The following is a 55071-nucleotide window of genomic DNA, read 5'->3' as shown; positions in this document are numbered from 1 at the left end:
CCTTCGTCGCAGCGCGCTGGTATCTGTCAGCGACGAGCATTCGGCGCAATTCCAACGCCTGCACGACGATCAGGTCGCGTGTGGCGGGCCGTTCCTGCGTCCGGACCCAGTCGATGAAGTCGCGTTGAGCCTTGTCGCTGAGCGATCGCATGACACCACTGGAGAAGGCGATTTCCCTTGTCAGCCGATGGCGCCGGTATTCAGCGAACCAATCGCGGGGGAGCTGTGAGAGCGCTCGTCGAAGTGATTCGCGGTCCGTCAGCAGGTACCTGTAGAAGTTCTCATTGAGCAGATCGTCGACCTGGTCCCAGGATTTCCTTTCGACGGCATCGGCGACCGCGCCCACATCCACCACCACATCGTCCGCGTGTCGCGGATGACGGCGCTCCTCGCACGCGGACGTCATTGGGGTGCCTGCATGTGCATTCCGCTTCCTGTTTCTCCCATCTGAAAACAGCTCCCCAGAGACAATTGGTAACGGTACACACCGATTCGCTAAATGTCTCTCGGTCAGATGGCCGATGCGGGTGTAGGACCGAGTAGCGTCGTGAGTTGAAACGTACCGATAAGAAGACAACCGCCTTCGGAGCGCCGGTTCGCCCGCCATTCCAAATGGCGCAGGAAATGACCGCGCTGGCTGCAGAAAATGGAGTTCATTCACGATGCCGATGGGTGCGGTTGCCGCCGAGAACTGTAATGATTTCGGATGGCAGCCTCGAGGCGCTATCGACCCAGGGCTCGTCGCCGACACCATGCAACATCCAAGATTCGGCATCGGCCGGGCATGGTCCAACTCTGCGGGATACGACCTCTCCGCCGCGCCGAACCTCACCTACCTGGTGTACACGGTCGAAGGCGGGTTCGAGTTCGACGTCGACGGCTCTCCCATCGAAACCGAGGCCGGCTCCCTCATCCTGCTCGACGGCGAAGCACCAACGAACGCTCGAACGCTCGCCGAGACCGCGCGCTTTGTCTGGTACTTCGAGCCGACGTTCTTGCGAGCTGGTCATTCACGCTTTCGATTTCACGAACCGATCCGACTGCACAATGCGTCACAGCGAGCACTCCTGTCGATGACCAACTCCGTCCTCAACGAATCCTTACCGGCCACAGAGTCAGCTCGGCGACACCTCGGCATCTCACTGGAACATCTCGTTGCCGGGGCTCTCGATGAAGCGGGTAGCGCCGAGATCCTGACGGCTTCAGAGACGGCCGACCGCGCCGGATTCTCCTCTGCAAAGCAGATGTACTGCGCTCTCACCCGCGCGGGCAGCAACCGCGCCTCTAGCGTTTCGCCCAAGTCCCCGTGAACGACAGCCACAACTTTGCGCCCAAAAGGCCTCGTGAATTGATGCTCGAGGCCGTAATCGAGCTGCGAGGACAGGTGCCTTTCGCCGCGCTTCTCGTCACCGCGCGGCCGAACCCCTCGGAATCCGATGTTCCGATTTACAACGTCGGGATGGAAGCATCCCATGTGGCGCACGGTTTGGAATACTTCATCCCGCGCAGCCCGGAATTCCAAGTGGCCTCAGAGACCCCCGATGAGATCATCGATTGGTCGAAAATGCCGAGCTTTCGGGAGACGGCAACGGCGCGCGACCATCTCATCCTCGCCGGATACACACAAGGGGTCTCGTTCCTGCTCCGAAGCGGCGAGCGCCCGGTCGGCACGCTGCACATGAACGCGACGCATACAGAAGTCTTCTCGGATGCAGATCTCCAGGCACTCGATCACGCCCGCAAAGAGATCGAAGCCGCGGTGACCGCGATGATCACTGGCACGAGAATGTCGTTGACTCCTCGAGAGCAAGAGGTGCTCGCTCTGATCTCCCTTGGATGGACCAATCCGAAGATCGCGGACGCATTGCAGATCACGCGTCGCACGGTGGCCACGCACATCGAGCACCTTCTCTCAAAGCTGGGCGCAAGCAATCGCACCCAGGCCGTTGTCCTCTCCGTCGAGCTCGGACTGCTCCGCTGATCCTGGTGCAGCCAAGCGTGTGGCAGATTGGATTCGATGAACTCCCCCGCTCCTCGGAACTCCGCGCCGCCCGGCCGCACGCTCCTCGTCGGCTTCGGCAAACTCGGACGGAGTCTCGCGCCGAAGCTCCTCGCTGACGGCGGCGCCGTCATCGGACTGCGCCGTAGCGCCGCGGACCTGCAGAACGGGGTCGTCGGCATCCGCGGCGATCTGACAACTCCGCTGAAGGAACGCCTGCCGTCCGTCGACGCAATGATTGTGACTCTGCCACCACCCGGAGGTGTCTCCGGCTACCGCACGGCGCTGACACACCTCGCGGATGCTCTCCCGAACGTTCCCCCTCGCACGCTCTTCGTCTCATCGACTGGCGTCTTCGAGGGCTCGGCATCCGCGCATCCGATCACGGAGCAGGACGACCCTGCACCGACCAGCGAGCGCGCACGCGCACTGTATGATGGCGAGCGGGCGGCGATCGAGCTGTTCTCCGCGGTGGTCGTGCGCCCCGCCGGGATCTACGGTCGGGGTCGAGGATTCCTCCTGCGGCAGGTGCGGGAAGGCGCCGTTGTGAACCATCGTCGACGCACGAACCGCATCCACGAGGACGACCTCGTACGGACGCTGGATCTGCTGCTGCGGATGCCGAAGCCGCCGACGCTCCTGCACGTGGTGGATGTCGCGCCCGTCCCACTGGGAGAGGTCGTCGAGTACATCGCCCGCACGCTCGGCGTCGACCCGCCGCCCGACGACGCCTCAGCCGACCCGATCGGGCTGGTACACGACGGATCGTTGCTCCGATCCCTGTTGGGCCCTCTCGAGTACCCGACGTACGTCGAGGGGTATGCCGACATGATCGCAGAGTCGACGCGCCAAGATGGTGGGCAGGTCAGTCGGGGTAGCTGAGCCCGACATCCACACCCAGATGCCGACGAAGCGCGGCAGAAATGTCATCGAGGTGGGCGAGCTGCTCCGGGGTGAGAGCCTCGACGAACAGCTCGCGCACCGCGCGCAGGTGCGGAACAGACCCGGCCCGGAAGGCCGTCCGAGCGAATTCCGTCGCGGTGACATCCACCCCATGCACAACGTCGGCGCAGCGGACGCGTTGGATCAGATGACGCTTCTCCATTCGTCCCAGATGATGTGAGAGCCGACTGCGCTCCCATCCGATCAGCGTTGCCAGCTCCGAGGACCGCAAAGTATGCCGCGGGGCCTCCGTCAGAGCGAGCAGCACCTGGTAGTCCCTCGCCGACAGCGACGACTCGCTCTGCAGGCGACTGTCTAGGCGCGTGCGCAGCGTCTGCGACGTCTCGATGTAGTCCCGCCAGATGCGCAACTGCTCTCGCGTGGGCATCGTCCGGTGATTCTCGGCCATTTCGTCTCCTTGGAATGGATGTGTCAATACCAATGTTGCAGCATTGACACGTCAATTCGGATAGTCCGGAGACGAGAAGGGCGCTGGTCATGGTGATTCAGATCGGTGACATCGAGTTCGGGCTGAACTCCTTCGGCGACATCGCCACAGACGACGGGCGTGTGATGTCGGATGCTGAAACGCTGCGGCTGCTCGTCGATGAGGCGCAGTTGGCGGAGTCCGTCGGGCTCGATGTGTTCAGCGTGGGCGAGCACTACCGGGAGGGCATGGTCGACTCGGCCACTCCTGTGATCCTCGCCGCCGCCGCACAGGCCACATCGACGATCGGGCTCGGAACGTCGGTGACTGTCCTGTCGACGCAGGATCCGGTGCGGTTGTACCAGCAGTTCTCCACCGTCGACGGGCTCTCAAATGGGCGGGCGCAACTGGTGCTCGGACGCGCTTCCGCGATCGAGTCGTTTGCGCTGTTCGGATACGACATCGCCGACTACGAGCAGATCTTCGACGAGAAGCTCGACCTGTTTCTGCGTCTGATGCATGAGGATCGCGTGACCTGGACCGGCCAGCACCGCGCGCCGCTGGAGAATGCGCGCCTGCATCCGCGGATGCCGCAGGGAGGGATCCCCACCTGGATTGGGATCGGCGGAAGCCCCGATTCGGTCGTACGTGCAGCACAAAACGGCCTCCCGTTGATGATGGCCATCATCGGCGGACGTCCCGACCGGTTCGCCGGGCACGCCGAGCTGTATCTGCGCGCGCTCTCCCAGTTCGGTCGGCCAGAACTTCCGATCGGTCAACACTCCCTCGGCTTCATCGCCGACACCGATGAGGAGGCGAAGAACATCCACTGGAAGTACTGGGAACCCGTCGTGACCGCGATGAGCGAGGAGCGCGGCTTCTACCCGCCCACTGCCCAGCGGTACGAGGTGGAAGTCAACACGGGCGCGCTATACGTCGGATCACCCGAGACGGTGTCGCAGAAGATCGCGAGCATCATCCGCACCAACCATCTGTCCCGCTTCGACCTGAAGTACGACCTGCTGCATCTTCCGCGGGACGCCCGCGAGCACAGCATCCGCCTGTTCGGCGAACGCGTCGTCCCTCGAGTGCGCGAACTGCTCGAGCAGGATCGCGGCGACTGGCGACTCACCGGGCGAACTGCCGCCGAGATCGTCAAGGGCGGCAAAGCCGCCCATGCCTGAACCCCACCAATGTCTGAAACCCGCGAAGGAAAGAGATCATGAACGACTTCACCAAGCTCGAGTTCGGCATCGATACATTCGGAGACTTGCCCCGTGATGACCAGGGCGCTGTCGTCTCGTACGGCGCGGCGATCCGCGCAACCCTGGACGAAGCGGTGCTCGCCGATGACCTGGGCATCGACGCGGTCGCCATCGGAGAGCACCACCGCCCCGAATTCGCGATCTCCTCACCGGAGACCGTTCTGGCCGGAATCGCAACGGCGACCGAACGCATCCGTCTCGGCTCCGGTGTCACCGTGCTGTCGTCTGACGACCCGGTGCGGGTTTTCCAGCGCTTCGCGACGGTTGACGCCCTCTCGAACGGGCGCGCCGAAATCATCCTCGGCCGAGGATCCTTCACCGAGTCATTCCCGCTGTTCGGCTATGACCTCTCCGACTACGAGCTGCTCTTCGATGAGAAGATCGACCTCTTCCATGCCCTGCTCGACGAGAAGCCGGTCACCTGGGAAGGGACGACGCGCGCCGCTCTGCACGCGGCGGACGTCTTCCCGAAGACCGATTCGGGACGGCTGCGTACCTGGGTGGGCGTCGGTGGCTCACCGCAGTCCGTGATCCGCACGGCGCAATACGGGTTCCGACTCATGCTCGCCATCATCGGGGGTGCTCCTGACCGGTTCGCACCGTATGTCGACCTGTATCGGCGGGCGACCGAGCAATTGGGCACCACCGCCCACCCGGTGGGTATGCACTCCCCCGGTTTCATCGCCGAGACAGACGAAGAGGCCAAGGAGACCTTCTACCCCGGGTACAAAGTGGTCCGAGACCGGATCGGTGCGTTGCGCGGCTGGCCGCCCCTGAGTCGATCCGACTTCGAGGCCGACGTTGCGCAGGGATCGTTGTACATCGGCTCGCCAGAGACCGTCGCCCGGAAGATGGCCGCCGCCATCCGCACGCTGGATGCCGGTCGGTTCGACCTCATCTACTCAGCCGGCGGCGCCATGTCTGCGAGCGCACGTCTTCGTGCCGTCGAGCTGTACGGCACGAAGGTGATCCCGATGGTGCGTGAACTGCTCGCCGAGACGCCCGCACAGTCGCCCATGACCGGCGCAGCTTTCCAGCGATGAACGCGATGAACGGGAGGAATGACATGGACAGCAGCATCGGCGACCGCGAGACCCTCGGCATCCTCGGGGCCGGCAAGGTTGGCACGGTGCTAGCCCGCCTGGCGGTCGCTGCGGGCTACCGGGTGCTGATCGCTGGCTCCGGAGACCCAGAGCGGATCGCGCTCACGATAGATGTGCTCTCGCCAGGCGCGACTGCCGTCCGCTCAGAAGAGGCTGCCCGCGAGGCCGACATCGTCTTGCTCGCGCTTCCTCTCGGCAAGTACCGCAGCGTTCCGATGGCAGAGCTCGACGGCAAACTCGTGGTCGACACGATGAATTACTGGTGGGAGACCGACGGAATCCGAGACGACCTCAACGACCCTCGCACGTCGACGAGTGAGGTTGTCCAGGAGTTTCTTCCCGGTTCACGCGTCGTGAAAGCGCTGAACCACATGGGCTACCACGACCTCGAAGAAGAAGCTCAGCCTGCAGGCTCCACGAGCCGCAAGGCGATCGCGATCGCCGGCGACCGGGAGGGTGACCTCGCACGCATCGCAGAGTTCATCGACGCGCTGGGATTCGATCCCGTCATTGCCGGCCCTCTCGCCGCGGGGGTCGTCCTGCAGCCGGGCAATCCCACATTCGGTGCCAACCTCCCGATCGATGACCTGCGCGAACTCATCGACGCTACGGCCTCCGCCGGCTCATCGACCGCCACTGCGTTCTGACCTCGACCTACCAGCCACACCCAGAAGGAGAACCGTCACAATGACCAAGATCGCCATCATCCTCGGTAGCACTCGCCCCGGTCGCAACGGAAAACAGGTCGCGGACTGGGTGCTCGAGCAGGCCGCCCGGCGCAGCGACGCGGAGTTCGAGCTCGTCGATCTCATCGACTACCCGCTCCCACACCTCGACGAGCCGCTGCCGCCGACAACAGGCCAGTACAAAAATGACCACACCCGAAAGTGGTCCGAAAAGATCGCCGAGTTCGACGGATACATCTTCGTCACCCCCGAGTACAACCACTCCACCTCCGGCGTCCTCAAGAACGCAATCGACTACCTGCATCGGGAGTGGAACAACAAGGCCGCCGCATTGGTCGGATACGGCGGCGTCGGTGGGGCTCGCGCGATCGAGCACCTGCGGCTCGTGCTGGCCGAACTCCACGTCGCCACAGTGCGCCAGACTCTGACGCTGTCGCTCACGACCGAGTTCGAGAACTACACCACCTTCGCCCCCGGCGACTCTCAGGGCGTTCTCCTGAACACCCTGTTCGACCAGCTCATCGCGTGGTCGCAGGCTCTCGAAGACGTGCGCAACCCCGAGCTCGTCGAGCGTGCAGCCTGAGTCGACCTCAGAACCCGGGGCCTGAGGTCGACCTCAGAGCCCTTCCTCGTCACAACGGATCGTCCGGCACGTACCTGCCGGTGAAAGGAAAGAAGAAATGGCAACCGTGAGGTTCGACCAGGCAACACGAACGTTCGCCGGAGTGCAACGCCCCGCCGTCGACAAGCTGGATCTGGAGGTTGCCGACGGCGAGTTCCTGGTTCTCGTTGGCCCCTCCGGCTCCGGTAAGTCCACGTCGCTGCGGATGCTCGCAGGCCTTGAAGAGGTCAATGGCGGGCGCATTCTCATCGGCGACCGCGACGTGACCGACGTGCCCCCGAAGGATCGCGATATCGCGATGGTGTTCCAGAACTACGCGCTCTACCCGCACATGACTGTTGCGGAGAACATGGGCTTCGCCCTCAAGATCGCCGGGGTCGGCAAAGAAGAGCGCGCGCAGCGCGTGCTCGATGCCGCGAAGCTGTTGGATCTCGTCCCGTACCTGGAGCGCAAGCCGAAGGCCCTCTCCGGCGGTCAACGCCAGCGCGTCGCGATGGGCCGGGCGATCGTGCGCAGTCCGCAGGTGTTCCTGATGGATGAGCCGCTGTCGAACCTCGACGCGAAGCTGCGAGTGCAGACCCGCACGCAGATCTCCTCACTCCAGCGCCGGCTGGGCGTCACGACCGTCTACGTGACTCACGATCAGGTAGAGGCGCTGACCATGGGGGATCGGATCGCGGTGCTCGCCGACGGCACGCTGCAGCAGTTGGGCACGCCTCGCGATCTGTATGAGAACCCGAGGAACGTCTTCGTCGCGGGGTTCATCGGCTCGCCGGCGATGAACCTGTTCACCACGGATGTGAACGAACGCGGAGTGCGCTTCGGCACACAGACGGTTGCGGTGGACCGCGAGATACGGGACGCGGCCGGCACCCGCGTCACGATCGGCATCCGACCGGAGGACATCACCCTTGGGGTCGAGACAGAGCCAGGGCTCACGATAACGGTGGATCTCGTCGAGGAACTCGGCGCCGACGGCTACCTCTACGGCCACGCGATCATCGACGACGAGCGGGTGAACGTCACCGCGCGCGTCGACGGGCGGACGCACCCGAAGGCGGGCGACACGGTCTCGGCGACACCCAAACCAGGACGGATCCACCTGTTCGACGTGGACAGCGGAGAACGGCTGAACCCCGGGATCGTCAGCTGAGCAGCGATCGCCTGCAGTTCACTCGGAGTGCGCCACCACCACACCGGCGGCGCACTCCCCGCGAACAAACATGATTCGCCGACAATCAGCTGCTCTCTGCCGAGGCGATCTCGATTGCGAAATCGTTCAGCTCCGCCGCCACCGCAGCGGGCTCGGTCAGCGCCGCGTAATGTCCTCCCGGTATCTCGACAGGCACGATCCCCAGCCGCTCGCGAATGTGCCTCCTCATGAACGGTGCGGGGAAGAACTGGTCTTCCGTGCAAAGGATGGCTTTCGTGGGGATATCGGGATGGTGGTCCGCAGGCCAGGGGCTCGACATCCAGTTACCCTGCTGGTCGCGTTCTCTTTGTTGCGCCTCGGCGGCGAGCGCTTCAGGTACGTCGTTGAAGAACGACACGGCCGGGTCATCGTCGACCGACTCGTGGACGTGACCCGTATTGGTCCACCAGTCCGTGAAGCTCTCCCCCGGCATTGGAATCATGCCAGCAAGATAGACCAGCCCGTCAGCGTCGATCTCGTCGCCGACAAGAGGCGCCGTGAAGCCTCCCAATGAATGACCTACGACGATGACGTGGTGCCTTCCGCCGATCGCATCGACCACGGCGCGAACGTAGTCCTCGAGCCCGGCGTGTGAATCTTCAATGGGTAAGTCAACGGCGACGGCCTCGTGGCCCGCGCTTTCGAGGAGGGGAATGACAAGATGCCAGTCCCATCCGGACGAACCGCCCCCGTGGATCAGCGCGAATGTTGCCATGGTCGCCTTCCCTAACGCTCTGAATGCCAGCAGATCCCGGTGCCCAGCGGGATCGGTTCGAAACCTATCCCCTCAGCCGGTTCTCCGCTAGGTCTACGCCTCAGTGCCACGGTTATGGAGATTGAGGGTTGACACCCGCGTTGGGTCGCGCCACTATTTAGCTACCTAGTTAATTAACAAGAAGCGAAACTATGACGGACGTGTTGAGCATGACCTTCTCCGCCTTGGCGGATCCGACGCGGCGGGCGATCCTCGCCCAGTTGACGCGCGGTGAAGCGACGGTCAACGAACTCGCCGCGCCGCACGCGATGAGCCTGCCATCGATCTCCCGACATCTGAAGGTGCTCGAGCACGCGGGCCTCGTGAGCAAGGGGCGCTCTGCGCAATGGCGTCCCTGCCGCCTCGAGGCGTCACAGCTACAGGTCGTCGACGCGTGGATGGCGCCCTTCCGAGAGTTTTTCGACCTGAGATTCGACCGTCTGGAAGACCACCTCACCGCTATGGTCGCCGAGCGCGACAGTGAACGAAAGCAGGAATGACATGACCCAGCTTCCCGGCCACGAGAGCGGTTTCACCGAGACTCGTTGGTTCAACGCACCCCGAGAGCTCGTCTTCCAGGCGTGGACCGACCCGCGCCACCTGGGCTGGTTCTTCAACCCGTCCATGCCTGAGCCCGCCGCGCCCATTGAAGTCGACCTTCGCGTCGGCGGCGCATGGCGCCAACTCATGGTGGTCGACGAGGCGACCGAGTACACGACGGGAGGCATCTACCGCGAAATTGTCCCTGTGGAGCGGCTGGTCTTTACCTGGGGAGCGGTCGGCGGATGGCCCGAGCTTGGCGGGAGTGCCGTGGACGATGCCCCCGTCGTGACGCTGCAGTTCAGCGAGCTCGATGGCGGCACTGAGATGCTCTTCACCGTCACGCTTCCCGAGCACCTCGATTCGGAGCAGGTGCGAAGCTGGCTCGGAACTGGCATGCGGGAGGGTTGGATCGTCACACTCGAGCGGCTGGTGCCATCTTCCGGCGAGGGCCAGAACACCGGAAGGATGTCGCGCCTTCCTCGAGTAGGTTCTTGAGCGCCCCGGGACAGTCCGAAACGCCGCGAAGCCGTGTTGCGGGCGGCTGTGCCTCTACTTTGCAGAGCTCGACGTGTTACCGACCGTCACTCCCGAAGCCTGCCGCGCGCAACTCCACGAGGTACGCGCTGTCTGCGGGGCGCAGGTAGTACGCCTCCGACTGGGCATCCTCGGTTGTGCCTCCGCGCACAGGCATCCCTCCCGCCCCGATCACCGCGTCAAGAGCCGACGTGGTGAGGGCTGAACCGGGATTGCTCAGAAGCCAATCCTGCGCGGTCTTTCCACAGCGTGTGAACCAGTGCTGAACGTCGCTTGTTGTCATGCGGCTATCTCACACCATGTCGTCGGCACACTGTCAAGGATTTGACGTTGCCGCGGCGGGGAACACATCTAGCCCACCGTATTGAGTTGGACCATGGCGTCGTAGAGCTGCGTTTCCGTCATCGGCGGCTCGGGGATCGGATGCGCCCGCTCAGCCCGGTAGGCGTCGAGCATGAGGTAGAGGTGACGCCGCCAGGCGTTCGGGGCGGTGGTGCTGGTGGCGTCGATCATCCGGCCGTTGGACCAGATGAGGTTGACGATGTCGGCCCGCGTGATGTCGGGGCGCGCCTCGCCAGCCTCTTGGGCTCGGGTGAGCACGTCTTCGATTTGTCGACACATCTCGTCGTGGATGCGCTCGGTGTCAGCGCTGCCAGGGAAACGACGGGACAGGAAGTCGTTGAAACCTCGGTCCCCCGCCTGCACGCGAAACAGGTTCTCCAGGTAGTAGACGAACCCTTCCCACGGATCATCGATTTCCAGAGCCTCCTTGGACCCGTCGAGGAACTCCCGAAGTTGAGGCTCAAGTGCGGCCAGGAGCAGGTCCATGCGCGTAGGGAAGTGGCGGTATAGCGTCCCGATGGCGACTTCGGCGTCGCGAGCGATTCTTTCCAAAGAGGCATCCACGCCTCGCGCGGCGAACTCTCGCCGTGCCGCGGCAATGAGCCTCACATGACGCTCCTGCGCGTCGCGGCGTCTGGGCGTCCGCGTCCGCTCAACACTGCTGATGCTCATGCACCTATTTTAGCTCGGAATCGGAGGGTACCCTCCGATTCCGCCTCAGGGAGCACCACACAACGTCAGGGACGGAATCCTTCTGAGAAATTTCACACCGTCGGAATACATGAGGCACCCCTCCGGTTTAACCCACTAACCGGAGGGGTGCCTCACCTTGATGCTCCACTCGACACAACCGAGACCTCACGGCCAACCGATACAGACATCACGAAGGAGCACATCATGAGCAGCATCAGCATCATCGGCGCGGGGAACATGGCCAACGCCATCGGCACCCTGGCCCTCAAAGGCGGCAACACTGTCGAGGTCATAGGTCGGGATGCGGACAAGGCCGGGTCTCTGGCCCGGGCGCTCGGCAACGGCGCTTCGGTCGGAACGTGGGGAGCCGCACCAACCGGGGACATCGTCATCCTGGCCGTACTGTTCGCCAGCGCCGTGCCGGTCGTCACCGAGTACGGGGAGGCACTCGCAGGCAAGATCGTCGTCGACATCACCAACCCTTTCAATGCTGACGCTTCCGGTCTGGCCATTTCTGAAGATACGTCCGTCGCGCAGATGGTTGCCGAGGTTGCCCCGGCAAGCACTCACGTCGTGAAGGCGTTTAACACCCTCTTCAGCCACGTGCTGGCCGCGGGCGACCCGGTAGATGTGTTCATGGCCGGCGATAACGCGCAGGCCAAGGCGAGCGTCTCTGCGTTCATCACGAGCCTCGGACTTCACCCTCGCGATGCCGGTGACCTCAGCATGGCGCACTGGCTTGAGAGCGCAAGCCTGCTGGAGATGGGCGTGGCCCGCAACGGGCTGGGCTTCAACATCTCCCTCGGTATCAACCTCGGACGAACGGAGTAGTAATGGGAAAGCTCGATGGCAAGGTCGCGGTGATTACGGGCGCGACAAGTGGGATGGCGCTGGCCGGTGCGAAGTTGTTCGTTGATGAAGGAGCTCACGTCTTCATTTCGGGCCGGCGGCAGGAGGCGGTGGATGAAGCCGTCACGCTGATCGGCCGGAACGTGACCGGCGTGCAGGCGGATTCGGCCAATCTCGATGATCTTGATCGTCTGTTCGAGACGGTCAAGCAGGAGAAGGGCGCGATCGATGTGCTGTGGACGAGTGCTGGCGGGGGCGAGCAGGGCAAGCTTGGCGAGATCACGGAGGAGCAGTTCGATGCCGCATTCTCGCTGAACGCACGCGGCACGCTGTTCACGGTTCAGAAGGCGCTGCCGCTGTTCAACGATGGAGGCTCGATCTTCATGACCGGATCGAACGCCTCGCTGCGGGGTTACCCCGATTGGAGTGTGTACGCAGCGAGCAAGGCGGTGCTACCCGCCTACGCACGGGTGTGGGTGGCTGAGTTGAGGGACAGAAAGATTCGCGTGAACGTGCTGACCCCCGGCCAGGTTGCTACGCCGATGATGGGCGACGCCCTGAGCGGGGAGATGAAGGCGATGTTCGAGTCTGTAATCCCCCGGCGAGAGATGGGTCGCCCTGACGAGATCGCGTCGGTGGCGTTGTTCCTCGCCTCGGACGACTCGAGCTATGTCAACGGCATGGAGCTCGTCGCCGACGGCGGCACCACGGTGATCTGAGCGCACCGCCGTGCCTTGGTGGGGAAGTCGATCCTCGCGACTTCCCCACCGGCCGGCACTCACTCAGATCTGGTTCGCACCTCCGTCGACGTAAAGGTTCGATCCGACGACATAGCTGCTCTGTTCCGAGGCCAGGAAGGCCACGACTGCGGCGGCCTCGTCAGGATGACCCATGCGACCTTTGGGAACGGTCGCGACGACGTGCTCCTTCATGGCCCGAGCGGTCTCCTCATCGCCGAAAGCCGCAGTACCTCCGGGAGTCTCGATCCATGCGGGTGAAACGACGTTCACCCGGATGCCACGGCCCTTGAGCTCAGTGGACCACGTCCGCGCAAATGATCGGACGGCCGCCTTCGAAGCCGCATACGCGCCGAAAGCCTCCATACCGCGGTCAGCTGCAGTCGAACCAACCAGGACGATGGAAGCTCCGTCGTTGAGCAGCGGCAATGCCTTCTGCACGGTGAACAGAGTGCCGCGGGTGTTGATCCCGAAGGTTTGGTCGAAGTGGTCTTCGGTGGTCTGTTCCAGCGTCATGAACGTGCCGATGGCAGCGTTCGAGACAAGCACGTCCAAACCCTTTCCACGCGTTCGAACTGCCTCGTAGAGCCCGTCCAAATCGTCCAAGTTCGATACGTCACCGACGACTGCGCTAGCCCGGTCCGTTCCAATCGTCTCGACGGCGGCCGCCAGTTCCGCCTCGCGTCGACCGGTGACGAACACGTATGCGCCCTCGCCTGCCAACCGCGTAGCAGTGGCCAAACCGATTCCGCTGCTTCCCCCGGTAACCACCGCTGTCTTGCCATCAAACTGACCCATGTGACTGTCTCCACTCCCTTTATCGAACTGACACATCAATCCTGCCGCCACAATGACGTATGATCACTCAAACAGCGTCCACTTTTCTTTACAGATCGTCCAAGGGGAGTCCAATGCTCGGGTACGGTGATCCGGTAGCTGACGCGATCGGTCTGCTCCGGCCCCGCACAGTCATCGAACCCATCCTCCGTGCCGCGGGAGAGTGGGCGCTGCGCTTTGAGACCTTCCCGCATGTGCGGATCGGCGGTCTCGTACGAGGGACGTGCTGGCTAATCCTCGAAGGACACGAACCTGTGGTCCTAGAGGAGGGCGACACGTTTCTGCTGGGCAACCCGCCGTCCTACATGCTCGCCAGCACGCTCGAAGCAGATCCTCGCCCCGCGGCGGCGGCGTGGGCGGCAGGTATCGAGGACGAGCTCGTGCGGATCGGACCGGAGTCCGAGGAGGACCTCTACCTCTGCACCGGACATATCGCGTTCGACGACAACAACGCGGCGCTCCTCACGGATCTTCTGCCTCCGCTCGTGATCGTCCGCGCGACCGATCCGCACGGCATGCGACTCGCGCAACTGATCAATCTCCTTGCGACCGAGGTCGGCATCGCCGCCGCTGGCGGCCCGCTCGTACAAAATCATCTCGCACAGATTCTGCTCGTGCACATGCTGCGGGCCCACGCCGCTCAGACCGACCGACCCTCGGGTTGGCTGAGCGCCCTCAACGAGGGCGGCATTGGTGCCGCCCTGCGTGCCGTGCACGCGGACGTGGCCTACCCGTGGAGCCTCAAGGAACTGGCTGAGATCAGCCACATGTCGCGTTCCGCATTCGCGCACGCCTTCAAAAACCACGTCGGCGTCCCGCCCCTCGAGTACGTCATTCAATGGCGAATGAGCCTCGCGCGTGACGCACTCGCGCGCGACACCATGTCTATCTCCGAACTCGCCTGGGCCACAGGTTATCTGTCCGAAAGCGCATTCAGCACTGCGTTCCGCCGCGTGGTTGGCTCATCGCCCGCACAGTTCCGAAAGACGGCACGGGAGTCAGCGAGTTCGGCCGCATAGATCACGGCAGGGCGGGGCTGCCCTCGTAGTCAGCGAGCGGCGCCGCGCCTGTCGTCTCGTACTCGAGCACGAGCAACCCGGTCGGAGTTGCTTCGTGCTTCACGAGGCGAAGCCCGGCATCCGCCGACGGATGCGGAAGCAGCCGGCGCCCCTGGCCGATGATGACGGGAGCCACTGCCAATCGGAGGCTGTCGACGAGCCCCGCGGCGAGCAGCGCGGAGCCGAGACGAGAACTGCCATGGATCTGGAGCTCGCCACCGGGGCGACTCCTGAGCGACGTCACCGATTCGATGGGGTCGCCGCTGAGAACCGTGGTTGGATTCCAGGAACCGCTGCCGAGCGTGTTGCTCACCACATACTTCGGGAGGGTGTTCATGCGGGCGGTGAACGGGTCGGGTTCAGGGATGTGCGGCCAGTCTCGCGCGAACGCTTCATATGTGCGGCGCCCGAGGAGGAGCCCGTCGGCGAGATCCAGCCAGTCGGATGCCATCTTCACGAAGGCTTCGTCCAGGTAAGGCACGAACCATCCGCCCCGCTCGAAACCGTCGCTGGTGTCTTCGTCGGCGGATCCCGGCCCCTGGCTGACGCCGTCGAGGGTGACGAACTGAGTGATGTTGATCCTCACGCTGCGGCCTCCTGTTCGACCAGGTTCGCGAGGGCCGCGGTGACCGATCCCCACCCATCGAAGAAGCCCAGCGCCTGATGGTGCGCGCGAGCCGCGGGATCCCCGTGCCGCACGATGACCTGATAGTCGGTGCCTTCGGGATGCTCGTTGAGGATGATCTCCGCCGTCATCGCGACCGGTTCTGGTGAAGCGGGCCGCCAGGCGCTGGTCACCGCGTTGGTGAATACCAGCCGCCGTCCATCCTCGACGACGAGGAATACCGAGTCCGTATGCGCCACGAACTCCTCGCCGTCCTCGCTCATGCGGGTGACGAACCCTCCGCCAGGGCTGACGTCGAGCTGGTCGACCCTGGTGATCATCGGCGCGGGAATCCACCACTGTGCGAGCCGCGTGGGATCCGTCCAGGCTCGCCAGACGTCGGAGGGCGATGCGCGGATCACGCGCTGCAAAGTGAGGTCGTAGTCCGGATCGATTTCAGCGCTGGTCACGGTGTCTCCTTCGGGTTCGTGAGAAATTGTTCGAGGCGATCGGTGCGGCCCTCCCAGACGAGCCGCTGCTCGGCAAGCCAGTCATCGAGGAGTGCGAGCCGCTCGCGGTTGAGCGTGCAAGTGCGCACCCGCCCGGACTTCGCCGTGCGGATCAGCCCGCTAGCCTCCAGAGTCCGCACGTGCTTCATGAAGGACGGCAACGTGATCGCGAACGGACGCGCCAGCTCCCCTACGCTCGCCGGCCCGCGCCCCAGACGGCGAACGACATCGCGCCTGGTTGGGTCGGCGAGTGCTATGAAGACCTCGTCCAGCGATTGCGAATAGTTAGCCATGCGGAACAGTATTGCGCATACTTTGCTCAGGGGCAAGGTATTGCGTGATCCGGCGGGCGAGATGTAGACGCCCTGACCACCAGTGTGGTGGGAAGCCGCTGCGGAGAGACCGCAGTTTCTTCTCGAAGCAGGCTGAGCAGAGTCTGCGCGGCCGCTTCCCCCTTCGCATCGATGTCCTGTCGAACGGTCGTCAGCGCCGGGGACACACGTGCCGCGAGCGGATTATCGTCGAAACCGACGACGGACATCTGCTCGGGGACAAGGATGCCCCGGTCCCTCGCCCGCTCCATCACCTCGAGAGCTGCGAGGTCGGAAAAGGCGAGGACAGCGGTCGGAGGGTCATCGAGCATCCGGTCGATCCGCTCACGCAGGACGCCATCGACCGCGAGGCCTGGAGTCCCGATCACGGTCGGGACGACGTCGGCCTTATCGAGCGCGCGCATCCACCCGTCCAGTCGTCCGGCGATCGTGGGCGACGTCGTCTCGAGCGAGATACCTGATGATGGAAGATTGTCTGCGTCGAGCGCAGCGACGACGATCGCGATGCGGGAGTGGCCCAGATCAATGAGGTGCTTCGCCGCCTGGTAGGCACCCGTGGCATTGTCGATGCCGACGTCCGGCACTCCGGGGACAGGTGCACCCTCGACGTTCACGATCGGTAGCTTCCGCTCCCGCAGAGCGGTGAAGGCCAACATCGCCGGAGCGCAGGAGTACACGATGGCACCATCCATCGCGATGTCCCGCGCGGGCACCACGCCGTCGCCCCCGGAGGCGTGCAGCAGGACGAGGGAGTACCCGGCGTCGGCGAGCGATCCCGCGACCGCGCGGACGAAGCCGACGGCAACATCGTCGGTGAAGGCATCTCGCGGCGAGTTCGTCAGCACCATGCCGATGACGCCGGTGCGTCCGCGGGCGAGCGCACGTGCAGCCGGATCCGGACCCGCGTAGCCCAGGTCGTCGGCAGCGCTCAGGATCCGTGCGCGAAGGTCTTCGGAGAGTTGGTCAGGCCGGGAGAAGGCGTTCGAAACCGTCATACGGCTCACGCCCACGTGCTCCGCGATCGTCTTCAACGTCACTCGCGCCACCTCGACCACCTCCTCTCCCATTCTGCCCGAAGGGGAGATCAGCCCGGCGGGAATCAGCACGGATCGAGCGCGCTGGAGACGCGCACCGGAGATCGAGGCTCGACCGCCTCAGCCACGCGCCGGAGTCCGCGAGCCAGAGTCGCTCGCATGCGCCTGCGCCAATCTGCCCTGGAACGCGCTGCGAATGCGCGATCCCGTGCTCGGAGGGCGTCGATGCGTTGCTCACGGGCTGCGACCTGATTCTCAGCTCGGCGCTCGACAAGGACGAGTGCCGCAATCATCTGATGTTCCATCACCAGCTCCTTCTGTATCGGTACAGAAGGACGTTACTATACCGGTACAAAGATCGCTAGTAGTTCCGCGAATGATCACGCGGTCGGACCCCGGCGATCAGCGAGGCAGCGGCCAACGTGCCAGGGCAGGTCGCGTCAAGCCGCTGCTCGCGTGGGTCGGTACCGCAGGGCGACCGCTCCGGACCGGAACTCATGGCGATCCACGAGTTCGAGCTGGATACGCTCGCGCAGGCCTGCGAGCAATGTCGGCCCGTGTCCGGCAAGAACCGGTTGCACAACGAACTCGTACTCGTCGATCAGTCCCAGATCTGCCAGCGCCAAGGGGAGCGTCACTCCGCCCACCCACAAGCCCTCGCCTGGCTCTTGTTTGAGCCGCTGAACCGCTTGCCCCAGGTCGCCCCGTACCAACTCGGCATTCCAATCGGCCACGCTCAGCGTGCTCGACACGACATACTTCTTCGCCCGGTCGATGGTTTCGGCGAACGGGATCTCCCACTCATCCATCCAGTCAGGCCATACGCCCGTGGTCGGCTTCCGCCACGCCGATTCCATCATCTCGTAGGTCACCCGGCCGAATAGCAGTGCATCGGCGCGCTCCATCTCGGCGGTCCAATAGCGCATCGACTCCTCGTCTGGCGGGAGCCCGGCCTCGTGATGGCAGCAACCGTCGAGCGTGACATTAATCGAGTATCGAAGTGGTCTCATCTCGCTGCTCTCCCTCGAGCATCGGTGTTCTCCCTGCGTAGGGAACTCGTCTCGTCCGCGAACCACGTCGGTCGCATGCCGACCAGCCTAACGATCCGGCGCCAGGGACTGCTGCACGACGGAGGTCAGAGCACGTTCAGACGCCGACAAGGAAAGTCAGGGCGGCCCAGATAGACACTGTTCCGACCGTCGTCCAGATGGCGATTGCAACGGCCTGCCAGAGCAGCACCCAGCCGCGGGGAGTACCGCCAGCGACGAGGATAGCGGAGGTGAACTGTGTCGGGATCGCCAGAGGTCCGAGAATGCTGGCCCCCGGCACGCCGAATCGCACAAGGTACCTCTTGAACTTCGCGCGCCCCTTCGACTCGGGCTTCTCGGATTCGAACGCCTCCCTGGATTCGAGTACCGCCCCGGATTCGAACGCCTCCCCGGATTCGTCCGTAGCGGCGCCCGCCATGATGCGCGCTGCTCGACGGTCCATTACTGCCGTGCGTGCATGGGAAGTGAGGAGGACGACGAGGAGGACGCAGATGAAGTTGCCGGCCGCGGCGGCGACCCCGGCGATGATCGGGTTGATTCCGCCTACGACGCCCACCATCGCCGCTACCTCGCCCTCGATGAATGGAATCGCCCCGGCGAGCATGACGACCAGTGGCTGCACCAACTCCGGTACCTGAGCTACGAGCTCCTGAAAGCCGCGGACTAGCTCCTCAATCGGATTCACTCCCTGTACTTCCTCTCCATAGTTGTGCGTCGTTTTCGTGTATGCGTGACCCAGTAAAACCTGTGTTCTCAGAACAGGGTCAAGCGGAAAGAGAGCATCGGTCGACGAGGGTCGCACTAATTACGCGGCAGGACGGCAGCGGCGACGATGACGTTGCTGACGATGATCGAGGTGACGGTGCGTGCCACGGCCTTCGCCGTTGCTCCCGCTCCCCAGTTCCCGTCCTTGAGCTCCTCTGCTCGCGCGATGACCGGCGATGTCCACGGGATGTCGCGATCGAACTGCGGCAGCGTGCCGCTGCCGTAGAGCAGTGCGGCGAGCGCCGCGGTCCGGGGCGTTGGCTCGGCTCCGTCAACGAGCACGGCGCGGACGTCGCCAAGCAGCATCCGACGATGCCCAGAGTCCCCTTCTTCGATCACCGAGGTCTCGATGAAGCCGAGAGCCTTGCGTGTGCGGCGACGAAGGTCGCCGTGCTCGACAAGTCGGTCCAGGAGCGGTTCACGCAGGGCGGGTCCGATCGCCGCCAGGACCGTCTGCACCCCTCGGGGCTTGTCAGCCACATACTCCCAGGTGGCGCGCAGAAGGTGATCAGACGGTGGGTTGTCCGCGACGGCCTCTATGGTCAGTCCCCCCAATCGTCCGGTGTCGGTTCGCACATGGCCGCCGTGGCCGAGGTCGGCGAGGATCGCGCCGGCGAGGACATAGTAGAGAGTCCCCTCGCCCGCGATCGTTCGGGACTGCGGTTGGAACAGCAAGAGGAGCAGATCCTCGGCCAGCGTCTGCCTTCCGCCCGCGCCGCTGTCGGTCCGCTCCGGGGAGGAGACGTGCGGCTCTCGATTCTCATCAGTCATTCTCAAACCCTTCTCGTCTTCGCGGATGGCTCTCCCGTGCAGTCTCTGCCGTGTTCCCAGGACCAGGTCAAGTCACGTCATCCGCCGGCTCTTTGGTCCCCTCCTGGAATCTCCGCAGTTGGTCCTTTGCGGCGGCATGCGCTCGTACCAGCACGTCGAGTTGCGCATCGTTGTACAGCTCGTTGATGGCATCCACCATGGTCTGTGAAGTGATGTACGCGCTCTTGGACAAGTGGGCCGCGGGATCGTTCAGCCATGGGTAGTCGATGAGATTCTGCGCAAGGCTTTTGGCGAGCCTTGCGATGAGCGGAAGTCGAGTGTCCTCGTCCGCATCGGCCGGCAACCTGTCGAGGTCGGCGCCGACATCCTCAGTATCCTCAGCGATCTTCTGGATGTCAGCCAGCGCCGACTCGTCGTACAACTGCGTATAGATATGAATAATTGACGTGTCATTCTCTGACAACCGGGATGCCACCGACCCGAACCCGGCGGGAGTGTCGGCGGGAACGTCATCTCGAAGGATGATGGCTATGTCCGCTCGCGCCTTCTCCAGCCGCCGGATACTCTCTTCGAGCTCGGCGTCGAGTTCGCGCAACGTCTGCGGCGTACTGTCCGCGCCCGCCCGCACAGCACGGATCTGCGAAAGGGGTACCCCGAGATCCGCGAGACGCCTGATCCTCAGCAGGCTCACGAGATGGTGCACCTCGTACTGCTTGTATCCGTTGTACTCGCGCTCCGGCTCCTCCAGCAGACCGAGGCGATGATAATGACGGATCGTATTCACCGTCGTCCCGGCACGCTCGGCCAGCTCGCGCGTACTCCACGCCACAGTCGCCTCCTTCACAGTTCGCGTTGCGGAGGGCTAGTCCCGCTGCCCTCCGTCCATCAGTAGACACCGTGTTGTAGCAACATCGTCAAGGGGACTTCAGTAGCCGATCCCCCGAGAACGCGCCGTAACCGCTACCCACGTTCCAGGCGTATTGCGCGGCAAGCGACTTCGCCGGGTCGCTTTGGCGCTGGTGGGAGTTGCGTCGGGTCCGGGAATGTCTCAGGCTCCCGAGCCGCCGTCGACGGGAACGATCGCGCCGGTCACCGCGGAAGCCCTGTCGCTAAGGAGCCATGCGGCGGCCTCGGCGACTTCGCTGGCCTCGGCCATGCGACCCATCGGCGACGAGGCGGTGTTGGCTGCGATGACCCCCGGCGTTTTTGCCTCCCACTCGTCCATCATTTCTGTGGCGGTTCCTCCGGGCATTAGGCCGTTGACGCGGATGCCCTCGGGGGCCCAGGTGACAGCTGCGGTCTCGGTGATGCTGTTCAGCGCCCGCTTCATCGCCCCGTAGGCAGGAAGCGGCGGGACGGCGCGGCGGCTGCCGATGCTCGAGGTGTTGACGATCGCGCCGCCTCCGCCCACGCGCATGAGGGCGGCTTCGGCATTCATCGCCGTCCAGTGGGCGCGAAAGTTGACAGTGAACTGCTGGTCGATGTCGTCGTCGGTTGTGGTGTCGAGCGGGCCGATCTGCTGCTGGTTCACGCCTCCGTTGTTGAAGGCGCCGTCGAGGCGTCCATGGAGCTCTTCGACACGGGCGACTGCGGCGCGGATGCTGGCCGCGTCAGTGAGATCCATGGAAACGGCGTCGGCGGTGCCGCCCGCCGTTCGGATGTCCGCGACGAGCCGGTCGAGTGCCTCGGTATTACGGGCTGCGAGCACAACGGCGGCACCCTCGGAGGAGAAAAGGTGAGCGGCGGCAGCGCCGATTCCTCGGCTTGCGCCGGTGATGAAGATGACTTTTCCGGCCAGGAGGCCACCTGAACTGGGTTTGGTGTTGTCTGTCATGCTTCAAGTGTCAATCGGCGATGAATCCGGATACAGGCACAAACGGTACTAGGGTCCGGAATCGCTTCGGGACGACAATGAAGTCATGGACAAGCAAGAACTCGGAGCGTTTCTCCGTAGCCGGCGCGAGCGCCTCCGACCTGAAGACGTGGGGCTTCCGTCTGGGCCCCGCCGCCGAACTCCGGGTCTGCGCCGTGAAGAAACCGCCGTGCTCGCGCACATCTCGACGGAGTATTACGTGCGCCTCGAGCAAGGCCGCGCTCCACGCCCCTCTTCAGAAGTGCTGGGGGGAATCGCGGCTGCGTTGCGCCTCACGGATACCGAATCCGACCATCTGCACGCTCTCGCCGGCACCGCACCCGCGAGATCCGGCCTGCACCGACGGGATGTTCGGCCGAGCATCCTCGCTCTTCTGGAACGACTACCCCAGACTGCCGGAATCGTCATGTCGGCAGCATTCGAAGTCCTCGCCTGGAACGATCTCGCCGCTGCACTCATGGAAGACTTCGCCAACCTCTCCCCCCGTGACCGTAACCTGGCCCGCAAGGCCTTTCTAGGCGCCGAGCCGTCTAGCGACCGGCTCTACGGAATCTCCGATGACGTCGATTTTCGCCACAGCGTGGTCACCGAACTCCGCGCAACTCTCACCCGTTACCCCTCGGATCCGATCGTGTGCGGTCTCGTGGCCGAACTCCTCGAGGGCAGCCTCGAGTTCGCGCGGTTGTGGCAACAGCACGACGTGGCCGCATCTCCCGCTCTGCGGAAGACTTTTCGAAACACCCCCGCCGGACAGATCACGGTCGACTGCGATTCGCTGTCGCTCACCGAACTGGACCAGCACGTGATTCTCTACACGGCTCCCCTTGGCACCCCGGACGCCGACAAGTTGGCGCTTCTGGCAATCATTGGAACGCAAAAAGTGACGACCGAGGACGTCGGATAGGTCTTGCCGAGTCGAGATGGAACCTTCAACTCAGTTGATGTAGGTTCCTGCTCGACATGGCGAACTCAGCGAGCATAGCCGTCGTCATCTCGGCTGTCGCCGGGTCTATCGGGCTTCTCTGCGCACAGATTTGGCAGAGGATCGACGAAGAACTCCGCCGGTAGCCTCATAGCGAAGTAATTCAGGCCTCGCTCCATGCAGCCGTTACAGCGTGGACGGCGAGGCGGAGCGTCTCGCCTTCGGTTTCGACCCGCGCCGCCTCGTCCGGCAGAGCGCGCTCCGTCAGGAGGCCGCTCATCACGGTCGCGAGGAATCGCGCCCGCTGCTCGATTCCCCCCGGAGAAATCGCGCCTTCCTCAATGAGAGCCGCCAACCATCGTTCGATACGGCGGCGACCCATCCGCTCGAGCGCGATATAGGTGGCCGCTTCGTCATCTGCAGGGGGCGATGCCACGTACGCCTCGTAAAGAGCGCCCCATTGCGCTCGGGCGCGGTCGCCGACACCCACTTGCGCGAGGATCAGTCGCAAACCCGCGATCAGGCGCTCGGTCGCCGTCATCGTGTGGTCATTGATGGGGTCATCGGGGATGTCGATGTCGTAGATCGCGGCGATGACCGTGTCGATGAGGTCCCGCTGCGTGGGAAAGAAGTGCCTCAGCGAGCCCGTACTCACCTGGGCGCGAGAGGCGACCGCTCGAACGCTCAGCCGCGCGGTCGGATTCTCTCCGAGCATGGTCGCGGCAGCGATCAGGATCTTGTCGCGCGTACCTGGCTCCCTGGTTTCAGCGTCCATGTCTACCCTTCTGCTGGCATCTGTCTATTACAGTGTGCTAGCTTATCCCCTCGTTGACTATCACGCTGTACTAGTTCGGAATTGGGGATCGAGGAGATGGGAATCAGACATTGGCGCAACCGCCGTGTTCGCGCCGGATCCGGTGAGTCGCTGCGTCGGTATCGCTGGTGGCAACTGTTCGGCAGATCGCTCCGGTCGATCACGTTGCCCTTAGCCGACGGCACGACATCCACCTACACGGTCGATGTCCGCCACGCCGGCGACATGACGGACGGCGAGATCCGCGCACGCCTCTACGTGAACGGATCGTTGCAGTCGTACGCGAAGATGCCTACCCGCTTCTCCGTCCCGGGCGGACACATCGAGGTCGCCATCACAGGCTTCGGGCTCAAACGCTGTCACTATGTGGGCGCAGACGGCACCGAGCAGCAACTGACTCCCGATCCCGCATCCGCAGAAGGGCGCCGCGCCCGGCTGCACCACAGGCACCCCGGCCTGAGCCGGCTGATCGGCATGGCCTCGACCGCGGTCGTCGTCGTTGGTTTGTGCGTGGAAGTGCCGCAGATCATCGAATCACTCTCGCAGATCCCTGCCGTCGCCGACGCGATCGGAACCTTCACCTCCCCGGTGCAATTCCCACTCCACATCAACCTGCTCATAGGACTCGGGGCCGTGATCGGCAGCACGGAGCGAGCGTTGCGGATGCGATCGAGCTGGATCGACGAACTCGCCAGCTGAACTCACGAAAGGAAACACCCATGACGAACACCACACCGAACTGGCTCCTCCAGCTGGACGATCCGGTACCCAGCCCTCGTGTTCCCCCCGCCGTCGAATACCATCGCGTCTACGCGGGTGAGAAGCGCCGCATCCTCCGTGGCATCCTCGCGATCATCCTGCTGTTCGTCGGGCTGGTCGGATTCGCGCAATTGTTCCTGATCGGGGCGCGCCTCGTCGACACGGAGCTCCTCGGGCGCACCGGCTTCACGCCGCTTCAACAAGCCGCAGGTGCACTCTCGCTCGTCGTGCTCATCCCCTATTGCATGCTGTTGCAGCGCCTGCTCTACGGAATCCCATTCCGGTCGATGCACTCCGTAGTCGGGCGCTTCCGATACGGCGTGCTCGGACGAGCGCTGCTCGCCTTCGGCCCGGTACTGCTCGTCGTCTTCGCCTCCGTCTTCCTCCTGGCACCCGTCGACCAGGTCCCCTGGTCGACATTCGACCTCGTCGCTTACTTCGTGATCGGCATGCTGCTGACACCACTGGCGGCAGCCGGCGAGGAGTATGGATTCCGTGGTTTCATGTTCCGCATCGTCGGCGGTTGGACGCGCGGCGCACGCCTCGGCGCGGTGATCGGCATCGTCCTCCCGACGGTCCTCTTCTCTCTCTTCCATGGCTCGCTCGACCCCTATATCCTCACCTCGTACCTCGTCCTGTTCGGATCCTTGGCGATCGTCACCTGGCGCACCGGAGGGCTCGAGACCGCTGTCGTCCTCCACGTCGTCTACAACGTGACGGCCCTCGTGCTCAGCACAACGCTGCACGTCGATATCGGCGGCGCGCTCAACAGCCGGGGAGAGATCTCAGGATCCGTCGCCAACCTCATCCCCAGCGCGGCACTGATCCTGATCACCGCTGCAGTCTGGTGGATCACGCGGAAAACCGGCCCAGCACGCACCCCCGTGCGCTGAGCGGCCAAAGCAACCTCGCAAAGCACAAAGCACCACACTCGCCACTAAACATCGGAATGATGCCGGAGAGCCGCCCTCAGCGACGGTCTCCGGCGTCACAACGTCCGATTCCACCAGCCCCATCTCGACCGCAGTATCGGGCCACGTTTATGGCGGACCGCCGACCGGTGGTCGGACACGCACCGGAAACGATCGTGGGACCGCCGCTGACGCCCTGGAGCTTCACCAGCGATCAGGGGCCTCGCCCATACAAATCCGCCAATCGGTGACGCGTGGATTCTTCGTCCGATCGAAAACGATCAGTCTCGGGCGTCTGCGCGAATCTCCGAGTGCTCGCGGGGTCGTCTACTAAGCTGGCTCGATGGCTGCCGCTTCCGAAGAGATCACTTCTTCGTTGGTTCGCTCCCTTGTGTCGGAGCAGTTCCCTCAGTGGTCGGAGTTGCCGATCCGCTCGGTGGAAGTTCAGGGGTGGGACAACCGCACCTTCCGGCTTGGTGACCGAATGACTGTCCGCCTCCCAAGCGCTGACGGCTACGTCGCCGGCCTAGTCCGGGAGGAGCAAACCCTCACGATCCTCGGCTCCAGCTTTCGCGTCGCGATCCCCCTCGTAGTAGCGACCGGGGCCCCCTCGGCGGCATTCAACCGACCTTGGTCCGTTCGCGAGTGGATTGAGGGGCACACTCTAACCGCGGTTGAAACGCGCGAGCGAGAGAGCGCCATCAGTAGCTTGGGCGACGCCCTGAGGGAGTTGCAGGCCTGCGACACGGTCGGAGGCCCATGGGCGGGAAGCGCATCTGCTTACCGCGGCTGTCACATCAGCGCGGTTGGCGAGGAGGTACAGGGCCGGCTCCCCCTACTGGCCAGACGCCACGCTGAGGGATGTCGGGCACTCTGGGATGCGGCCGTGACCACAGAGTGGACCGAGCCGCCGGTGTGGGTCCATGGCGATGTCGCGCCAGGCAACATGTTGTTCGATAGCAGCGGCCAGTTGGCGGCGCTTATCGACTTCGGACAGACGTGCGTTGGTGATCCCGCCTGCGACCTGGCCTTCGCATGGTTGAGTTGCAGTTCTCGCGAACGTGATCGACTGCACGACCGGCTAGAGCTACCGGAGGATGCATGGTTACGAGGAGCTGCCTGGGCGCTGTGGAAGGCCCTCATCAGTTCCCCCGAAGAGGTGCTTACCAAATACGGGCGCTCACGTGATGCCGTGCTGAGCGACGTGGCCGACCTGACGACGGGATAAGAACGACGCTCTTTTCCCGTGCCTCCCACTAACGATCGTTTTGGGCAGGTCACCGATCGCCGCTCGAGGCCCGTCCAACACGCCAGTTAACTGGCTCCCGAAACACCCCTCCGGGACCTAACGCGCCGAAACGGGCCGCGCGACGTTTCCGGCAGACAAGGCGAGGCGTGAGGCCGGAACTCAACTACTGACATGTCTCGTGAGACAAGTCGTCGACACCTGGTGGCCTCGCTACACGTACCAAATATAAGAGAAGGGCGAGTCGCGACCCGGCAGCCGGCTAATCCGACGCTCCGCACTTTGACTGCGATTGCACAGGTACTGGATGTCCCCGTTGGCGCCATCATCCCCGACGATGCGCCCGACCTGCGCCAGCGGTGAGCGACTACTCGACTTCAGGCGCTGGAACATAGAGCGCGCGCAGTGAGTCGATTGCAAAAGCACGCATAACGTCCGGCGAAATATCTCGCGAGGGGTAGCCGTCTCTCCCATACGCTAACTGGCCAGACTCCTCCTCGATCTGCCAACGATATCGATCGAGGACCTCCGCGCTGACCAGAGCGACGAACTGCTTCGCATTGAAGTTGAGCTCGTAGGACACGGAAGAACCGACCCACTCCGCCAAGCGGACGAAGGCTCTCCCAAGCGACACGAAGGATTCATAGTCGGCGACGGTTGAATCAAGCGTCCCTGAGAGCTCCTCCGCCGAATAGCAGAACACCAACAGCTCACACACGGGCGCCAGCAGCCCACGTTCGCGAAGTTCGTCGAACCGATCGAGAAGGTGAGGGCGCCAGTACGCAGCGAACCCGTAAGCGATCTCCTTCTTCCTGTCGCGAAACTCGCTTGTTCGAGACGCAAGCCACACCAGGTTCAGAGACTCTTCCTCACCGACCAGGTCGATGACATCAGATACATCGAAGACTCCGGCGACCACGCCTCGAGCTGTCTCCGCGGCGAGTAGCTGGCGCACTTCGGTTCGAGGCGCGCCGACCCGATCTACGTCATCGATACGTGCTCGCAGTCGGGCAGCAACAAAGGCAAGTAGGCGCGCACTCGGTTCTTCGACCTTGCCTCGCGCCGCCCGGAAGCGTGAGAGCGCCAACCTCGCAAGCGCATCGTCTGCCCCGTCGATGATCTTAGCCAGATCAGCGGTGCGGCTATCTAGGTCGAAACCTTTGCCACTCACGACTTCTTCAACCAATTCGTCACTCACATCGTCCTCAGGGATAGCGAGTATGAGGTAGCGGCCGAAATACGTTGGATCCGAGATCGACCGCTCATGACCGACATGATCGCGGGCCCCAGGAGAACGCACGCCTTCGAACATGAGCGCGAGCACCGCAAGCGTTCCTTGCACGTCGGCCGCAGGATCGGCGCGAGAGATGAATTCTTCCCAGCCTGCTGGCGTCATCTCTTCTCGATCGAGGAGGCCGGTAGCTCTCGATCCCGAGCGAAGAAGATCAAACGATCGATCAAGCTCGGCCCAAACGCCGTGGGACGCGAGACGAAGCCACGTCACAGCGACGAAGTCAATGACGTCGAGTTGCCCGTCATTGACGTGCGAGGAGAAAGCCAGCAGGTGCTCCCGAAACCGACCGAGCGTCCGAGGAGTCTGAATCTGCGTCGCGATCGTCTCCACCAGCGACGATGCCCGATAGAGACCGATTTCGTCCAGTTGTCGTCCGGTCGCTGACAGCAGATCATCGACAGCGGCGCCCGTCAGGCGGAGCGTCGCCGCGCGCGGAAGCGGGGGTGTCTCGAAGGGGTACTGAACGATTTTCTCCATGAACGCCGTTGACCGGCCAACAGCGCCAGTGGAACGAAGTAGATCTTCAACGGTGTCCTGGTCGTAGGCGATCAGGTAGTGCACACCTCGGAAGCGCCCCAAAAGACGCAGCACCCGAAGAAGCGTAAGAAGCTCATCGGCACCGAGACGATCTACATCGTCCACAACAATGAGAACGCGCTTGCCTAGCGCCTCGATCTGTAGCGAAAGCTCTTCGAACTGCTTATGCCACGGCTCTTTCCGCTCCATCTGAGCAAGTACCTGATCCGCAGTACCTCTTAGGCCGCCCCCGATGACGGGAATCGCTCCGAGTAGCGGAGCCGCGTAAGCCGCGTAGCTAGCCAGCTGTCGCCTCATGTCTCCATCAAGCTTCTCGCCGAGCACTTCGGCAAGCGTGCTGACGAACTCCAGCGACATCGACGCAGAATCACCGCTTGACCATGGGGTGAAATCGACGATCATCCAGTCGTTGGGAAGCCCGCTTCGGACTCGGTTCAAGATCGATGTCTTACCCGATCCCCACGCGCCTACGAGACCGAACACCGTACTTGGGTCAGTGGCGCTAGCAAGTTGTATCCGCTGCGCAAGTGTGGAAATGAACGGCTGACGTCCAAATGTGTCAATCGCGTCTACGTCAAGGGGTTCGTCTGACCAGTGACGATGTACGTCTTCTTGCTCGGGCACACGCACACCCTCTCCGGGAAAGATCCAACACGTCTATACCCATCGACGCTATGACCTAATTGTCAGTAACGCCAAGTGACTGCCATGTAGCGGTGGATTTTGCCAAGTTCAGTTGGAACCTAAATCAGTTGAAGTCCCCGCCAGGTGCCATGTCCATGAAGCGGGAGTAGTGACCCTGGAACGCCAGGTTGATCGTCGCAGTCGGGCCGTTGCGGTGCTTGGCGACGATCAGGTCGGCCTCGCCCGGACGCACGTCTTTGTCGTACACCGAGTCGCGGTGCAGCAGGATCACCATGTCGGCATCCTGCTCGATCGAGCCGGACTCACGAAGGTCGCTGATCTGCGGCTTCTTGTCCGTGCGCTGCTCAGAACCACGGTTCAGCTGCGACAGCGCGATGACCGGCACCTGCAACTCCTTCGCGAGCAACTTCAGCGCACGCGAGAACTCCGAGACCTCTTGTTGGCGCGACTCGACGCGCTTACCGCTGGTCATCAGCTGCAGGTAGTCGATCACGACCAGGCGCAGGCCCTCGCGCTGCTTCAGACGACGGCACTTCGCACGGATCTCGACCAGCGTCATGTTCGGGCTGTCGTCAATGAAGAGGGGCGCGTCGTTGATGCGCCCGCGGGTCGCTGCAACCGTGGTCCAGTCGCGCGGATCGAGCGATCCCTTGCGCATGTGCTGTAGCGGAATCGCGCCCTCTGCGCTGAGCAGACGCATCGCGATCTCGCTTTTACCCATTTCGAGGGAGAAGAACACGGCCGGCTGGTTGTGGCCGATCGCCGCAGCACGAGCAAAATCCAAAGCGAGCGTTGATTTACCGACAGCGGGCCTCGCGGCCACGACGATCATCTGACCGCCGTGCAGGCCGTTGGTGAGCTCATCGAGCTCTTTGAACCCGGTCGGCACACCCGTCATCGACCCGTCACGGCCGCTGGCTGCCTCGATCTCTTCCATCGCAGCATCCACCGCGACCGTCAGCGGAACGTAGTCTTCAGTTGTCTGCGTGCCGGAGACCGCGTAGATCTCGGCCTGCGCGTTGTTGACGAGGTCGGTCGCGTCGCCCTGACCGTCGTAGCCGAGCTGCACGATGCGCGTGCCGGCATCGACGAGGCGGCGGAGGATCGACCGCTCGGCGACGATGCTGCCGTAGTACCCGGCGTTCGCCGCGGTCGGCACGATCGAGGTGAGCGTATGCAGATAGTCGGCACCACCGGCCCGGCCCAGCTCACCGGTCTTGATCAGCTCGTCGGTGACGGCAACCACGTCAGTGGGCTCACCGTGCGAGTACAGCGAGAGGATCGCTTCGAAGATGAGCTCGTGCTTCGGAATGTAGAAGTCGGCGCCTTTAAGCGTCTCGATCACATCGGCGACAGCATCCTTCGACAGCAGCATGCCGCCCAGCGCACTCTGTTCGGCGAGGAGGTCATGCGGCGGCACGCGCTCTGGTTTGCGGTTCCCGCCGAGACGCTCCTCCGAGATGTCGGCAATCGACACGGTTCTCCTTTGGTGCGCTTGTGGCTGGTGTGACACAGGAGTCTTTGACCCCCAGTGCCGTACGACGGCGGCGTGTTCCGCGGTTGCAATGAGCGAACCACCAACCACCGACATCTCGTCGCTCGTCCACGCTACGAGCGACCTTTTCCACACGCAACAGCACCTGTGGATAACTCTGTGGATAGTGTGCGGAGAACTTCGGAGTGTCTGTGTAAAACGGGTGTGGATAACCCTGTGCTGACAGGCAACTTTAATATTCTTTATTGCTGCTGATCAGGTGTTTACACTTTCCCCACCCTGTGGATGGGATTCTGTTTAAACTCCCGATTGAAGGTTGGTGCCGTTGCGCGGAGTTGTGTACAACCTGGGGAGAAGTCAAGTCTTGATTTTCTCGGGCGCGTTCCCTGTTTTTCCCGGGTGCACGGCCGTCATTCTCTCCATGAAATGCAAAACGCCCCCTGCCCCGGAGGGCAGAAGGCGTTTCGCGAAGGTGTTGCGGACTACTTGGCCGCGACAACCTGAAGGGTGATGACGGCCACGACGTCTTCGTGCAGACGCACGGTCGCCTCGTGGTTACCCGTCGACTTGATCGGCGAGGTGATGGTCACCTTGCGCTTGTCGATCGAGCCGAGGCCAGCAGCCTCGACAGCGGCAGCGACGTGATCGGTCTTGATCGAACCGAACAGGCGTCCGGCAGCGCCGGCCTTGACGGCCAGGCGAACCTTCGCGCCCTCGATCGCGTCCTTGAGTGCCACTGCCTCGTCGCGGTCGTGGATCGCACGCGCCTTGCGAGCAGCCTGGATCGATTCGACCTGCTTTGCACCACCACGGGTCCACGCCGTAGCGAAGCCCTGCGGGATGAGGTAGTTACGGGCGTACCCGTTCTTGACCTCGACAACGTCACCGGCGCTTCCGAGCCCGGAAACTTCGTTCGTGAGAATCAGCTTTGCCATCTCAGTACCCCTTACCGGCCAGCGCCAGCGTAGGGCAGGAGCGCCATTTCGCGTGCGTTCTTGATCGCCGTAGCGATCAGACGCTGCTCCTGCACCGAGACACCGGTGATACGACGGGCGCGGATCTTCCCACGCTCCGAGACGAACTTGCGAAGGGTTGCGACATCCTTGTAGTCAATGACGCCAACCCGGATCGACTTCGCGGGAGCGGTGGGCTTGCCACCCTTCCGCGGCTTGCGGCGGTCGCCGCTCGACTTTCCAGCCATGGTTTTTCCTTATGATGAGCGGATTCGAACCCTTGACGCACCGAGCGTGTCGAAGCGTCAGAGAACGGATCCAGAAGTTGTTAGAACGGGGTGTCGTCGCCGAAGCTGCCCGGAGTGCTCCACGCATCCGCACTTGTCGACGAGCCGGGGGTAGACCACGGCTCAGACGACTGCTGCTGCTGCGCGGGGCGCACCTGTCCGCCACCGCCACCGGCACCGCCGGAAGCTGCGCCGGAACCACCGGAAGCCGCACGGGTGACCTGCGCCGTCGCATACCGAAGCGAGGGGCCGATCTCGTCGACCTCCAGCTCGATCGACGTACGCTGGTTGCCCTCGCGGTCCTGGTAGGAGCGCTGACGGAGGCGTCCCTGCGCGATGACGCGCATGCCCTTTGTCAGAGACCCAGCCACGTGCTCAGCGAACTCGCGCCAGACGGACGCACGGAGGAACAGCGCATCGCCGTCCTTCCACTCGTTCGCGGCACGGTCAAAGCTGCGCGGCGTGGATGCGATGGTGAAGTTCGCCACCGGCAGCCCGTTCTGCGTGTATCGCAGTTCGGGGTCGGCCGTGAGGTTTCCCACCACGGTGATGACGGTTTCGCCAGCCATGAGTCTTAGGCCTTCGCTGCCTTGGCAGCCTTGCGAGCAGCCTTCTCTTCGGAGCGCTTCGCTTCGAATGCAACCATCGCCTGAGCTTCCTCAGAACGGAGGACCTTGGTGCGCATGATCTGCTCGTTCAGACCCAGCTGACGGTCGAGTTCCTGAGTGGTCTCGCTCGTAGCGGTGAAGTTGACGACGGCGTAGATGCCCTCGGTCTTCTTCTGGATCTCGTATGCAAGACGGCGCTTGCCCCAGATGTCGACCTTGTCCACAGTGCCACCATCATTGGTGATGACCTTGAGGAACTTGTCGAGCGTAGGGGCTACCTGGCGCTCGTCGATCTCGGGGGTCAGAATGACCATTAGTTCGTACTGGTGCGTCACTTACCCACCTCCTTCGGACTAGAACGGCTTTCGGGAATTTCCCGAGAGCAGGAGGGTGTGTGCACGTGTCTGTCCGCGGACCGCGGATTGCAGGCCGATGGGCAGACAACCACAACAGTCTACCTGAAATCAGTGGCGAACCCGCACGGCCCGTCATCGCGCTCGGATCAAAGCCGCGCTAGCGCCGAATCGGATCCCGGTGCGGCGTCGGCTCGAGCGTGTAATCAGTGGTTGGGTCTGCCCAGGTGTCCTCGCCCGCGCGCCCTCGTGCACGACGTAGCGCGACGACGGTGCGTACCAACGGACTGCCGAGCCCGAGTGCCACACGGCCCGCGGCCGAGCGATCTTCGACGCCGAGCACGCTCTTGCGGTGCCAGGCCGCGTGCAGCGCGCCACCTCGCCCGACCGGCACGCTCCTCGGTCGCAGCCTGCCCTCGCGACGCAGAGCCACCAGTTCCTCCACCTGTCCCCACCAGGTCGACTCGGCATCCGGATGGAAGTAGTTGTCGCGCATCCACCGCGGGTGCGCATGCCGGAATCGCCGGCCGATGACCTCTTCCGCGCCTCCCAGCAGCCCGCTGCCGAGGAAGACGGTGTTCAACAGCGGCTTATGCACGCCGAATGTGTCAAGCGCGACGACCGGGATGCCACGGGCAATCGCCTCCACGACCGCAGTAGAACTGACAGTTACTAACCCCTCAGCACTCTCCAAAGCGGCTGCCATCGGCTGATGGGAGAACACCAGGTTCGCGGGGCGTGCGGCAAGGAGATCGGCGTAGGCATCCCGCTCGAGGTGCGTCTCAGCCTCCCCCGGCCGGGAACGCAGCTTCACCACGACGCGTCGAGTCGGATCGGCCTCGGCCGCACGGCGCAGGATGCCGGCGAGTTCGGCACGCTCAGCGCGTTCAGCGGGAACGAGCGCCTGGGCGGCGAACACGAGGTCAGTGCCTGATGCGCGTGGAGCCAGTGGTTCGACGTTCGCGGCCCCCGCACGCGAAGAGCTGAGCGCGCCCCTCGCGGTCGAACTTCTGCGGACTCCCATTCCCACGAGTTCCGGCGTCGCGACATCGAGTCGTGCAGGCCGCAGCTCCGACGCGTGTTCGCCCTGCGTAGGCCGCGCGAACGGCAGCGTCGCCAGCGCCGTCGGCACCGTCACGCCGATCCGGCGGCCGAGCTCGGCGAACGCCCGCTCCTCCCGAAGCGAGTGCAACACGAGCAAGTCGCTCTCTCTGCGGTATTCGAGAGCCCCGCGCTGCGCAGGGATTGACATGCCCGGTAGCCCAGTGACGACCACCGGGCGATGCGTCAGTCGGTCGATCTGTCGCGCGACGAGCCGAACGAACGGCCCCCGCCCTGCCAGCACGACGACGTCGGGAACGTGACCCCTCAACCAGCCGCCCAACTCGTCGAAGCCGAGCCTCGTGACCGCCGCATCCTGAAACGACGTGCCGACGAGGGCCGCTTGTTGCTGCGCCGCACTCACCGTCAGCGGTGTGCGGACGACCAGTAGGTGCCGACGAATACCAGGGACGGAGTCGAGCAGCGAGGCGGACCACTTCACGAAAGAATCTGCATCCGCGATCGCGACGACCCGCAACTCGCCCATGCTCATGCCGGGATGCGGCGCAGCTTAGCCATCGGCGCCTGCTCGCCAGGGAAGACCCGCTTGACGCCGTCGCCGAGAGCCGTCTCGATGACGCGAATGTCACGCACGAGGTGCTCCAGGCCGGTCGGCTCGAGCGAAGCGGCGTGATCGGAGCCCCACATGGTCCGATCGAGCGTGATGTGCCGCTCGATCGCGACAGCGCCGAGCGCGATGGCCGCCAGCGAGATCTGCAGTCCGCGCTCGTGACCTGAGTAGCCGATCGGCACGCCGGGGTAGCGGTCACGCAGCGTCGCGATGACGCGAATGTTGGCCTCCTCCGGCTCCATCGGATAGGTGGAGGTGGCGTGCATGAGCACGACGCGATCGGTGCCGAGGGTGTCCAGCGCACGGTCGATCTGCTCGATCGTCGACATGCCGGTGGAGAGAATGACCGGCTTCCCCGTCTCACGGATAGCGTCGAGCAGCTCGATGTCCGTGACGCTCGCGGAGGCGACCTTGTGGGCGACGACGTTCAGGTCCTCGAGGAAGGCGACACTGGGCACATCCCACGGGGAGGCGAACCAGTCGAGCCCCTGGAGTGTGGCGTGATCGCCGATCTCGACGTATTCGTCGCGCCCGAACTCGACGCGGCGGCGGTAGTCGAGATACGTCATCGTTCCCCACGGCGTCTCCCGCGGAACGTCGCGCATGTGCTGCGGTGTGGAAATCTCGGGGGTGCGCTTCTGGAACTTCACGGCATCCGCTCCGGCGCGCGCAGCGACGTCGATGAGGCGCTTTGCGATGTCCACATCACCGTTGTGGTTCAAGCCGATCTCCGCGATAACGTACGCGGGTCGTCCGCCACCAATCACGTGCGATCCGATGCTGACAGTCATAATCGTCCTCCAGTCGTCAAGCCTTCTGTCCTGAGTACGCCGCGATGATGAACACCACGCGAATCCCGGGTTACCGGCGGCGGTCGGCTGTCAGAACGCGTTCAATGAGTTCGCGTACCGCCCCTTGCCCGCCTGAACGATTCAGCACCACTCGGGCCTGTGCACGCACCAGCGGGTGGGCGTTCGCGACCGCCACCGGCCAGCCCACAATGCGCATCGCACCGAGGTCATTGACGTCGTTTCCGAGGTAGGCGATGTCCGACAGCGCGATCTGGTTATCGGCCGCCCATTCGGCGAGCGCCGATTCCTTGTCGTCGATGCCGTGCAGCACCGGCACACGGAGCTTGTTTGCCCTGGCACGGACCACAGGGTTGATCTCGGTGGAAAGGATGAGCATCGGGATGCCTGCCCGCCGAAGCAGGGACACGCCCATCCCATCCTCCCGACTGACCCGCACCTGTTCTCGACCATCACTGTCGACCAGGGCGGTGTCGTCGGTGTGCACGCCGTCGAAATCGGTCACGACGGCCTTCACGTCGATGTCGCCCGGCTCGTCTGCTGGGCCCGGCTGATCGACGAGATTCGCAAGAGCGGATGCCACGGCAAGGTGCTGCGCGTCGTCGATCTCGACCGCCGACCACTCGGGAACCTCGACGATCCCGACCCGTCCGAAGAAGCGATGCCCAGCCTGCCGGAACCCCTCGGCATTGAAGGCGTAGAACGCGCCTGTCTCCAAATAATGCGGCTCACGATCCTGTCGGCGCGGACGGCGCGCGGCATCGTGGTTGATCGCGACTGCGGCATCGTTCTCGTCGCGGCGCCAGAGGAACCCGTACGTCTCATGAGCTGCGAACACGCTGTCGTACCGGTTGGAACGGATCTCGTCGATCGCGGCATCGATCCCTGCGCTGGGGATGAATGGAGAGGTGGCCTGCACGAAGACGACGACATCGACGATGTCTCCGCCGCGCTCAAGCTCATCCAGGGCGTGCAGGATCGCACTCTCAGATGATGCGGTGTTCCCGGAGAGCTCTGCCGGGCGCCGGATGACACGGGCCCCTGCCGCGGTGCTGACGTCGGCGATCTCGTCGTCATCGGTGGAGACGACAACGAGGTCGACGCCGTCGGCCGCAGCCGCAGAGCGCACCGCGCGCTCAACCAGAGGGATACCGCCGATGCGGCTCACGTTCTTGCGGGGCACCTGCTGGGAGCCGCCACGTGCGGGGATGATCGCGACCGTGATTCCCTCGCCCGCCGGCGGTGTCCTGATGTCTTGATTCGTCATCGTCCTCGTATGGCCTTCCATGCTTGAGCGGCACGACGACGCGCCCCCTTGATCGTCAATCGGAGTTCCTCGACGCGCCCGACGCCACCAGCGGATCGGAGTGCACGACGAACGATCCCCTCCCGCGGCGCACCAGGCAGACGCAGCTCGGCGAGTCGCGCACGGGAAAAGTAGCGATCACGTTCGGCCACATCCAGCTGCCGGAGAAGTTCTTCCGCCCGGGGACGCAAGTGCTCCGCGATGATCGGTTGCATCGCATAGCCGACCGCATCGACGAGCAGCTGCAGCCGCTCCGGATCGCGGTAAGGCGATGCGGGCCGGGTCAGCGCGTCGACTATGGTCGCGGGTACCCGGTTGCTGTTCTCATACGGCGACAGGCGTCGCAGCACGAGCGCTGTGCCAGCGGCGGCGATCGGCCGGCCGAACAGCGACTGCACCGTTGGCAGTGCAGTGGAGAACCCTGCGACCACCCCCAGCGCATCCAGCCGCTCGGCGACGAGTTCGGCAGGTTCAGCGCCGCGATACTCGACTAAATCGGCGCCGTGATGCTGCGCGCGCTCACGCACCGCAGTAGAGATGAGCGGTGGCGCGGACGGGTGCGCCTTGAAGACGATCCGCTTCGGTCGCCACACTGCCATCGCGCGATCCACCATGTCGCATTGCATGGCGATCTCCTCGTCGGCAGAGACCAGGCCAAGCACGGCAAGATATTGACCGAGCACGAGCGCGGTAGGCGTTCCGTCCGCGAGGGCGTCCAACTGCGAGTCGGCCGCACCGGTCTCGGCGAGCGCCCTCCGGAAAGCGGCCGGCGGCACCGGCACCCGCTCGGCTCCCGCGCTGGCTCCCGCATCCGCTCCGGCGACCGCCGCTCCCGTGAAGACGAGAGGCTCGACGCCCGGCACCACATCCGCGTAGACGACGCGTCCGATCCGCTCGACGACAGTGCGCGGCAACTGCACGCGGATCGGCGAGTAGGTCATCAGGCCGTCACCGATGATCGTGATCCGCGCATCGGGGAACAACGACAGGAGAGTACGCGCTGGCGCCACCTGTGGGCTCTGCACGAACAGCTCGAGATCATCGTCAAGGTCCCAGGCGCGAGTGAACAGGCGGTTCAAGACCGGAAGGTCGGCCGGCTCCGGTTCCCAGGAACTCGGATGCAGCGGCGAGAGGATGTCGTCGAGAGGTTCGATGCGATCGAACCGGTCGCGCAGCGTCTGGAGGTTCGACAGCTCATGGATCGCGACGCTCGTCTCGGGCACTCGGGCGGAGTTGACCGGGACGAGGATCCGCTGGCCGCGCGGTTCGATGAGGCCTTCGTCGAGGGCGGCGACAGCCGTGGCGAGTCCGTAGGCGCTATGCAGAACGAAGAGCTGGGTCATCTCATCTCTCCCGTTCCTCGGAGGGTTCGAGCGAGTACGCGACGCCTGGGACCGTCGAGTCGTTCAAGGGCAGCGGCGACGTCTCTGGCCGGAAGAATGGCGAGCAGATCGCGGATGCCTCGACGCATCTCCCCCCGCAACACCGGCGGCATCCGCCGCGAGCGGACCATGTGGTGCGAGCTGAGTGCGAGAGCGGTCCGCACCACTTTCGGCAGGAATCGTGGCGCCTCCGCATCCTGCTTCACGATCTCCACCGTCTGCGCGAGCGCGCGAACGAAGTCGAGCTGACGCTGATCTCGCACCTGAGTGAGCGACGTCGAGACGCCGCGGCGGTAAAGAAGAGCAGGAGCGTCTACGACCGCGAATGACTCGGCCTGCAGGTGCAGACGCCAGATCCACGGGCGATCCTCCGCGGTGAAAAGTCCTTCTGGGAACGCGGCGAGCCCACGGTCGATGATGCGACGGTGGAAGATCCCTGCCCAGGCATACGGGTAGTCGACCATCGTGGTGTCATCAGCCGGAAGAATCGCATCGCGAGGAGATGCGACGGTGCCACGCCAGGCGAACGGGGCGCGCACGATCTTGCGCTCGGCGCCCGTGACGCGCACATGGTCGGTGCGCAGAAAGTCGCAGTCCAGATCGCGCAGTTGCGAAACGAGCACCTGCAGCCGGTGCGGCTGCATCCAGTCGTCGCCGTCGATGAAGCAGAATGCGTCGCCCTCAACGTGCGCGAGCCCCTGGTTGCGGGCGCTTGCCAAACCGACTGGACGTGGATTGGTGATGACTTCGGCGTGCTCGAACTTCTCCGCATATCGCCGCATCTGCGCACCGGTGTCATCACCGGATCCGTCGTCGATCGCGACCAGTTTGAGAGCGCCTGGGTCATCGAACTGTCGCAGCAGGGTCTCCAATGTCGTCCCTATGAAGGGCGCGGCATCCTTCGCCGGAAGAATGACGGTGACAAGGGGTGTGCGCACAGGGCTCCTGATGGGTCGACGGTGTCCGGCATGGTCGCATCCGGGCCTTTACGGTTGTCGACGTGCGGGTGAACGCCGGGTGTCCGAGCACGTGACGGGTACCGTGGACGACATGGAGTGGATTGCGGATGTCTCGGTCGGTGCATGGCTGCGCGAGCGGCTCAGCGAGGATTGGAGCATCCACCATTTCGCGCCGCATGGCTTCGAGGCGTACGCGCGCGTTTTCCACGCACCTGACGTGCGATCGGCGGCGGATGCTGTGGAAGAGGCAACCACTTGGGCGGATGCTGCGACGGCCTTCGGCACGACCCTGCACAGCCAGGCATCCTGGCAGCGCGTAGTGAAGACGCCTCCGGAGTCCAGTTGGCATACACGCGTCGCCCCGGACGGGCGCGAGTTCTCTGCTCCCAGCGAGGGGAATCTGGATGACGCGGTCCTGAGCAACGTCGCCACACATCTCCTCGCACACACGACCACACCGGACGACGGATTCGCAGCGGTCTGGGAAGGCTGGGGCGGGATGGTCGGATATATGGGCACGGGTCCGTCACAGGCTTCATTGACTTTCAGCGAGGACGCCAGGCACCAGCAGATGCTGCAGCAGAGCATCCGCAATCCGTTCGACAGTCCGTTCCAACGTGCGACGTGGCAGCCGGGCATCCTGTCTGACGAGATCTCAAGAGGTCCCCGACTCGCGCTGCCCGATCGCGATCACGTGCTGTTCTCAGCCGCGCCGTCGATGTTCGCAAGGCCCGACTGGCGACGTGACGCACCCTGGGACGAAGAGCCACTGAGCCTGCTGTGGCCCGCTGACCAGGCGTGGGTCGTGGTCACTGAGATCGACTACGACTCCACGATCGTCGCAGGCTCGAGTGAGTTGATCCGCGCGATCTGCACTGACCCGTCGGTCGAGGCCCTGCCGCTTCGCGAGGGCGCCTCGTTGTACTGGGACGCCGACGACATCAACCGCTGACCGAGAATGGCCTTCCCGCATGAGACGGGACTTCCTCAGCCCTTTCTCATGCCGTAGGACCATTCTCGCGGTCAGGCTCAACGCACGATCGGCGGAACCGTCGACCAGCTTGCGCGGTCCTCGGCCGAAGGGGCCGCGGGGATCACGCCCCGCCCATCCGGCTCCGGGATCGCCGCGAGCAACGAGCGGGTGTACGGATGCTGTGGCTCGGCCCAGAGCTCAGCGGTGTTCCCCGACTCCAGCACCTGCCCCGCGTACATCACAAGCGTCCGATCGGCGATGCGTCTGACCACCGCGAGGTCGTGCGAGATGAACAGCATCCCGGCTCCAACTTCGGCAACCAGATCGCGCATGAGGGCTGCGACGCTGGTCTGCGTCGACGCATCCAGAGCAGAGATCGGCTCATCAGCGATCAGCAACTTGGGCCGTGCCGCCAGCGCACGCGCAATGGCGATGCGCTGCTTCTGGCCCCCGGAGAAATGGTGCGGGAAGCGACTCGTCCATGCCGGGTTCAGCCCGACACGCTCCAGCCACTCCTCGACCTGTGACCCTTCATCACCTCGCGCAATCGCGGTGGCGATGCCGTCCTTGATCTGGTCGCCGATACGTCGGCGCGGGTTCAGGGACGTCGACGGATCCTGAAAGACCATTTGGATGCCGGTCAGCGCGACAGACCGGCGTCGAAGACCCATCGTGGTCACCGGCATCCCGTCGAAGAGCACGGTTCCGGCGACGGTTTTCTCGATACCTGCCGCCGCACGAGCGAGCGAAGACTTGCCGCTGCCTGATTCGCCGACGAGCGCGACGGTCTCGCCCACCGCAACGTGAACGGAGACGCTGTTGACGGCCGCCACGGGCGGATTCCCCGGGTAACGGACCACGACATCCTGTGCGTCGAGCACCAGTGCATCACTCATCGTCTGCACCTTCGCTCCGCGAACCGTCTTCGATCCGCGAACCGTCTTCGATCCGCGAACCGGGCAACGCCGCAAGGAGCGTGCGCGTGTACTCATGCTGAGGGTCGGCGAACAGCGTCGCCCGATCCGCTCGCTCCACGATTCGACCGTCCTTCATCACCGCGACATCATCGGCGATCGCACTCATCACACCGAGATCGTGCGTAACCAGCAGCACCGCGAGCTCACGTTCTACCGCGAGATCTCGCAGCAGCTGCAGGATGCCGGCCTGCACTGTGACATCCAGCGCGGTGGTCGGCTCGTCCGCCAGCAGCACCTCGGGGTCGCACGCCAGGGCGCATGCGATCGCGATGCGCTGACGTTGCCCGCCCGAGAACTGGTGCGGGTAGCGACCGAGTGACTCAGCCGCACGCGGCACCTGCACTCGTTCGAGCAGTTCTACGGCGCGCGCCTGGGCGGCCTTGCCCTTGAGTCCCAGGTGCACGCGCATGTGGTCGGTCAACTGCTTGCCGACGGTGAGTTGCGGATGCAGCGACGAAGACGGATCCTGGAACACCATCGCGATGCGGTTGCCGCGGACGCGGTTCAGCGCGCGGCGCGGCATCCCGAGCAGCTCCTCATCCCCCAACCGAATCGAACCGGAGGTCTGCGCCTTGCGCGGCAGAAGCCCCAGCACGGCAAGCGAGGTGAGAGTCTTACCCGAACCCGATTCGCCCGCCAGCCCCTGCACGCGACCGCGCTCCAGATCGAGCGAGATGCCGTGCACGAGGGGACGCCCAATGGCGATCGTCAGGTTCTGGATGCTGAGCGCGAGAGGCGTCTGGGCGGTCATGCGTTCGCCCCCTTCGCAGATGCGGTGAGGTTGGCCTGGTTCTCATGAGCGATCTCGGCGGTGGGGTCGAGCACATCGCGCATCGCATCACCGAGGAAGTTGAACGCGACCACGACCGTGAGGATCGCAAGGCCGGGGAACACACCCAGCCACCAGGCGTCGAAGTTCTGCATGGCTGCGGAGATCATCGATCCCCACTCCGCCGTCGGCGGCTGCGCGCCGAGACCGAGGAACGACAGGCCGGACAGCAGCAGGATCGCCGTGCCGATATCGAGCGTTGCGAGCACCAGCACGGGGCCGGCGATGTTCGGCAGGACGTCAACGAACAGGCTGCGCACCGGGGAATGGCCGAGCAATCGCCCCGCGACCACGTAGTTCTGCTGGCGCAGACTCAGCACAAGACTGCGCGTGACGCGAGCGTACTGCGGCCAGGAAACGATGACCGCCGCGATCACTGCGTTGAACAGCGAGGGGCCGAGGGATGCCGCGACCACCATCGCGAGGATGACAGTGGGGAACGCCATGAACAGGTCGGTGATCCGCATCAGGGTCTCATCGATCCACCCCCCAAAGTATCCGGCGACAGCACCCATGATCGTCCCGATGATGAGGGCGGCGACCACCAGCATGAGGGCCAGCGGAATCGTGACTGTGGCGCCGGTCATCAGGCGCGAGAAGATGTCGCGGCCGGTGCCGTCGGTGCCCATCAACGTGTCGATGCCCGGTTCCTGCAGGCGCGGCAGCACCTGCGCATTGGGCCCGAACGGCACCCACCACTGCGCGGTGAAGGCGACGATCACCCAGGCCAGGGCAATGACCGTTCCGATGATGCCCAACGGCGTCCGCCACGCACGCGGCCAGCGGAAGCGGACCTTCCACCGGGCGGAGACCCGCTTGTCGTCGAGCGCGCTCATGCGATCCTCACTCTCGGATCCAGCACGCCGTAAAGAAGGTCGACGATGAGGTTGATGAAGAGATAGATGACTCCGACCACGAGACCGACGCCCATGATGCCCGTGAGATCAAGGTTGGCGGCCGCGTTGTAGGCGTATGTACCCAGGCCCGGCCAGGCGAACACCGACTCGACGAGCACGGTGCCGCTCAGCAATGCGCCGAAGGCGACACCGACGACCGTCATGATCGGCAGCGCTGCACCGCGCAAGACGTAGTCGAGCACGACGCGCGTACCGGAAAGGCCCTTTGCCCGTGCCGCTCGAACGTAGTCGCTGTCGAGCACCTCCAGAACTGAGGTGCGCACGAACCGAGTGAGCAGACCGATCGTCACCAGCGAGAGCACCATGACGGGCAGAGCCAAGTGGGCCGCCGCATCGAAGAAGCCCACGCTGTCCCCGGCCAGCAGGTAGTCAACCGTGTAGAAGCCGGTGATCCGCGGCGGCGGCGTGATCGCCGGCGAGATACGGCCGGAACCGGGCGCGATGCCGAGCTCAAGGAAGAAGAAGTAGTAGCTGACCAGTGCGAGCCAGAACGTCGGAACGCTCAGTCCTACCAGCGTGACGACGCGCACAACCTGGTCGGTGACGAGCCCCCGGCGATAAGCAGCGAGCGTGCCGAGCACGATGCTGACCGCGAGGCTGACGATGATCGCGCAGATGGCGATCTCGATCGTTGCCGGCACGGCGGTCGCCAGGTCTGCCGTGACCGCGCGGCCCGTCACAAGAGAAGTGCCGAGGTCACCGCGCAGCAGGTTTCCCATATAGATGAAGTACTGCACGATGAGCGGCTGATCGAGGCCGTGCGCCTTGATGAACGCCTCACGTGTCGCCGGGTTCTGGGCTGCACCCTCACCGAGCGCAGCAGAGACCGGGTCTCCGGGCACCAGGTTCGTCAGTAGGAAGGTCACGATCGTGACGCCGATCAGCAGCAGCACCGAAGTGCCGAGTCGGCGCAGCAGGTACCCGACCAGCGGAGAGCGGGTCGGGCGCCTGCGCGCGACAGTGGCAGTACTCACTGAGTTGTTCAGCCTGCGGGTGCGATCTCGGCGATGTCGATCTCCCACACCGAGTTGTACACAGCGCCGTTCACGTCACCTGCGGTGGCGATGTTGCGGCCGGGAACGATCAGCGGCACAAACGGGCCATCAACCTGCATCGCCTCAGCGAACTCGGTGAAGGCGGCCGTGCGCTCATCAGGATCGGTGGCGCTGGCAGCGACAGCGGCAAGGGCAGCGATCTCAGGGTTCGCCTCGGCCGCCCACCCGGAGCGCAGACCCACCTTCAAACCGGGAGCGAACGGCAGGAAGTTCGCGGAGTCTGCGTAGTCAGGGCCCCAGAACCACAGGCCGAAGCCCTCGGTGCCGTTGACGTATGCGTCAAGCTCGGTGGCGAACGGCGCCGGGGCGAGTTCGACCTCGATGCCGGCATCCCCCAGCTGCGCCTGCACCCGCTCGGCAAGCGGGGTGAATTCCACGCCACCGACCGGGTAGTCGTTCGGGAACTGCAGCTTCAACGTCTGACCGGTGTAACCGGCCTCGGCGAGCGCAGACTCGGCGCGGTCAAGATCCTGTTCGACACCGGCATCCAAAGCACCCTCGAAGCCGGGAGGGATGACGCCAGTGGCCTTCACGGAACCGGCACCGGCGAGCTCCAGCAGCGCGTCGTAGTCGAGGGCGTAACGGATCGCCTCTGCGATCTTGACGTTCGCGAGCTCGCCCGCGTTTTCGGCGGTCTGGTTCAGCAGCAGGAAGATCGTCTGGCCGGAAGGCACCGAGTCGATGTTGATGTCATCGCCGAGTGTTGCGACCTGGTCGCCGTTGAGATCCATGGCGACCATCGTGTCGCCGCCCTTGAGGTTCGCCAGCTGTGTGGCGCTTTCGGTGACATTGCGGATGACGACGCGGTCGTAGTTGCTGGACTCGTCGCCGTTGTACTCGTCACTCTTGGTCAGCACGATCTGCGAAGACAGGTCGAGGGTATCGAGCACGAAGGGGCCGGAACCGGCGGATTCACCGTCGAGGAAGGCCTGCGCGGTGTCGGCGCCGTCAGTGGTGCCGCCGTTCTCGATCACGACATCGGAGTTGACGATGCCCAGAGCCGGGTTTGCGAGAATCGCAGGCAACTGCAGCTGTGGTGTCTCAGTCGTGAACTTGATGGTCTTCTCGTCGACCTCTTCGATCGTGACGCCGGTGAGAAGGAAGTTGGGCTTGGCCTCGACCATCGCCTGGATGCGCTGCAGCGTGAAGACGACGTCCTTCGCCTCAATCGGAGTGCCGTCCGAGAAGATGCGGCCATCCTCGAGCGTGAAGGTGAACTCGGTGGCTTCGTCATTCTGCTCCCAGGACGCGAGTCCCGGAACCGGGGTGGAGACGTCGGATCCCTCGAAGTCGACGAGTGTCTCGTAGAGCGCCTTGGCCAGCATGTTGCCGGTCGGGTCATAGCTGTGTCCTGGGTCCGCGGTCTCGATCGAGAACGCGGTGTCGATCACCAGCGACGAGGCATTGCTGCCCCCTCCACCGTTTGCAGAGTTTCCACCTGAGCAGCCGGTGATGGCCAGGAGCGCGACGGCTCCGACGGCGACCAGGGACCTGCGGGACAACGAGGACATAGACCCTCCTAGGGAAGGGAGTGTTTGGGGAATGGTCAGCCGGCTGTGGACGACCGAGTTCAGATTGGCATGATGCGCGACGATTTGTCCAATGAGAGCAGGCGTTGAGACACACATCACTCTAGAATTCGAGAATAGGAGGCAACATGTCCAATGATCGGCCCACTGATTCGATATCCGCTGGACGAAGTGCGCCCGCCCTCGATGATGTCGGATACCGCATCCTCTCGGCGCTTCGGGAAAACGGCCGCCTCTCGATGGCCGCCCTCGCAGAGCGCGTCGGTATATCGCGCGCCAATGCGTACTCGCGCGTGGAAGCGCTCGTGGACGGCGGCGTGATCACGGGATTCGCCGCATCCATTGACCCGGCGAAAGCCGGCCTCTCGATCGGGGCGCACGTCTTCGTCACGGTGCATCCGCAGTCTTGGCCGTCGTTCCGCGAACGCGTGCGGGAACTGCCGGAGGTCGAATACTGCGCCGTCACGACCGGTGAACATGATGCGATGCTGATGATCCGTGCCACCGATGTCGGCGGGGTGCACGACTTCTCCACCGGGGTCATCGCGCAGATGCCGGAGGTGCGCACCGTGGTCAGTGTGGTGATCCTCGATGAGGTGGTGCGCCGGCCCTTCATCCTGCCAACCGACATCCCAGAGCGCGCGTCGGCCCCAGCGCAGATGGGAATGACGCGATGGACACCGTCCCCCGGTGCCAGAGAGCCACTGCCGCCACGCTGAGCGGAATCAGGCCGCGGCATCCTCGATACAGATACTCAACTGCGCCTCACCATGCATTTCGTAGTGCTCGACGAGGCGCAGACCGTTGTCGTCCTGCTCGATGTTGCTGTCGCCCGCTCCGGTGACGACCGCGCCGGAGGCAGCGAGCACATGCACGAAGTGGATGCTGATGACGTCGCCGGTGCGGGTACCGACAAAGCGACCGAAGGTCACGGTGTCGCCGGTGTAGTCACCCCAGATGGCGCCGTCTTTCTCGAAGTAGTGGAACACGCTCGGGGCGTCATGGTTGACCACTGAGGTGGTCGAAGAGGTCATCCGGAATGTGCGGCCGTCGAGTGACGGGAGGGCTGTCTGCGTATTCACCCCTTGATTATGGCAACCGCCACGCACCGTCGTTGACCACCCCGCGTGCCTCTGCGGCTAGCGTGGACGGGTGACCATGCCCACTCCTGGCCCGCAGCCGATCACGTTCGATGCTCGTCCGCTGACCGATCCGGTCAACGCGGCGGCAGTGAGCGCGTTCGTATCCGCGATGCGTGCACGCCGCGGATCGACGATGACCGGGACCAAGATCCTGATGGTCGTCGTCTTCTCTCTCCTCGGCGTTGTCTTCATCGTGAGCCTGATCCCGATGACGTCATTGCTTCTCGCGGGGCTTGGCAGTGGCGCGCCGCCCTTCATTTTGTTGCCTGTTGTGATCATCGCCGCGCTTGCGATCGGATTCGGTCTTTTGATTTGGTCCACCAACCGCAACGCTCGAATCACGCGCTATCGAATCAGCCAGTTCGCCGCGGCGAACAACATGACCTATGAAGATCAGATCAAGGACCCGGCGCTGCCCGGCATGATCTTCGGGCTCGGTCATTCACGGCAGTCGGAGCGGCTCGTCCGCGGCTCAACCCCTCGGTTCGTCGAGTTCGGCAACTATGCGTACACGACGGGCTCCGGCAAGAACTCGACGACCCACAAATGGGGGTACGTCGCCGTGAAACTCGACGTACCCCTGCCCAACATTGTGCTGGATGCGCTCGGCAACAACGGGTTCGGCACCAACCTGCCGGCATCCTTCCGCAAGGAACAGCATCTGTCTCTCGAGGGCGACTTCGACAGGTACTTCACCCTGTACTGCCCAGAGGGGTACGAGCGCGATGCGCTGTACCTGTTCACGCCCGACATCATGGCCCGCTTCGTCGACAACGCCGCGCAGCTCGACGTCGAGATCGTGGACGACTGGCTGTTCCTCTATACGAAGCGCGAGGCGTCCACGCTGGACCCTGCAACATGGGCGTGGCTGTTCGGCGCCGTTGGCGCACTGATCACGAAGCTTGACCAGTGGGCGCGGTGGCGCGATGAGCGCTTGCTTGAAGAGCAGGGTCGTGCGCCGCAGCAGGCGGCACCGGCCGGCTCGCATACGCTGCCGTTCGCAGCGCCGTCAGGGATGCTGACGCCTCCACCGGGCGTGGCGCAGACTGGACGGCGCCTTAAGCGCAGAGGCCAGTGGGTGACGGTCGTGATCGTCGTCGTCGTCGCGATTCTCTGGTACCTGCCGCGATTCCTGAACTGACCGTTCAAGAATCGGCGGGTGTGGAGGTGAGCGCTGTCTGGGGAACTACGCCCACCCCATCCCCCCGGATCAGAAGAAGACGAACTCCCTCCGCATGAACGGCCAAGGCCGTTCGACGCCTGATGTCAGCTGGGGGCTGAACGATCGCGGCGTATAACCCCGACGGTATACCAAAACAGGTTGCAGTGGGTTGCAACCTCAGATGATCCCGTCAGGCCCCACCACCATGCGGATCAGCTCGCGCCGAGTAGCTCGGTGATCTGCTCGTAGAACTCGGCCGGATCGCTGGCGAGCGCACCCTTCACCATCGCGGTCCAGTCGTCGACAATCACCTCGATAGACCCGGCAGCCAGTCCATCCAACGACAGGCGCGGGACATCGCGCGGATCGATCTTCGGACCGTCGTATCCGGCCGAGATCTCCGTTTCGGCGGCACCGAGGAGAACACCCTGAACGAGCGTGCCCTGAGCGGCGAGCTCGAGGCGGACGCCGTTCGTCATGTTCCACTCCGCAGCCTTGGCAGCGGCGTACGATCCGGCGCCTGGGCTCGCGAACCAGGACAGTGCCGACAGCACATTCACGATCGCGCCGCCGCCGTTCGCCGCAAGGATCGGACTGAACGCGCGAGTCACGTTGAGTGTGCCCCAGAAGTGGGTGTCCATCTCTCGGCGGATCTCGCTGAGGTCGCCCGTGATGAGGGATGCGCCGGTCGAGATGCCGGCGTTGTTTACGAGGAGGGTCACATCGTTCGCCACCGCGGCAGCCGCGACGATCGACTCGTGATCGAGCAGGTCCAGCCGCAGCGGCACCACCCGACTGTCATCGAAGTCGATGCTCTCCGGACGTCGTGCTGTCGCATACACCTTGCCCACTCCGCGATCGAGCAGCTCACGCACGAATTCGCGGCCGATGCCACGGTTGGCTCCGGTGACGAGGGCGATCTGGTCGGCGATGTTCATAGTTCTCCGTTTTAGTTCTTCTCGATGTTCGGCGGGCCTCGTTGGCGCCGCGTCGACTACTCTAAAAGTTGACGTTGACGTCAAGGGCAAGTCGAAGATCACGAGATCAGTCAAGAAGGGCGGCGGCGATGCGAATAGGCGATGTCGCATACAAGGCGGGAGTCAGCACCAGAGCTCTCCGCTATTACGAGGAGCAGGGCCTGCTCACCTCAGAGCGCACCCCCAGCCGCCAGCGCATCTACTCCGAGTCTGCGGTTGAACGCGTACAACTGATCCAACAGTTCTTCACCGCGGGACTGCCGAGTCGCACCATCCTGCAGTTGCTGCCCTGCGTCGACAGCGGGCACGGCACCCCCGAGACATTCGAGATGCTCGAAAACGAGCGCAACCGCATCACCGCCGCAATTGTCGACCTCACAGCGGCACGCGATGCCCTCGACCGCCTCATCGACATCGCAAACCATCCGACACCCGAGTACTGCCCCGCCCTACGCGACCCGGCCTGGGCACCGTACGACGCCACCGAGCCCGCCCCCGCGACGTCCGCCACCGTCTGACCACCGCGAGCAAGAAGCCGCCGCTCACGCAGCAGAGACCCACCGACCCGTCAGGACATCCAGGACGTCGCCCAGGCTCCGCAAGGCATCGGCGTCGCGCATCGCCCCACCGATCGACGCGGCGTGCTCGCGATAGCTCGGATCACGCAGCACCCGCTCCACAGCACCGCCGACTTGAGTCGACGTCACCGTGCTCGTGCGGAGGTTAATCCCGACCCCAGACCACCCCACACGGGCGGAGACCTCGACCTTGTCTTCGGTCTGACCGGCCACGACGATCGGCACTCCGTGGGCCAGCGCCTGTTGGACACCGCCGTAGCCGCCATTGGTCACGACCACGTCGACGAGCGGGAGCAGTCGGTCGTAAGGGAGATACTCTGCGACGCGGACGTTGTCGGGAAGGTCATCTGGCAGCGCGTCGACCGGACGCCCGCCGGTGGAGACCACCACGAGCACGTCGGATGCCGCGAGCGCAGTGATCGTCGGCAAGATGATCTGTCCGAGATCAGAGTTCGCGATCGTGCCCTGCGTCACATGCACCACCGGCCTTGACCCGTCCAGATCCGACCACCAGGACGGCAGGGCCACCTCGGATTGGGGAGCGGGAAGCGGACCTGCGAAGTGCACGGTGTCCGGCAGATCGGAACGCGGGTACTCGAAATCGGGCACGGTGAACTGCACGTAGGCATCGGCGCGCCCGGCCCAGTCGAGCACGAAGCCGCCGAGTTCCCGCCCGACCTCACGACGCGCGATCGTGTCGGCCTCGCGCTGGATGCCACCGAAGATGACCCGTTCGGCAACCATTCGCAGCGCAGCGTTGCGCAGCCGGCCGATCGGGCCCGGCATCGGCGTGACACCCAACCCGAACGGTGCCGCATCCCGACTACGCGCTCCCAGCGGAAAGATCCCCAGCACCACGACCGGGGGCCGTTCACCCGTAGGCAGCAGTTGCAGCAACGCACCGCCGACGAACAACGGCTCGGTAAGCACGGCGTCGATGTGCCTGGTGGAAAGCTCTGCACGGACTGCGGCGAGCTGCGCGGCACCTGGCCGCACGAAGAGGTTGCTCATGTCGAAACGGAGGGCAGCGGGACCGGTGAGTCCGATCCGCTCCGGGAACGCCGCATCCGCGTCGTCGAGGTTGACGTCCGCCTCCATCGGCAGGGCGATGAACCGCGCCCCGGCCGCAGTGACCTGCTGCGCATATCGGTTGCTGGTGAGGAAGGTGACCTCGTCGCCGCGGGAGATGAGGTGGCGTGCGATCTGCAGCAGAGGCATGACATGGCCGTGCGCCGGCGTGCAGGTGATGAGGTAGTTGGACATGGCGTGCCGTTTCCCTAAGATTGAATGTACTAAGGAAGTATTCATCACCCTGTAAGGAAAGTCAATGACTGATGTCGCTCCACGCTCTTACCGCTCCGAGCTGAGGAATCGGCAAGCCAAGGAGACGCGCGCACGGATCGTCGAGGCATCCGCTCGGCTGTTCGCCACGCAGGGCTACCAGGCCACCACGATCGCGGCGATCGCACGCGAGGCCGGGGTCTCCGCCGAGACAGTCAAGACGTCGGCGGCGAAGAGTGAGCTACTGATCGCCGCCTTCGAGGTGACGTTCTCCGGATCGGAGGCGGCCGAATCTCTCGCCGATACCGAGGTCGCCGCCGGGGTGCTGGACCTGCCGGATGACGTGTTCCTCGACGCCGTCCTCACCCAGATCACCACGGCGAATGAGCGGGGTCACGCCCTGTGGACCGTGCTGCTGGGTGCTGCGCTGTCCGACTCCGTGGTCGAAGAGGCGACTCGGCGCATCCTCGAGCACCGAGCTGCGGACTACCGACTGCTGGTCTCCGAGCTCGTGCGGCGTGGCATCGCCCCGTCGCTCACGAACGGCGACGCCACGGCTGATGCGATCTCTTTCCTGCTCTCCCCGGAGAGCTATCAGCAGCTCGTCACGCAGTCCGGCTGGAGCCCCGAGCGCTACAGCAATTGGCTGCGGGCGACGGTGGTCGCCGAGCTCGCGACGTAGGCAGACCATTCCGAGAGGATCAGTCTTTCGACACCAACCCGAAGTATTCCAATTCCGCGTCGTTCAGCATCCGTGAGCGGATGAGGAATCGCATCCCGGTCGGCCCTTCGACGCTGAATCCCGCGCCGCGGCCGGGCACGACGTCGATGGTCAGGTGCGTGTACTTCCAGTACTCGAACTGTGACTCCGACATGTAGACCTCGATCGGAGTATCCATACCTGCGTCGATGTCGCCCAGCAGCATGTCACTCGGTCCGGTGATGAACATGCCCACCGGATAGCACATGGGGCTCGAGCCGTCGCAGCATCCGCCGGACTGATGAAACATCAGCGGGCCGTGCTGTACGGCCAATTCCCGAAGCAGGGATGCAGCGGCATCCGTCACGGCCACTCGGTGATAGGTGCCGATGCTCACCATGTCGTCCTCCTCAAGTGGTCTTCGGGCGAGCGCCGCCTCTGGAAGATGTCATGTGCTCCCGCAGCGCCCGCCCGAAACTTGTCAATCAGATCAGAAGAAGCCCATCGGGCCCTCGGCGTACGACACGAGAAGGTTCTTCGTCTGCTGGTAGTGATCGAGCATTTTCAGGTGGTTCTCCCGCCCGATGCCGGACTGCTTGTATCCGCCGAACGCGGCGTGCGCCGGGTACTGATGGTAGGTGTTCGTCCACACTCGACCGGCCTGAATGGCACGGCCCGCACGGTAGGCGGTATCGCCGCTGCGCGTCCAAACGCCTGAGCCCAGGCCATACAGGGTGTCGTTGGCAATGTCGATCGCGTTGTCGTAATCGTCGAAGCTCGTCACAGCGAGCACAGGGCCGAAGATCTCTTCCTGGAAGATGCGCATGTTGTTGGTGCCTTCGAAGACAGTCGGCTCGACGTAGTAGCCATCACTGAGGTCACCGCCGAGGTCGACGCGCTCTCCGCCGGTGAGCAGCTTCGCGCCCTCCTGTTTTCCGATGTCGATGTAGCTGAGAATCTTCTCCAGTTGATCGTTGGATGCCTGCGCGCCGATCATCGTGTTCTTATCGAGCGGGTTGCCCTGAATGATCTTGTCGACACGGTCAAGGCCGTCGGCGAGGAATCCGTCGTAGATCGAACGCTGGATGAGGGCGCGAGACGGGCACGTGCAGACCTCGCCCTGGTTCAGCGCGAACATCGCGAAGCCCTCGAGCGCCTTGTCGTAGTACGCATCATCTGTGGAGCGCGCGACGTCCTCGAAGAAGAGATTCGGGGACTTTCCTCCGAGTTCGAGCGTGACCGGAATGAGGTTCTGCGAGGCGTACTGCATGATCAATCGGCCGGTCGTGGTCTCACCCGTGAACGCGATCTTGCGAATCTTCTTGTGCTGTGCGAGCGGGGCGCCAGCCTCGATGCCGAAGCCATTGACGATGTTGACGACGCCAGCGGGCAGCAGGTCACCGATGATCTCGAACAGATACAGGATGGATGCCGGGGTCTGCTCGGCCGGCTTCAGAACGATGCAGTTGCCTGCGGCGAGCGCGGGCGCGAGCTTCCACACCGCCATCAGGATCGGGAAGTTCCAGGGGATGATCTGTCCGACCACACCCAGCGGTTCTTGGAAGTGATACGCCACCGTGTTCTCATCGAGCTGGCTGAGCGAGCCCTCCTGTGCACGCAGGACTCCTGCGAAGTATCGGAAGTGGTCGACAGCGAGTGGGATGTCGGCGGCAAGGGTCTCTCGAACCGGCTTGCCGTTGTCCCAGGTCTCCGCGACCGCAACCTCCTCAAGGTGCTGCTCGATGCGGTCGGCGATCTTGTTGAGGACGATGCTGCGTTCGGCTGGGCTGGTCTTGCCCCAGGACGCGAACGCCTTCCATGCGGTGTCGACAGCACGGTCGATGTCTTCTACAGTTCCGCGGGCCACCTCGGTGAACGGCTTGCCATTGACCGGGCTGACGTTCTCGAAGTACTGACCCTTGACGGGTTCGACGAATTCTCCTCCGATGTAGTGACCGTATCGGGGGCGATAGCTCGCCACGGCGCCGGCGGTTCCCGGAGCAGCGAAAGCAGTGGACACGGTCTCTTCGACGATGGTCATGGTGCGTCTCCTTCGACGGGCCGCAGCCTCAGTGCTGTGCGGCATTGGGTCGAAGGTAGACCGCCATACGTTGCATGACAGTGCGCAACGTTGCGTTCGATTGCGGTCAGTCCCGATCGAGCTTCTCGATCCGGCTCACGAGCCCCGCGCGTCGCGGCGATCGCCCAGGGAGCATCTCGAGACACAGCCGAAGTATCTCTTCATCCTCTGTACCCTCGGGGATTTCGGCGTAGGCGAGCAGCACATCGACACTGGCCTCCGTGAGCATCGCCTCTCTCAGGGCCGCGCGCACGGTGTCGCGGAAATCCTCAATACCAGGGGCCATCGACTCCGGCAGCACCGGCCCTCGATACGCGGTCAGGGCGACGCGGTGCGCGCCGCGATCGAGGAGCGACAGCATGTTCTGTGCGTCGGTCTCCAGTGGCACGGTGAGTCGGTAGGGGCGCGATTCTGGCACCAATTCGGGAGCGATCCGCTGCAGCACCTTGCGCAGTCGCACTATCTCGGGCCGCAGCGTGTCTGGGGATGCTCCTTCGCCGTAGACGAGTTCGGCGAGTCGATCGGCGGACACCCCCTGCCGGTGGATCGCCAGCATGAGCAGAATCTCGGCGTGCCGAGCCGTGAGCTCGACGACCGACTCTGACTGCTCGTCGCACACTTCCAGGCGCGCACGATCCCGGCCCAGCACCCGCAGCGTCGCACGCGTCGGCGTCGCGGTGCGCCTGGACTTGCGGGGCGTGACGAGAGGAGCGGCACTGCGTGCGCGCAATCGCGCCACGAGCAGTTCAGACTCGACGGCCCTCGCTGTGGCATCCACAAGCAGGCGCGCTTGGTGCGTCGCGACCTCCGGTCCGCCGGTGACGTCGATGACCCCGAGAATCTTCCTGCTTTCCGGATCGAACACCGGAGCTGCCGTGCATGACCACGGGTGCATCAGGCGGTTGTAATGCTCAGCCTGGTGTATCTGCACCGATTGCCCGAGCGCGAGCGCCGTGCCAGGCGCTGAGGTGCCGGTGGCGTCTTCAGACCAGTTCGCCCCTGCGACCAGGCCCATCTCACCGGTGAGTACGCGCTGTTGCAGATCTCCCTCGACCCAGAGCAGCCGTCCGGCATGATCACCCACAGCCACCATCACCCCGGATTCTGCGGGGTCACCTGGCAGTAGCAGACCACGGATCATCGACATCACATCGGCGAGCGGATGCTCGAGACGATAGCGTTCGAGCTCTTCTGCAACGAGCGCGAGCGGAGGGAGACCTTCCGCGCCGACGCGCTGTCGCAAGGATCTCTCCCAGGACTCCCTTACGAGGGGACGCACCTGCTCGAGCCGCCGATCGCCCAGGTTGCCGGCGATGAGCTCTTCGTGTGCACGCTCGATGATGAGGCGAGAGGCTTCAGGAGAAGCATCACGTGATGACGACCATGACGACGGCAACTGGCCCCCAATCGACAGTGAGGGAATGTGGCACCAGTGTATGAGTCCGGCACCTGCGTGTCAGCACTTCCCGCGAAATGCGGACTTGACGAAATCTGCGATCAGCCGCGCGCTGCCCACCACTCGCGCAGGCGCTGCTCTACAACATCGGGGCCGAGCACGCCATCATCCAGGCGAAGTTCAAGCAGGAACTTGTAAGCCTCACCGACCTCGCGCCCAGGCTTGATGCCCAGGATGCCCTGGATCTGATTGCCGTCGAGCTCTGGACGCATCGAGTCGAGCTCTTCCTGTTCACGCAGGTCGGCGATGCGCTTCTCGAGGTCGTCGTACGCCCCGGCGAGACGAGATGCCTTGCGTCGATTGCGCGTAGTGACATCCGCACGGGTGAGGATGTGCAGGCGCTCCAGCAGAGCGCCTGCGTCGCGCACGTAGCGGCGCACCGCGGCATCCGTCCACGCGCCCTCGGCATAGCCGAAGAAGCGCAGATGCAGCTCGATCAGGGTGGCGACGGCATCCGTGGTGTCACCATCGAACCGCAGCGACTGCAGGCGCTTGCGCGCCATCCGAGAGCCGACCACATCGTGGTGGTGGAAGGTGACGACCCCGCCGGACTCGAGCTTGCGAGTGCGGGGCTTGCCGATGTCGTGCAGCAGGGCGGCGAGGCGCAGAGCCACATCAGGGGCCTCGCCGGGCTGACGGGTGTGCTCAAGCTCGATCGCCTGCTGCAGCACGGTGAGTGAATGCTCGTAGACATCCTTGTGGTGGTGGTGCTCATCGACCTCGAGGCGCAGCGCGCTGACCTCGGGCATGAACTCCTCAACGAGCCCGGTGTCGACCAAGACGCGGATGCCGCGCACTGGGTCGTCGGTCTGCATGAGGCGCACCAGCTCGCTCTGGATGCGCTCAGGGCTGACGATCTTCAGCGTTTCACGCAGTCGCGAGATCGCATCGCTGGTCTCGGGGTCGATATCGAATCCGAGTTGCGCGCTGAAGCGGGCGGCAC

The 55071-nt window shown here is 64.1% G+C and carries 62 protein-coding genes (2 of these 62 only partly in view); 22 read left to right on the top strand and 40 right to left on the bottom strand.

Annotated elements, in window-relative coordinates:
- Window positions 1–406: the start of a helix-turn-helix transcriptional regulator gene (locus AC1C2O_RS13405; protein WP_495430934.1), read on the bottom strand. It extends 1169 nt beyond the left edge of the window; the window shows 406 of its 1575 coding nt (coding positions 1–406); its start codon is at window positions 404–406; the stop codon falls past the left edge of the window.
- Window positions 407–662: 256 nt separating this feature from the next.
- On the opposite strand from AC1C2O_RS13405, the gene AC1C2O_RS13400 reads away from it, so the two are divergent.
- The 3 genes from AC1C2O_RS13400 to AC1C2O_RS13390 are packed head-to-tail and all read left to right on the top strand — an operon-like array spanning window position 663 to window position 2881.
- Window positions 663–1310: an AraC-like ligand-binding domain-containing protein gene (locus AC1C2O_RS13400; protein ID WP_495430933.1), complete on the top strand. Its 648-nt coding sequence runs from the start codon at window positions 663–665 to the stop codon at window positions 1308–1310.
- Between the two features lie 41 nt (window positions 1311–1351).
- Window positions 1352–1981 carry a response regulator transcription factor gene (locus tag AC1C2O_RS13395; RefSeq protein ID WP_495430932.1) on the top strand — a complete coding sequence of 210 codons (630 nt, stop codon included), beginning with the start codon at window positions 1352–1354 and terminating at the stop codon, window positions 1979–1981.
- Window positions 1982–2017: 36 nt separating this feature from the next.
- Window positions 2018–2881 (top strand): sugar nucleotide-binding protein, encoded by an 864-nt coding sequence (locus AC1C2O_RS13390; RefSeq protein ID WP_495430931.1) that lies wholly within the window; start codon window positions 2018–2020, stop codon window positions 2879–2881.
- Here the strand turns inward: AC1C2O_RS13390 and AC1C2O_RS13385 are convergent.
- Window positions 2865–3350 (bottom strand): MarR family winged helix-turn-helix transcriptional regulator, encoded by a 486-nt coding sequence (locus AC1C2O_RS13385; RefSeq protein ID WP_495430930.1) that lies wholly within the window; start codon window positions 3348–3350, stop codon window positions 2865–2867. The two genes, AC1C2O_RS13390 and AC1C2O_RS13385, sit on opposite strands and share 17 nt — an antisense overlap.
- A gap of 89 nt (window positions 3351–3439) precedes the next feature.
- Here AC1C2O_RS13385 and AC1C2O_RS13380 point away from each other — a divergent pair, with 89 nt between their 5' ends.
- The 5 genes from AC1C2O_RS13380 to AC1C2O_RS13360 all read left to right on the top strand — a co-directional run bounded on the left by AC1C2O_RS13380 (window position 3440) and on the right by AC1C2O_RS13360 (window position 8197).
- Window positions 3440–4552, top strand: coding sequence for an LLM class flavin-dependent oxidoreductase (locus AC1C2O_RS13380; RefSeq protein ID WP_495430929.1), 1113 nt, complete (start codon window positions 3440–3442; stop codon window positions 4550–4552).
- Between the two features lie 38 nt (window positions 4553–4590).
- Window positions 4591–5676, top strand: a complete 1086-nt coding sequence (locus AC1C2O_RS13375; protein WP_495430928.1) for an LLM class flavin-dependent oxidoreductase — start codon at window positions 4591–4593, stop codon at window positions 5674–5676.
- 23 nt (window positions 5677–5699) lie between these two features.
- Complete coding sequence (locus AC1C2O_RS13370) at window positions 5700–6383, top strand: NADPH-dependent F420 reductase (RefSeq protein ID WP_495430927.1); 684 nt, start codon at window positions 5700–5702, stop codon at window positions 6381–6383.
- Between the two features lie 40 nt (window positions 6384–6423).
- A complete protein-coding gene (locus tag AC1C2O_RS13365; protein ID WP_495430926.1) occupies window positions 6424–7005 on the top strand; it encodes an NADPH-dependent FMN reductase in 582 nt (193 codons plus the stop codon).
- 97 nt (window positions 7006–7102) lie between these two features.
- The gene (locus AC1C2O_RS13360) at window positions 7103–8197 is read left to right on the top strand and encodes an ABC transporter ATP-binding protein (RefSeq protein WP_495430925.1); all 1095 of its coding nucleotides are present in this window, start codon (window positions 7103–7105) and stop codon (window positions 8195–8197) included.
- 85 nt (window positions 8198–8282) lie between these two features.
- Here the strand turns inward: AC1C2O_RS13360 and AC1C2O_RS13355 are convergent, their stop codons facing one another.
- Window positions 8283–8951 (bottom strand): alpha/beta fold hydrolase, encoded by a 669-nt coding sequence (locus AC1C2O_RS13355; protein WP_495430924.1) that lies wholly within the window; start codon window positions 8949–8951, stop codon window positions 8283–8285.
- 209 nt (window positions 8952–9160) lie between these two features.
- On the opposite strand from AC1C2O_RS13355, the gene AC1C2O_RS13350 reads away from it, so the two are divergent.
- Together AC1C2O_RS13350 and AC1C2O_RS13345 are read left to right on the top strand one after the other, a co-directional pair.
- Window positions 9161–9490 (top strand): ArsR/SmtB family transcription factor, encoded by a 330-nt coding sequence (locus AC1C2O_RS13350; RefSeq protein ID WP_495430923.1) that lies wholly within the window; start codon window positions 9161–9163, stop codon window positions 9488–9490.
- 1 nt (window position 9491) lies between these two features.
- Window positions 9492–10028, top strand: coding sequence for an SRPBCC family protein (locus AC1C2O_RS13345; RefSeq protein WP_495430922.1), 537 nt, complete (start codon window positions 9492–9494; stop codon window positions 10026–10028).
- 76 nt (window positions 10029–10104) lie between these two features.
- On the opposite strand, the gene AC1C2O_RS13340 is transcribed toward AC1C2O_RS13345, so the two are convergent.
- The gene (locus AC1C2O_RS13340) at window positions 10105–10350 is read right to left on the bottom strand and encodes a hypothetical protein (RefSeq protein WP_495430921.1); all 246 of its coding nucleotides are present in this window, start codon (window positions 10348–10350) and stop codon (window positions 10105–10107) included.
- Window positions 10351–10418: 68 nt separating this feature from the next.
- On the bottom strand, window positions 10419–11081 hold the full coding sequence (locus AC1C2O_RS13335; protein ID WP_495430920.1) for a TetR/AcrR family transcriptional regulator: 663 nt from the start codon (window positions 11079–11081) through the stop codon (window positions 10419–10421).
- A 225-nt stretch (window positions 11082–11306) separates the two neighbouring features.
- Between AC1C2O_RS13335 and AC1C2O_RS13330 the strand changes: the two genes are divergently transcribed.
- The gene (locus tag AC1C2O_RS13330; RefSeq protein WP_495430919.1) at window positions 11307–11933 is read left to right on the top strand and encodes an NADPH-dependent F420 reductase; all 627 of its coding nucleotides are present in this window, start codon (window positions 11307–11309) and stop codon (window positions 11931–11933) included.
- Between the two features lie 2 nt (window positions 11934–11935).
- On the top strand, window positions 11936–12670 hold the full coding sequence (locus AC1C2O_RS13325; protein ID WP_495430917.1) for an SDR family NAD(P)-dependent oxidoreductase: 735 nt from the start codon (window positions 11936–11938) through the stop codon (window positions 12668–12670).
- A gap of 63 nt (window positions 12671–12733) precedes the next feature.
- Here AC1C2O_RS13325 and AC1C2O_RS13320 read toward each other — a convergent pair whose 3' ends face one another.
- Window positions 12734–13486 (bottom strand): SDR family NAD(P)-dependent oxidoreductase, encoded by a 753-nt coding sequence (locus tag AC1C2O_RS13320; protein WP_495430916.1) that lies wholly within the window; start codon window positions 13484–13486, stop codon window positions 12734–12736.
- Window positions 13487–13599: 113 nt separating this feature from the next.
- On the opposite strand from AC1C2O_RS13320, the gene AC1C2O_RS13315 reads away from it, so the two are divergent.
- Window positions 13600–14544, top strand: a complete 945-nt coding sequence (locus AC1C2O_RS13315; RefSeq protein WP_495430915.1) for an AraC family transcriptional regulator — start codon at window positions 13600–13602, stop codon at window positions 14542–14544.
- 1 nt (window position 14545) lies between these two features.
- Here the strand turns inward: AC1C2O_RS13315 and AC1C2O_RS13310 are convergent, their stop codons facing one another.
- The 10 genes from AC1C2O_RS13310 to AC1C2O_RS13265 form a co-directional block, all read right to left on the bottom strand.
- Window positions 14546–15169: a dihydrofolate reductase family protein gene (locus AC1C2O_RS13310; protein WP_495430914.1), complete on the bottom strand. Its 624-nt coding sequence runs from the start codon at window positions 15167–15169 to the stop codon at window positions 14546–14548.
- Window positions 15166–15657: an SRPBCC domain-containing protein gene (locus tag AC1C2O_RS13305; RefSeq protein WP_495430913.1), complete on the bottom strand. Its 492-nt coding sequence runs from the start codon at window positions 15655–15657 to the stop codon at window positions 15166–15168. The genes AC1C2O_RS13310 and AC1C2O_RS13305 overlap by 4 nt, the downstream gene beginning before the upstream one ends.
- Window positions 15654–15989, bottom strand: coding sequence for an ArsR/SmtB family transcription factor (locus AC1C2O_RS13300; RefSeq protein ID WP_495430912.1), 336 nt, complete (start codon window positions 15987–15989; stop codon window positions 15654–15656). Before AC1C2O_RS13300 ends, AC1C2O_RS13305 begins: the two co-directional genes overlap by 4 nt.
- A 26-nt stretch (window positions 15990–16015) precedes the next feature.
- The gene (locus tag AC1C2O_RS13295) at window positions 16016–17065 is read right to left on the bottom strand and encodes a LacI family DNA-binding transcriptional regulator (protein WP_495430911.1); all 1050 of its coding nucleotides are present in this window, start codon (window positions 17063–17065) and stop codon (window positions 16016–16018) included.
- Between the two features lie 62 nt (window positions 17066–17127).
- Entirely contained in the window at window positions 17128–17367 is a 240-nt protein-coding gene (locus AC1C2O_RS13290) for a hypothetical protein (RefSeq protein ID WP_495430910.1), read from the bottom strand.
- A 135-nt stretch (window positions 17368–17502) separates the two neighbouring features.
- A complete protein-coding gene (locus AC1C2O_RS13285) occupies window positions 17503–18072 on the bottom strand; it encodes a dihydrofolate reductase family protein (protein WP_495430909.1) in 570 nt (189 codons plus the stop codon).
- 136 nt (window positions 18073–18208) lie between these two features.
- A complete protein-coding gene (locus AC1C2O_RS13280; protein WP_495430908.1) occupies window positions 18209–18796 on the bottom strand; it encodes a small multidrug efflux protein in 588 nt (195 codons plus the stop codon).
- A gap of 116 nt (window positions 18797–18912) precedes the next feature.
- The gene (locus AC1C2O_RS13275; protein WP_495430907.1) at window positions 18913–19647 is read right to left on the bottom strand and encodes a GOLPH3/VPS74 family protein; all 735 of its coding nucleotides are present in this window, start codon (window positions 19645–19647) and stop codon (window positions 18913–18915) included.
- A 67-nt stretch (window positions 19648–19714) separates the two neighbouring features.
- Window positions 19715–20476: a helix-turn-helix domain-containing protein gene (locus AC1C2O_RS13270; RefSeq protein WP_495430906.1), complete on the bottom strand. Its 762-nt coding sequence runs from the start codon at window positions 20474–20476 to the stop codon at window positions 19715–19717.
- 219 nt (window positions 20477–20695) lie between these two features.
- Window positions 20696–21481, bottom strand: coding sequence for an SDR family NAD(P)-dependent oxidoreductase (locus AC1C2O_RS13265; protein WP_495430905.1), 786 nt, complete (start codon window positions 21479–21481; stop codon window positions 20696–20698).
- An 85-nt stretch (window positions 21482–21566) separates the two neighbouring features.
- On the opposite strand from AC1C2O_RS13265, the gene AC1C2O_RS13260 reads away from it, so the two are divergent.
- Window positions 21567–22424 (top strand): helix-turn-helix transcriptional regulator, encoded by an 858-nt coding sequence (locus tag AC1C2O_RS13260; RefSeq protein WP_495430904.1) that lies wholly within the window; start codon window positions 21567–21569, stop codon window positions 22422–22424.
- Window positions 22425–22605: 181 nt separating this feature from the next.
- Here the strand turns inward: AC1C2O_RS13260 and AC1C2O_RS13255 are convergent, their stop codons facing one another.
- Window positions 22606–23217: a TetR family transcriptional regulator gene (locus AC1C2O_RS13255; protein ID WP_495430903.1), complete on the bottom strand. Its 612-nt coding sequence runs from the start codon at window positions 23215–23217 to the stop codon at window positions 22606–22608.
- A 96-nt stretch (window positions 23218–23313) separates the two neighbouring features.
- On the opposite strand from AC1C2O_RS13255, the gene AC1C2O_RS13250 reads away from it, so the two are divergent.
- From AC1C2O_RS13250 to AC1C2O_RS13240, 3 genes are all read left to right on the top strand, one after another.
- Window positions 23314–23955, top strand: a complete 642-nt coding sequence (locus AC1C2O_RS13250; protein WP_495430902.1) for a hypothetical protein — start codon at window positions 23314–23316, stop codon at window positions 23953–23955.
- A gap of 20 nt (window positions 23956–23975) precedes the next feature.
- Entirely contained in the window at window positions 23976–24908 is a 933-nt protein-coding gene (locus tag AC1C2O_RS13245; RefSeq protein ID WP_495430901.1) for a CPBP family intramembrane glutamic endopeptidase, read from the top strand.
- A gap of 361 nt (window positions 24909–25269) precedes the next feature.
- On the top strand, window positions 25270–26154 hold the full coding sequence (locus AC1C2O_RS13240) for an aminoglycoside phosphotransferase family protein (protein WP_495430900.1): 885 nt from the start codon (window positions 25270–25272) through the stop codon (window positions 26152–26154).
- Between the two features lie 385 nt (window positions 26155–26539).
- Here AC1C2O_RS13240 and AC1C2O_RS13235 read toward each other — a convergent pair whose 3' ends face one another.
- The 11 genes from AC1C2O_RS13235 to AC1C2O_RS13185 all read right to left on the bottom strand — a co-directional run bounded on the left by AC1C2O_RS13235 (window position 26540) and on the right by AC1C2O_RS13185 (window position 38451).
- The gene (locus AC1C2O_RS13235) at window positions 26540–28627 is read right to left on the bottom strand and encodes a P-loop NTPase fold protein (protein ID WP_495430899.1); all 2088 of its coding nucleotides are present in this window, start codon (window positions 28625–28627) and stop codon (window positions 26540–26542) included.
- Between the two features lie 124 nt (window positions 28628–28751).
- Entirely contained in the window at window positions 28752–30125 is a 1374-nt protein-coding gene (dnaB, locus tag AC1C2O_RS13230; protein ID WP_495430898.1) for a replicative DNA helicase, read from the bottom strand.
- A 500-nt stretch (window positions 30126–30625) separates the two neighbouring features.
- Window positions 30626–31078, bottom strand: coding sequence for a 50S ribosomal protein L9 (gene rplI / locus AC1C2O_RS13225; protein WP_495430897.1), 453 nt, complete (start codon window positions 31076–31078; stop codon window positions 30626–30628).
- Between the two features lie 11 nt (window positions 31079–31089).
- Complete coding sequence (gene rpsR / locus AC1C2O_RS13220) at window positions 31090–31344, bottom strand: 30S ribosomal protein S18 (protein WP_017829850.1); 255 nt, start codon at window positions 31342–31344, stop codon at window positions 31090–31092.
- 80 nt (window positions 31345–31424) lie between these two features.
- Entirely contained in the window at window positions 31425–31952 is a 528-nt protein-coding gene (locus tag AC1C2O_RS13215; RefSeq protein WP_495430896.1) for a single-stranded DNA-binding protein, read from the bottom strand.
- A gap of 5 nt (window positions 31953–31957) precedes the next feature.
- Complete coding sequence (gene rpsF / locus AC1C2O_RS13210) at window positions 31958–32326, bottom strand: 30S ribosomal protein S6 (protein WP_438253718.1); 369 nt, start codon at window positions 32324–32326, stop codon at window positions 31958–31960.
- 178 nt (window positions 32327–32504) lie between these two features.
- A complete protein-coding gene (locus tag AC1C2O_RS13205; RefSeq protein WP_495430895.1) occupies window positions 32505–33938 on the bottom strand; it encodes a DUF6716 putative glycosyltransferase in 1434 nt (477 codons plus the stop codon).
- Window positions 33935–34807 (bottom strand): N-acetylneuraminate synthase family protein, encoded by an 873-nt coding sequence (locus AC1C2O_RS13200; RefSeq protein ID WP_495430894.1) that lies wholly within the window; start codon window positions 34805–34807, stop codon window positions 33935–33937. Before AC1C2O_RS13200 ends, AC1C2O_RS13205 begins: the two co-directional genes overlap by 4 nt.
- A 70-nt stretch (window positions 34808–34877) precedes the next feature.
- A complete protein-coding gene (locus AC1C2O_RS13195) occupies window positions 34878–36092 on the bottom strand; it encodes a cytidylyltransferase domain-containing protein (RefSeq protein ID WP_495430893.1) in 1215 nt (404 codons plus the stop codon).
- Window positions 36089–37474 (bottom strand): polysialyltransferase family glycosyltransferase, encoded by a 1386-nt coding sequence (locus AC1C2O_RS13190; RefSeq protein WP_495430892.1) that lies wholly within the window; start codon window positions 37472–37474, stop codon window positions 36089–36091. Before AC1C2O_RS13190 ends, AC1C2O_RS13195 begins: the two co-directional genes overlap by 4 nt.
- Window positions 37471–38451 carry a glycosyltransferase family 2 protein gene (locus tag AC1C2O_RS13185; protein WP_495430891.1) on the bottom strand — a complete coding sequence of 327 codons (981 nt, stop codon included), beginning with the start codon at window positions 38449–38451 and terminating at the stop codon, window positions 37471–37473. Before AC1C2O_RS13185 ends, AC1C2O_RS13190 begins: the two co-directional genes overlap by 4 nt.
- 112 nt (window positions 38452–38563) lie before the next feature.
- Here AC1C2O_RS13185 and AC1C2O_RS13180 point away from each other — a divergent pair, with 112 nt between their 5' ends.
- Window positions 38564–39424 carry a hypothetical protein gene (locus AC1C2O_RS13180; RefSeq protein ID WP_495430890.1) on the top strand — a complete coding sequence of 287 codons (861 nt, stop codon included), beginning with the start codon at window positions 38564–38566 and terminating at the stop codon, window positions 39422–39424.
- Between the two features lie 77 nt (window positions 39425–39501).
- On the opposite strand, the gene AC1C2O_RS13175 is transcribed toward AC1C2O_RS13180, so the two are convergent.
- The 5 genes from AC1C2O_RS13175 to AC1C2O_RS13155 are packed head-to-tail and all read right to left on the bottom strand — an operon-like array spanning window position 39502 to window position 44734.
- On the bottom strand, window positions 39502–40341 hold the full coding sequence (locus tag AC1C2O_RS13175) for an ABC transporter ATP-binding protein (RefSeq protein ID WP_495430889.1): 840 nt from the start codon (window positions 40339–40341) through the stop codon (window positions 39502–39504).
- Window positions 40334–41173 carry an ABC transporter ATP-binding protein gene (locus AC1C2O_RS13170; protein WP_495430888.1) on the bottom strand — a complete coding sequence of 280 codons (840 nt, stop codon included), beginning with the start codon at window positions 41171–41173 and terminating at the stop codon, window positions 40334–40336. The genes AC1C2O_RS13175 and AC1C2O_RS13170 overlap by 8 nt, the downstream gene beginning before the upstream one ends.
- Window positions 41170–42087 carry an ABC transporter permease gene (locus tag AC1C2O_RS13165; protein ID WP_495430887.1) on the bottom strand — a complete coding sequence of 306 codons (918 nt, stop codon included), beginning with the start codon at window positions 42085–42087 and terminating at the stop codon, window positions 41170–41172. The genes AC1C2O_RS13170 and AC1C2O_RS13165 overlap by 4 nt, the downstream gene beginning before the upstream one ends.
- Window positions 42084–43142, bottom strand: coding sequence for an ABC transporter permease (locus AC1C2O_RS13160; protein WP_495430886.1), 1059 nt, complete (start codon window positions 43140–43142; stop codon window positions 42084–42086). Before AC1C2O_RS13160 ends, AC1C2O_RS13165 begins: the two co-directional genes overlap by 4 nt.
- Before the next feature lie 8 nt (window positions 43143–43150).
- Window positions 43151–44734, bottom strand: coding sequence for an ABC transporter substrate-binding protein (locus tag AC1C2O_RS13155; RefSeq protein ID WP_495430885.1), 1584 nt, complete (start codon window positions 44732–44734; stop codon window positions 43151–43153).
- A 146-nt stretch (window positions 44735–44880) separates the two neighbouring features.
- Between AC1C2O_RS13155 and AC1C2O_RS13150 the strand changes: the two genes are divergently transcribed.
- The gene (locus tag AC1C2O_RS13150) at window positions 44881–45471 is read left to right on the top strand and encodes an Lrp/AsnC family transcriptional regulator (protein WP_495430884.1); all 591 of its coding nucleotides are present in this window, start codon (window positions 44881–44883) and stop codon (window positions 45469–45471) included.
- Between the two features lie 6 nt (window positions 45472–45477).
- Here AC1C2O_RS13150 and AC1C2O_RS13145 read toward each other — a convergent pair whose 3' ends face one another.
- Window positions 45478–45834: an avidin-fold protein gene (locus AC1C2O_RS13145; protein WP_495430883.1), complete on the bottom strand. Its 357-nt coding sequence runs from the start codon at window positions 45832–45834 to the stop codon at window positions 45478–45480.
- A gap of 76 nt (window positions 45835–45910) precedes the next feature.
- On the opposite strand from AC1C2O_RS13145, the gene AC1C2O_RS13140 reads away from it, so the two are divergent.
- Entirely contained in the window at window positions 45911–47035 is a 1125-nt protein-coding gene (locus tag AC1C2O_RS13140; RefSeq protein WP_495431737.1) for a hypothetical protein, read from the top strand.
- A 233-nt stretch (window positions 47036–47268) separates the two neighbouring features.
- Here AC1C2O_RS13140 and AC1C2O_RS13135 read toward each other — a convergent pair whose 3' ends face one another.
- Entirely contained in the window at window positions 47269–47994 is a 726-nt protein-coding gene (locus AC1C2O_RS13135) for an SDR family oxidoreductase (RefSeq protein WP_495430882.1), read from the bottom strand.
- Window positions 47995–48122: 128 nt separating this feature from the next.
- On the opposite strand from AC1C2O_RS13135, the gene AC1C2O_RS13130 reads away from it, so the two are divergent.
- Window positions 48123–48551, top strand: a complete 429-nt coding sequence (locus AC1C2O_RS13130; RefSeq protein ID WP_495430881.1) for a MerR family transcriptional regulator — start codon at window positions 48123–48125, stop codon at window positions 48549–48551.
- A gap of 24 nt (window positions 48552–48575) precedes the next feature.
- On the opposite strand, the gene AC1C2O_RS13125 is transcribed toward AC1C2O_RS13130, so the two are convergent.
- Complete coding sequence (locus AC1C2O_RS13125) at window positions 48576–49874, bottom strand: glycosyltransferase (protein ID WP_495430880.1); 1299 nt, start codon at window positions 49872–49874, stop codon at window positions 48576–48578.
- Between the two features lie 64 nt (window positions 49875–49938).
- On the opposite strand from AC1C2O_RS13125, the gene AC1C2O_RS13120 reads away from it, so the two are divergent.
- Window positions 49939–50574 (top strand): TetR/AcrR family transcriptional regulator, encoded by a 636-nt coding sequence (locus AC1C2O_RS13120; protein ID WP_495430879.1) that lies wholly within the window; start codon window positions 49939–49941, stop codon window positions 50572–50574.
- 19 nt (window positions 50575–50593) lie between these two features.
- Here AC1C2O_RS13120 and AC1C2O_RS13115 read toward each other — a convergent pair whose 3' ends face one another.
- The 4 genes from AC1C2O_RS13115 to AC1C2O_RS13100 form a co-directional block, all read right to left on the bottom strand.
- Window positions 50594–50992 (bottom strand): DUF779 domain-containing protein, encoded by a 399-nt coding sequence (locus AC1C2O_RS13115; RefSeq protein ID WP_495430878.1) that lies wholly within the window; start codon window positions 50990–50992, stop codon window positions 50594–50596.
- A 90-nt stretch (window positions 50993–51082) separates the two neighbouring features.
- Window positions 51083–52633 (bottom strand): acetaldehyde dehydrogenase ExaC, encoded by a 1551-nt coding sequence (exaC, locus tag AC1C2O_RS13110; protein WP_495430877.1) that lies wholly within the window; start codon window positions 52631–52633, stop codon window positions 51083–51085.
- A 106-nt stretch (window positions 52634–52739) separates the two neighbouring features.
- Window positions 52740–53915 carry an AfsR/SARP family transcriptional regulator gene (locus tag AC1C2O_RS13105; protein ID WP_495430876.1) on the bottom strand — a complete coding sequence of 392 codons (1176 nt, stop codon included), beginning with the start codon at window positions 53913–53915 and terminating at the stop codon, window positions 52740–52742.
- A 254-nt stretch (window positions 53916–54169) separates the two neighbouring features.
- Window positions 54170–55071: the 3' portion of a CCA tRNA nucleotidyltransferase gene (locus AC1C2O_RS13100; RefSeq protein WP_495430875.1), read on the bottom strand. 526 nt of this gene lie beyond the right edge of the window; only the last 902 of its 1428 coding nucleotides appear in the window; its start codon lies off the right edge, out of view — the gene reads right to left on this strand; the stop codon is at window positions 54170–54172.

The organism is Microbacterium sp. Y355 (genome assembly GCF_059445345.1).
The sequence above is the reverse complement of the archived record's forward strand: the minus strand, read 5'-3'. Positions and strand labels throughout refer to the sequence as shown.

Bases quoted from the DNA above. Each gene is read 5' to 3' on its own strand.
- AC1C2O_RS13340 (WP_495430921.1), bottom strand. From the start codon at position 10,350: ATGACAACAAGCGACGTTCAGCACTGGTTCACACGCTGTGGAAAGACC.
- AC1C2O_RS13320 (WP_495430916.1), bottom strand. From the start codon at position 13,486: ATGGGTCAGTTTGATGGCAAGACAGCGGTGGTTACCGGGGGAAGCAGC.
- AC1C2O_RS13175 (WP_495430889.1), bottom strand. From the start codon at position 40,341: ATGAGTGATGCACTGGTGCTCGACGCACAGGATGTCGTGGTCCGTTAC.
- AC1C2O_RS13245 (WP_495430901.1), top strand. From the start codon at position 23,976: ATGACGAACACCACACCGAACTGGCTCCTCCAGCTGGACGATCCGGTA.
- AC1C2O_RS13125 (WP_495430880.1), bottom strand. From the start codon at position 49,874: ATGTCCAACTACCTCATCACCTGCACGCCGGCGCACGGCCATGTCATG.
- AC1C2O_RS13300 (WP_495430912.1), bottom strand. From the start codon at position 15,989: ATGGCTAACTATTCGCAATCGCTGGACGAGGTCTTCATAGCACTCGCC.
- AC1C2O_RS13315 (WP_495430915.1), top strand. From the start codon at position 13,600: ATGCTCGGGTACGGTGATCCGGTAGCTGACGCGATCGGTCTGCTCCGG.
- AC1C2O_RS13365 (WP_495430926.1), top strand. From the start codon at position 6,424: ATGACCAAGATCGCCATCATCCTCGGTAGCACTCGCCCCGGTCGCAAC.
- AC1C2O_RS13285 (WP_495430909.1), bottom strand. From the start codon at position 18,072: ATGAGACCACTTCGATACTCGATTAATGTCACGCTCGACGGTTGCTGC.
- AC1C2O_RS13375 (WP_495430928.1), top strand. From the start codon at position 4,591: ATGAACGACTTCACCAAGCTCGAGTTCGGCATCGATACATTCGGAGAC.
- AC1C2O_RS13335 (WP_495430920.1), bottom strand. From the start codon at position 11,081: ATGAGCATCAGCAGTGTTGAGCGGACGCGGACGCCCAGACGCCGCGAC.
- AC1C2O_RS13240 (WP_495430900.1), top strand. From the start codon at position 25,270: ATGGCTGCCGCTTCCGAAGAGATCACTTCTTCGTTGGTTCGCTCCCTT.
- AC1C2O_RS13115 (WP_495430878.1), bottom strand. From the start codon at position 50,992: ATGGTGAGCATCGGCACCTATCACCGAGTGGCCGTGACGGATGCCGCT.
- AC1C2O_RS13205 (WP_495430895.1), bottom strand. From the start codon at position 33,938: ATGAGCATGGGCGAGTTGCGGGTCGTCGCGATCGCGGATGCAGATTCT.
- AC1C2O_RS13165 (WP_495430887.1), bottom strand. From the start codon at position 42,087: ATGAGCGCGCTCGACGACAAGCGGGTCTCCGCCCGGTGGAAGGTCCGC.
- AC1C2O_RS13345 (WP_495430922.1), top strand. From the start codon at position 9,492: ATGACCCAGCTTCCCGGCCACGAGAGCGGTTTCACCGAGACTCGTTGG.
- AC1C2O_RS13385 (WP_495430930.1), bottom strand. From the start codon at position 3,350: ATGGCCGAGAATCACCGGACGATGCCCACGCGAGAGCAGTTGCGCATC.
- AC1C2O_RS13170 (WP_495430888.1), bottom strand. From the start codon at position 41,173: ATGACCGCCCAGACGCCTCTCGCGCTCAGCATCCAGAACCTGACGATC.
- AC1C2O_RS13155 (WP_495430885.1), bottom strand. From the start codon at position 44,734: ATGTCCTCGTTGTCCCGCAGGTCCCTGGTCGCCGTCGGAGCCGTCGCG.
- rpsR (WP_017829850.1), bottom strand. From the start codon at position 31,344: ATGGCTGGAAAGTCGAGCGGCGACCGCCGCAAGCCGCGGAAGGGTGGC.
- AC1C2O_RS13380 (WP_495430929.1), top strand. From the start codon at position 3,440: ATGGTGATTCAGATCGGTGACATCGAGTTCGGGCTGAACTCCTTCGGC.
- AC1C2O_RS13150 (WP_495430884.1), top strand. From the start codon at position 44,881: ATGTCCAATGATCGGCCCACTGATTCGATATCCGCTGGACGAAGTGCG.
- AC1C2O_RS13390 (WP_495430931.1), top strand. From the start codon at position 2,018: ATGAACTCCCCCGCTCCTCGGAACTCCGCGCCGCCCGGCCGCACGCTC.
- AC1C2O_RS13370 (WP_495430927.1), top strand. From the start codon at position 5,700: ATGGACAGCAGCATCGGCGACCGCGAGACCCTCGGCATCCTCGGGGCC.
- AC1C2O_RS13330 (WP_495430919.1), top strand. From the start codon at position 11,307: ATGAGCAGCATCAGCATCATCGGCGCGGGGAACATGGCCAACGCCATC.
- AC1C2O_RS13260 (WP_495430904.1), top strand. From the start codon at position 21,567: ATGGACAAGCAAGAACTCGGAGCGTTTCTCCGTAGCCGGCGCGAGCGC.
- AC1C2O_RS13250 (WP_495430902.1), top strand. From the start codon at position 23,314: ATGGGAATCAGACATTGGCGCAACCGCCGTGTTCGCGCCGGATCCGGT.
- AC1C2O_RS13255 (WP_495430903.1), bottom strand. From the start codon at position 23,217: ATGGACGCTGAAACCAGGGAGCCAGGTACGCGCGACAAGATCCTGATC.
- AC1C2O_RS13350 (WP_495430923.1), top strand. From the start codon at position 9,161: ATGACCTTCTCCGCCTTGGCGGATCCGACGCGGCGGGCGATCCTCGCC.
- AC1C2O_RS13400 (WP_495430933.1), top strand. From the start codon at position 663: ATGCCGATGGGTGCGGTTGCCGCCGAGAACTGTAATGATTTCGGATGG.
- AC1C2O_RS13265 (WP_495430905.1), bottom strand. From the start codon at position 21,481: ATGACAGACAACACCAAACCCAGTTCAGGTGGCCTCCTGGCCGGAAAA.
- rplI (WP_495430897.1), bottom strand. From the start codon at position 31,078: ATGGCAAAGCTGATTCTCACGAACGAAGTTTCCGGGCTCGGAAGCGCC.
- AC1C2O_RS13355 (WP_495430924.1), bottom strand. From the start codon at position 8,951: ATGGCAACATTCGCGCTGATCCACGGGGGCGGTTCGTCCGGATGGGAC.
- AC1C2O_RS13140 (WP_495431737.1), top strand. From the start codon at position 45,911: ATGCCCACTCCTGGCCCGCAGCCGATCACGTTCGATGCTCGTCCGCTG.
- AC1C2O_RS13360 (WP_495430925.1), top strand. From the start codon at position 7,103: ATGGCAACCGTGAGGTTCGACCAGGCAACACGAACGTTCGCCGGAGTG.
- exaC (WP_495430877.1), bottom strand. From the start codon at position 52,633: ATGACCATCGTCGAAGAGACCGTGTCCACTGCTTTCGCTGCTCCGGGA.
- AC1C2O_RS13395 (WP_495430932.1), top strand. From the start codon at position 1,352: ATGCTCGAGGCCGTAATCGAGCTGCGAGGACAGGTGCCTTTCGCCGCG.
- AC1C2O_RS13130 (WP_495430881.1), top strand. From the start codon at position 48,123: ATGCGAATAGGCGATGTCGCATACAAGGCGGGAGTCAGCACCAGAGCT.
- AC1C2O_RS13290 (WP_495430910.1), bottom strand. From the start codon at position 17,367: ATGGAACATCAGATGATTGCGGCACTCGTCCTTGTCGAGCGCCGAGCT.
- AC1C2O_RS13120 (WP_495430879.1), top strand. From the start codon at position 49,939: ATGACTGATGTCGCTCCACGCTCTTACCGCTCCGAGCTGAGGAATCGG.
- AC1C2O_RS13275 (WP_495430907.1), bottom strand. From the start codon at position 19,647: ATGACTGATGAGAATCGAGAGCCGCACGTCTCCTCCCCGGAGCGGACC.
- AC1C2O_RS13325 (WP_495430917.1), top strand. From the start codon at position 11,936: ATGGGAAAGCTCGATGGCAAGGTCGCGGTGATTACGGGCGCGACAAGT.
- AC1C2O_RS13200 (WP_495430894.1), bottom strand. From the start codon at position 34,807: ATGACTGTCAGCATCGGATCGCACGTGATTGGTGGCGGACGACCCGCG.
- AC1C2O_RS13180 (WP_495430890.1), top strand. From the start codon at position 38,564: ATGGAGTGGATTGCGGATGTCTCGGTCGGTGCATGGCTGCGCGAGCGG.
- AC1C2O_RS13195 (WP_495430893.1), bottom strand. From the start codon at position 36,092: ATGACGAATCAAGACATCAGGACACCGCCGGCGGGCGAGGGAATCACG.
- AC1C2O_RS13190 (WP_495430892.1), bottom strand. From the start codon at position 37,474: ATGACCCAGCTCTTCGTTCTGCATAGCGCCTACGGACTCGCCACGGCT.
- AC1C2O_RS13215 (WP_495430896.1), bottom strand. From the start codon at position 31,952: ATGGCTGGCGAAACCGTCATCACCGTGGTGGGAAACCTCACGGCCGAC.
- AC1C2O_RS13135 (WP_495430882.1), bottom strand. From the start codon at position 47,994: ATGAACATCGCCGACCAGATCGCCCTCGTCACCGGAGCCAACCGTGGC.